The 56,004-nt window shown below is 70.8% G+C and carries 53 protein-coding genes (1 of these 53 running past the window's edge); 28 read left to right on the top strand and 25 right to left on the bottom strand.

Annotated features, from left to right (window positions below):
* The 8 genes in view from ABT123_RS22180 to ABT123_RS22215 are tightly spaced (at most 39 nt apart) and all read right to left on the bottom strand, a layout consistent with a single transcriptional unit that may run on beyond the window.
* On the bottom strand, window positions 1–316 hold the beginning of the coding sequence (locus tag ABT123_RS22180) for a DUF5936 domain-containing protein (RefSeq protein WP_351317323.1). 590 nt of this gene lie to the left of the window's left edge; the window shows 316 of its 906 coding nt (coding positions 1–316); the start codon lies at window positions 314–316; the stop codon falls past the left edge of the window.
* Between the two features lie 14 nt (window positions 317–330).
* Complete coding sequence (locus tag ABT123_RS22185) at window positions 331–1,269, bottom strand: type II secretion system F family protein (protein WP_351317326.1); 939 nt, start codon at window positions 1,267–1,269, stop codon at window positions 331–333.
* The gene (locus tag ABT123_RS22190; protein WP_351317329.1) at window positions 1,266–2,603 is read right to left on the bottom strand and encodes a TadA family conjugal transfer-associated ATPase; all 1,338 of its coding nucleotides are present in this window, start codon (window positions 2,601–2,603) and stop codon (window positions 1,266–1,268) included. The genes ABT123_RS22185 and ABT123_RS22190 overlap by 4 nt, the downstream gene beginning before the upstream one ends.
* A gap of 16 nt (window positions 2,604–2,619) precedes the next feature.
* Window positions 2,620–3,054: a TadE/TadG family type IV pilus assembly protein gene (locus ABT123_RS22195; protein ID WP_351317331.1), complete on the bottom strand. Its 435-nt coding sequence runs from the start codon at window positions 3,052–3,054 to the stop codon at window positions 2,620–2,622.
* A complete protein-coding gene (locus ABT123_RS22200; RefSeq protein WP_351317334.1) occupies window positions 3,054–3,440 on the bottom strand; it encodes a TadE family protein in 387 nt (128 codons plus the stop codon). Before ABT123_RS22200 ends, ABT123_RS22195 begins: the two co-directional genes overlap by 1 nt.
* Before the next feature lie 4 nt (window positions 3,441–3,444).
* Window positions 3,445–4,821, bottom strand: coding sequence for a CpaE/TadZ family protein (locus tag ABT123_RS22205; RefSeq protein WP_351317336.1), 1,377 nt, complete (start codon window positions 4,819–4,821; stop codon window positions 3,445–3,447).
* 7 nt (window positions 4,822–4,828) lie between these two features.
* Complete coding sequence (gene cpaB, locus ABT123_RS22210) at window positions 4,829–5,542, bottom strand: Flp pilus assembly protein CpaB (RefSeq protein WP_351317339.1); 714 nt, start codon at window positions 5,540–5,542, stop codon at window positions 4,829–4,831.
* Window positions 5,543–5,581: 39 nt separating this feature from the next.
* Entirely contained in the window at window positions 5,582–6,415 is an 834-nt protein-coding gene (locus ABT123_RS22215) for a hypothetical protein (RefSeq protein WP_351317341.1), read from the bottom strand.
* A gap of 365 nt (window positions 6,416–6,780) precedes the next feature.
* Between ABT123_RS22215 and ABT123_RS22220 the strand changes: the two genes are divergently transcribed.
* Both ABT123_RS22220 and ABT123_RS22225 read left to right on the top strand, forming a co-directional pair.
* Window positions 6,781–8,475 (top strand): chitinase, encoded by a 1,695-nt coding sequence (locus tag ABT123_RS22220; protein ID WP_502971016.1) that lies wholly within the window; start codon window positions 6,781–6,783, stop codon window positions 8,473–8,475.
* 132 nt (window positions 8,476–8,607) lie between these two features.
* Entirely contained in the window at window positions 8,608–9,942 is a 1,335-nt protein-coding gene (locus tag ABT123_RS22225; RefSeq protein WP_351317344.1) for a M14 family metallopeptidase, read from the top strand.
* 83 nt (window positions 9,943–10,025) lie between these two features.
* Here the strand turns inward: ABT123_RS22225 and ABT123_RS22230 are convergent, their stop codons facing one another.
* Window positions 10,026–10,454: a RidA family protein gene (locus tag ABT123_RS22230; RefSeq protein WP_351317347.1), complete on the bottom strand. Its 429-nt coding sequence runs from the start codon at window positions 10,452–10,454 to the stop codon at window positions 10,026–10,028.
* A complete protein-coding gene (locus ABT123_RS22235) occupies window positions 10,451–11,197 on the bottom strand; it encodes an IclR family transcriptional regulator (RefSeq protein WP_351317350.1) in 747 nt (248 codons plus the stop codon). The genes ABT123_RS22230 and ABT123_RS22235 overlap by 4 nt, the downstream gene beginning before the upstream one ends.
* Before the next feature lie 131 nt (window positions 11,198–11,328).
* Between ABT123_RS22235 and ABT123_RS22240 the strand changes: the two genes are divergently transcribed.
* The 4 genes from ABT123_RS22240 to ABT123_RS22255 all read left to right on the top strand — a co-directional run bounded on the left by ABT123_RS22240 (window position 11,329) and on the right by ABT123_RS22255 (window position 15,635).
* The gene (locus tag ABT123_RS22240; protein WP_351317353.1) at window positions 11,329–12,612 is read left to right on the top strand and encodes an alanine racemase; all 1,284 of its coding nucleotides are present in this window, start codon (window positions 11,329–11,331) and stop codon (window positions 12,610–12,612) included.
* 16 nt (window positions 12,613–12,628) lie between these two features.
* Window positions 12,629–14,191 carry an N-acyl-D-amino-acid deacylase family protein gene (locus tag ABT123_RS22245; protein WP_351317356.1) on the top strand — a complete coding sequence of 521 codons (1,563 nt, stop codon included), beginning with the start codon at window positions 12,629–12,631 and terminating at the stop codon, window positions 14,189–14,191.
* Between the two features lie 17 nt (window positions 14,192–14,208).
* Entirely contained in the window at window positions 14,209–15,219 is a 1,011-nt protein-coding gene (locus tag ABT123_RS22250; RefSeq protein ID WP_351317358.1) for a YdcF family protein, read from the top strand.
* 221 nt (window positions 15,220–15,440) lie between these two features.
* Entirely contained in the window at window positions 15,441–15,635 is a 195-nt protein-coding gene (locus tag ABT123_RS22255; protein WP_351317361.1) for a hypothetical protein, read from the top strand.
* A 171-nt stretch (window positions 15,636–15,806) separates the two neighbouring features.
* Here the strand turns inward: ABT123_RS22255 and ABT123_RS22260 are convergent, their stop codons facing one another.
* Window positions 15,807–16,793: a GlxA family transcriptional regulator gene (locus ABT123_RS22260; RefSeq protein ID WP_351317364.1), complete on the bottom strand. Its 987-nt coding sequence runs from the start codon at window positions 16,791–16,793 to the stop codon at window positions 15,807–15,809.
* A 71-nt stretch (window positions 16,794–16,864) separates the two neighbouring features.
* Between ABT123_RS22260 and ABT123_RS22265 the strand changes: the two genes are divergently transcribed.
* From ABT123_RS22265 to ABT123_RS22275, 3 genes are all read left to right on the top strand, one after another.
* Complete coding sequence (locus tag ABT123_RS22265; protein WP_351317367.1) at window positions 16,865–17,863, top strand: NADP-dependent oxidoreductase; 999 nt, start codon at window positions 16,865–16,867, stop codon at window positions 17,861–17,863.
* Between the two features lie 531 nt (window positions 17,864–18,394).
* Window positions 18,395–18,844 carry a nitroreductase family deazaflavin-dependent oxidoreductase gene (locus ABT123_RS22270; protein ID WP_351317370.1) on the top strand — a complete coding sequence of 150 codons (450 nt, stop codon included), beginning with the start codon at window positions 18,395–18,397 and terminating at the stop codon, window positions 18,842–18,844.
* A gap of 81 nt (window positions 18,845–18,925) precedes the next feature.
* Window positions 18,926–19,174: a hypothetical protein gene (locus ABT123_RS22275; protein WP_351317373.1), complete on the top strand. Its 249-nt coding sequence runs from the start codon at window positions 18,926–18,928 to the stop codon at window positions 19,172–19,174.
* 9 nt (window positions 19,175–19,183) lie between these two features.
* On the opposite strand, the gene ABT123_RS22280 is transcribed toward ABT123_RS22275, so the two are convergent.
* Window positions 19,184–19,591, bottom strand: a complete 408-nt coding sequence (locus ABT123_RS22280) for an ATP-binding protein (protein WP_351317375.1) — start codon at window positions 19,589–19,591, stop codon at window positions 19,184–19,186.
* Between the two features lie 94 nt (window positions 19,592–19,685).
* On the opposite strand from ABT123_RS22280, the gene ABT123_RS22285 reads away from it, so the two are divergent.
* Both ABT123_RS22285 and ABT123_RS22290 read left to right on the top strand, forming a co-directional pair.
* Window positions 19,686–20,480, top strand: a complete 795-nt coding sequence (locus ABT123_RS22285; protein ID WP_351317378.1) for a helix-turn-helix domain-containing protein — start codon at window positions 19,686–19,688, stop codon at window positions 20,478–20,480.
* Window positions 20,477–20,722, top strand: a complete 246-nt coding sequence (locus tag ABT123_RS22290) for a DUF397 domain-containing protein (protein WP_351317381.1) — start codon at window positions 20,477–20,479, stop codon at window positions 20,720–20,722. The genes ABT123_RS22285 and ABT123_RS22290 overlap by 4 nt, the downstream gene beginning before the upstream one ends.
* Here the strand turns inward: ABT123_RS22290 and ABT123_RS22295 are convergent.
* Window positions 20,707–21,183, bottom strand: a complete 477-nt coding sequence (locus ABT123_RS22295) for a macro domain-containing protein (RefSeq protein WP_351317384.1) — start codon at window positions 21,181–21,183, stop codon at window positions 20,707–20,709. The two genes, ABT123_RS22290 and ABT123_RS22295, sit on opposite strands and share 16 nt — an antisense overlap.
* 146 nt (window positions 21,184–21,329) lie before the next feature.
* Between ABT123_RS22295 and ABT123_RS22300 the strand changes: the two genes are divergently transcribed.
* The 6 genes from ABT123_RS22300 (at window position 21,330) to ABT123_RS22325 (ending at window position 26,155) form a co-directional block, all read left to right on the top strand.
* On the top strand, window positions 21,330–21,863 hold the full coding sequence (locus ABT123_RS22300; protein WP_351317387.1) for a SigE family RNA polymerase sigma factor: 534 nt from the start codon (window positions 21,330–21,332) through the stop codon (window positions 21,861–21,863).
* A 20-nt stretch (window positions 21,864–21,883) separates the two neighbouring features.
* Window positions 21,884–22,753 (top strand): hypothetical protein, encoded by an 870-nt coding sequence (locus ABT123_RS22305; protein WP_351317390.1) that lies wholly within the window; start codon window positions 21,884–21,886, stop codon window positions 22,751–22,753.
* Between the two features lie 166 nt (window positions 22,754–22,919).
* Window positions 22,920–23,135 carry a type II toxin-antitoxin system VapB family antitoxin gene (locus tag ABT123_RS22310; protein WP_351317393.1) on the top strand — a complete coding sequence of 72 codons (216 nt, stop codon included), beginning with the start codon at window positions 22,920–22,922 and terminating at the stop codon, window positions 23,133–23,135.
* A complete protein-coding gene (locus tag ABT123_RS22315) occupies window positions 23,111–23,551 on the top strand; it encodes a PIN domain nuclease (protein WP_351317396.1) in 441 nt (146 codons plus the stop codon). The genes ABT123_RS22310 and ABT123_RS22315 overlap by 25 nt, the downstream gene beginning before the upstream one ends.
* Window positions 23,552–24,433: 882 nt before the next feature.
* Entirely contained in the window at window positions 24,434–25,645 is a 1,212-nt protein-coding gene (locus ABT123_RS22320) for a pyridoxal phosphate-dependent aminotransferase (RefSeq protein ID WP_351317398.1), read from the top strand.
* A gap of 114 nt (window positions 25,646–25,759) precedes the next feature.
* Window positions 25,760–26,155: an SCO4983 family protein gene (locus ABT123_RS22325; RefSeq protein WP_351317401.1), complete on the top strand. Its 396-nt coding sequence runs from the start codon at window positions 25,760–25,762 to the stop codon at window positions 26,153–26,155.
* A 48-nt stretch (window positions 26,156–26,203) separates the two neighbouring features.
* On the opposite strand, the gene ABT123_RS22330 is transcribed toward ABT123_RS22325, so the two are convergent.
* Window positions 26,204–26,638, bottom strand: coding sequence for a hypothetical protein (locus tag ABT123_RS22330; RefSeq protein WP_351317404.1), 435 nt, complete (start codon window positions 26,636–26,638; stop codon window positions 26,204–26,206).
* Window positions 26,639–26,742: 104 nt separating this feature from the next.
* Between ABT123_RS22330 and ABT123_RS22335 the strand changes: the two genes are divergently transcribed.
* From ABT123_RS22335 to ABT123_RS22350, 4 genes are read left to right on the top strand one after another with little or no spacing between them, the layout of a single operon-like run.
* On the top strand, window positions 26,743–27,822 hold the full coding sequence (locus tag ABT123_RS22335; RefSeq protein ID WP_351317407.1) for a substrate-binding domain-containing protein: 1,080 nt from the start codon (window positions 26,743–26,745) through the stop codon (window positions 27,820–27,822).
* Window positions 27,823–27,837: 15 nt separating this feature from the next.
* Window positions 27,838–29,055, top strand: a complete 1,218-nt coding sequence (locus ABT123_RS22340) for a toxic anion resistance protein (RefSeq protein WP_351317410.1) — start codon at window positions 27,838–27,840, stop codon at window positions 29,053–29,055.
* Window positions 29,052–30,719 (top strand): substrate-binding and vWA domain-containing protein, encoded by a 1,668-nt coding sequence (locus ABT123_RS22345; RefSeq protein WP_351317413.1) that lies wholly within the window; start codon window positions 29,052–29,054, stop codon window positions 30,717–30,719. Before ABT123_RS22340 ends, ABT123_RS22345 begins: the two co-directional genes overlap by 4 nt.
* On the top strand, window positions 30,706–31,332 hold the full coding sequence (locus ABT123_RS22350) for a hypothetical protein (protein ID WP_351317416.1): 627 nt from the start codon (window positions 30,706–30,708) through the stop codon (window positions 31,330–31,332). The genes ABT123_RS22345 and ABT123_RS22350 overlap by 14 nt, the downstream gene beginning before the upstream one ends.
* 110 nt (window positions 31,333–31,442) lie before the next feature.
* On the opposite strand, the gene ABT123_RS22355 is transcribed toward ABT123_RS22350, so the two are convergent.
* Entirely contained in the window at window positions 31,443–33,266 is a 1,824-nt protein-coding gene (locus ABT123_RS22355) for a phosphoenolpyruvate carboxykinase (GTP) (protein ID WP_351317418.1), read from the bottom strand.
* Window positions 33,267–33,495: 229 nt separating this feature from the next.
* Here ABT123_RS22355 and trhA point away from each other — a divergent pair, with 229 nt between their 5' ends.
* Window positions 33,496–34,155, top strand: a complete 660-nt coding sequence (gene trhA, locus ABT123_RS22360) for a PAQR family membrane homeostasis protein TrhA (RefSeq protein ID WP_351317421.1) — start codon at window positions 33,496–33,498, stop codon at window positions 34,153–34,155.
* 92 nt (window positions 34,156–34,247) lie between these two features.
* On the opposite strand, the gene ABT123_RS22365 is transcribed toward trhA, so the two are convergent.
* The 6 genes from ABT123_RS22365 to ABT123_RS22390 form a co-directional block, all read right to left on the bottom strand.
* Window positions 34,248–34,946, bottom strand: coding sequence for a hypothetical protein (locus ABT123_RS22365; protein ID WP_351317424.1), 699 nt, complete (start codon window positions 34,944–34,946; stop codon window positions 34,248–34,250).
* A 202-nt stretch (window positions 34,947–35,148) separates the two neighbouring features.
* A complete protein-coding gene (locus ABT123_RS22370) occupies window positions 35,149–37,518 on the bottom strand; it encodes a galactose oxidase early set domain-containing protein (RefSeq protein WP_502971020.1) in 2,370 nt (789 codons plus the stop codon).
* A gap of 114 nt (window positions 37,519–37,632) precedes the next feature.
* Window positions 37,633–38,814 (bottom strand): glycosyltransferase, encoded by a 1,182-nt coding sequence (locus ABT123_RS22375; protein WP_351317430.1) that lies wholly within the window; start codon window positions 38,812–38,814, stop codon window positions 37,633–37,635.
* The gene (locus tag ABT123_RS22380) at window positions 38,811–40,535 is read right to left on the bottom strand and encodes an ArnT family glycosyltransferase (RefSeq protein ID WP_502971017.1); all 1,725 of its coding nucleotides are present in this window, start codon (window positions 40,533–40,535) and stop codon (window positions 38,811–38,813) included. Before ABT123_RS22380 ends, ABT123_RS22375 begins: the two co-directional genes overlap by 4 nt.
* Window positions 40,532–41,806 carry a glycosyltransferase gene (locus ABT123_RS22385; RefSeq protein ID WP_502971018.1) on the bottom strand — a complete coding sequence of 425 codons (1,275 nt, stop codon included), beginning with the start codon at window positions 41,804–41,806 and terminating at the stop codon, window positions 40,532–40,534. Before ABT123_RS22385 ends, ABT123_RS22380 begins: the two co-directional genes overlap by 4 nt.
* A gap of 317 nt (window positions 41,807–42,123) precedes the next feature.
* Window positions 42,124–44,181, bottom strand: a complete 2,058-nt coding sequence (locus ABT123_RS22390; RefSeq protein WP_351317436.1) for a thioredoxin domain-containing protein — start codon at window positions 44,179–44,181, stop codon at window positions 42,124–42,126.
* A gap of 229 nt (window positions 44,182–44,410) precedes the next feature.
* On the opposite strand from ABT123_RS22390, the gene ABT123_RS22395 reads away from it, so the two are divergent.
* The 3 genes from ABT123_RS22395 (at window position 44,411) to ABT123_RS22405 (ending at window position 47,841) form a co-directional block, all read left to right on the top strand.
* Window positions 44,411–44,977 carry a Uma2 family endonuclease gene (locus ABT123_RS22395; RefSeq protein WP_351317439.1) on the top strand — a complete coding sequence of 189 codons (567 nt, stop codon included), beginning with the start codon at window positions 44,411–44,413 and terminating at the stop codon, window positions 44,975–44,977.
* Between the two features lie 23 nt (window positions 44,978–45,000).
* Window positions 45,001–47,466 (top strand): hypothetical protein, encoded by a 2,466-nt coding sequence (locus ABT123_RS22400; protein ID WP_351317442.1) that lies wholly within the window; start codon window positions 45,001–45,003, stop codon window positions 47,464–47,466.
* Window positions 47,467–47,634: 168 nt separating this feature from the next.
* Window positions 47,635–47,841: a hypothetical protein gene (locus ABT123_RS22405; RefSeq protein ID WP_351317445.1), complete on the top strand. Its 207-nt coding sequence runs from the start codon at window positions 47,635–47,637 to the stop codon at window positions 47,839–47,841.
* A gap of 53 nt (window positions 47,842–47,894) precedes the next feature.
* On the opposite strand, the gene ABT123_RS22410 is transcribed toward ABT123_RS22405, so the two are convergent.
* Window positions 47,895–48,626, bottom strand: a complete 732-nt coding sequence (locus ABT123_RS22410) for a DUF4365 domain-containing protein (protein WP_351317447.1) — start codon at window positions 48,624–48,626, stop codon at window positions 47,895–47,897.
* Between the two features lie 309 nt (window positions 48,627–48,935).
* Between ABT123_RS22410 and ABT123_RS22415 the strand changes: the two genes are divergently transcribed.
* On the top strand, window positions 48,936–52,394 hold the full coding sequence (locus ABT123_RS22415; RefSeq protein WP_351317449.1) for a tetratricopeptide repeat protein: 3,459 nt from the start codon (window positions 48,936–48,938) through the stop codon (window positions 52,392–52,394).
* Window positions 52,395–52,876: 482 nt separating this feature from the next.
* Here ABT123_RS22415 and ABT123_RS22420 read toward each other — a convergent pair whose 3' ends face one another.
* The 3 genes from ABT123_RS22420 to mca all read right to left on the bottom strand — a co-directional run bounded on the left by ABT123_RS22420 (window position 52,877) and on the right by mca (window position 54,648).
* Window positions 52,877–53,470, bottom strand: a complete 594-nt coding sequence (locus ABT123_RS22420) for a hypothetical protein (protein WP_351317452.1) — start codon at window positions 53,468–53,470, stop codon at window positions 52,877–52,879.
* A gap of 66 nt (window positions 53,471–53,536) precedes the next feature.
* On the bottom strand, window positions 53,537–53,764 hold the full coding sequence (locus tag ABT123_RS22425) for a hypothetical protein (protein ID WP_351317455.1): 228 nt from the start codon (window positions 53,762–53,764) through the stop codon (window positions 53,537–53,539).
* Between the two features lie 2 nt (window positions 53,765–53,766).
* A complete protein-coding gene (mca, locus tag ABT123_RS22430) occupies window positions 53,767–54,648 on the bottom strand; it encodes a mycothiol conjugate amidase Mca (protein ID WP_351317458.1) in 882 nt (293 codons plus the stop codon).
* Between the two features lie 95 nt (window positions 54,649–54,743).
* On the opposite strand from mca, the gene ABT123_RS22435 reads away from it, so the two are divergent.
* Window positions 54,744–55,157 carry a DUF4307 domain-containing protein gene (locus ABT123_RS22435; RefSeq protein WP_351317461.1) on the top strand — a complete coding sequence of 138 codons (414 nt, stop codon included), beginning with the start codon at window positions 54,744–54,746 and terminating at the stop codon, window positions 55,155–55,157.
* Window positions 55,158–55,412: 255 nt separating this feature from the next.
* A complete protein-coding gene (gene greA, locus ABT123_RS22440) occupies window positions 55,413–55,910 on the top strand; it encodes a transcription elongation factor GreA (RefSeq protein WP_351317464.1) in 498 nt (165 codons plus the stop codon).
* The last annotated feature ends 94 nt before the right edge of the window (window positions 55,911–56,004 follow it).

A 56,004-nucleotide genomic window follows, 5' to 3' on the forward strand; every position in this document is an offset into this window, starting at 1 on the left:
CCCCGTACACGGCGCGGCGTGCGGCGTAGCGGTCGAGGGTCAGGCCGGCCGGGTTGCCCGCCATGTCGATCTGGCGGCGTTTTTTCGCCACCCGCTTGGGGCCCATCAGGCGCAGGACCAGCGGGGCGTACCGGATGCCCATCCGGTCGATGACCGAGCCCACGGCCGTGGTGCGGGTAGCTCCGACCTCCAGGGCGAGGGCGAGGTCGGTGGGGAGTTTGGTCTCCGAGCGGTAGAGGCGGAGGCCGTGGAAGGCTCCGAGGACGGAGAGGGCCATCAGGAGGGCCAGCAGCAGGCCGGCGATCGGCACGGTCATCAGCGGTCGGCCCCTCAGACTTCGATCTTCGACAGACGGCGGATGGAGACGAAGCCGAGGGCGAACAGCCCGAGCGCGGCCAGGACCGCGAGCTGGCCGGCGACGGAGCCGGTCATCCGGTCCAGGGCGCCCGGCATCAGGGTGTCGACCAGCAGCAGTGAGCCCAGGCCGATGAACGGCATCAGGTAGGCGGTCACGGTGACCTGGGACAGCTGGGTGCGGACCTCGCGGCGGGTCTCCTTCCGCTGTTCCAGGGTGACGGTCAGATTGCGGAGGCTGCCGACGATCGCGCCGCCCGCGCGGGCGGACAGCACCAGGGTGGAGACCAGGACCACGAGCTCGCGGGAGGGCAGGCGCTCGGTGAGTTCGCCGAGTGCCTCGTCGATGGAATGGCCGACGGCCAGCCGGTTCGCGACCCGGCCGAGCTCCTCGCCCGCCGGGGCCTCCAGCTCCTCCGCGGCCATCCCGATGGCGGTACGGAGGGCCAGTCCGGCCTGGGTGGCGTTGGCCAGGATCCGGGCCAGTTCGGGGAGCTGGTTGATGAAGCGCTCCGTACGCCGGGCCCGCTGCCAGTTGAGGAAGGCGTTCGCCGACCACAGGCCGATCAGGCCGGCCACCGGGCCGAAGAAGGGCGCCAGCAGGGCGGCGGCGATCAGCCAGACCGCGGCCACCGAGGCGGTCATGTAGACGAAGAACTCGCCCGGGGTGAGGTCCAGGCCGGTGGCGGCCAGCTTCAGCTCGATCCGGCGGCCGGGGGCGGTGCCGCGCAGGCGCCGGTCCAGGGAGCGGAACCGGCGGCGGCGGCCGGCGTCTTCCGGTTCCCCGCTCGCGGAGAGGCGTTCGATGAGCGCGGCACGCTGGGCGCGGCCCTTCGCGTAGGCGTGGACGCCCAGGACGAGCAGCACGCAGGCGAGGAGCGTGGCGACGAGGGTCAGGAGTACGGGCTGGGTCACAGGGCGATCCGGGTGGTGAGCTGGTCCTCGGTGGCGGCGACCCCGAAGGCCTGCGGGATCGGCTGGTTGTTCATGTAGAGGCGTTCGGCGATGCGGCGGGGCAGCGGGTAGTACTCGAAATAGCCGTGGACGCGTCCGTCGGCGCTGAGCGGCTGGGCGGCGAACCGGCAGACCGTGATGATCCGGAAGGGCTCGCGGCCGTGCGAGTCGAGGATGGAGATCTCGGTGATCCGGCGGGAGCCGTCGGCGAACCGGGTGAGCTGGACGACCACGTTGACGGCGCTGTTGATCTGGTCCTGGAGGGCTTCGAAGGGGACCTCGACCTCGGACATCGAGGCGAGGGTCTGGAGCCGCATCAGGGCGTCCTCGGCGCTGTTCGCGTGCACGGTGGCGAGGGAGCCGTCGTGGCCGGTGGACATGGCCTGGAGCATGTCGAGGGTCTCGCCGCCGCGGACCTCGCCGACGACGATCCGGTCGGGGCGCATCCGGAGGGAGTTGCGGACCAGGTCGCGGATGGTGATCCGGCCCTTGCCCTCGACGTTGGGGGGCCGGGATTCCAGCCGGATGACGTGGGACTGCTGGAGCTGGAGTTCCGCCGAGTCCTCGATGGTGATGATGCGTTCGCCCTCCGGGATCAGGCCGGAGAGGGCGTTGAGGAGGGTGGTCTTGCCGGTGCCGGTGGCGCCGGACACGATCACGTTCATCTTCGCCTGCACCAGTCCGGAGAGGAGCAGCAGCATCTGCTCGTCGAGGGAGCCGAGGGCGATCATCTCGGGCAGGGTGAAGGCGCGCGGGAAGCGGCGGATGGTGAGGGTGGCGCCGGTCAGGGAGAGCGGCGGAATGATCACGTTGACGCGTTCGCCGGTGGGGAGGCGGGCGTCGACCATCGGATTGGCCTCGTCCACGCGGCGGTTGACGGCGGAGACGATGCGCTCGATGGTCTGCATGAGCTGCTCGTGGGAGGCGAAGCGGAGCGGGAGCTGCTCGACGCGGCCGGCTCGTTCCACGTAGATGTGGTCCGGTCCGTTGACCATGATCTCGGAGATGGAGGGGTCTTCGAGGAGGGGTTCGAGCACGCCGAGGCCGAGGGCTTCGTCGACGACCCGGCGGATCAGCTGGGCGCGCTCCGCGGTGGAGAGGACGGGGCCTTCGCGGCTGATGATGTGGCCGAGGACGCGTTCGAGGCGGGCGCGGCGCTCGGTCGGCGCGAGCGCCGACATTTCGGCGAGGTCGATCTCCTCGAGGAGTTTGGCGCGGTAGGAGGAGACCAGGCGGCCGTCCTCGCGGGGGCTGTGGCGGTCGTCGGGGGTGTTGACCCTGGATCGCAGGCTCATGGCAGGTCCGGCCCCCTTACGGATTCGGGTTCGGGTCGTCGTTGGGCATGGTGGCGGTGCGTGTTCGTTGCTCGAAGCTGAGGCCGGGCACGATGGAGTTGACCTGGATGGTCACGGTGGCGGTGAGGGCGTCCCCGCCTCCGACGACGACGGTGGAGCCGCTCTGGAGGCCTTCCTTGATGGCGGCCATTCCGGCGGCCTGGCCGGCCGGGATGCCCTCCAGGGAGGCGGTACGGGCGGCCACGCGCGCGGCGTTCTCGGCCTGCTGCTCCACATAGGCGATCCAGCCGAGCTGGATGCCGGCAAGCCCGATGAGCAACAGAATCGGCAGAAACGCCAGATACTCCAACGCCACCTGCCCCCGATCCGCCCGCGCCCGGCGGCCCCGGCGAATCCCCGGCTCCGCCCGGAGCCCGCGCACGCTGCCGGGTGCGTCCCCTTTGAGGAGCATCAGTTGGACTCCTTTTCCATGGCCGCGCCCGCTTCGCCCGTGATCTGGGGGCCCAGGTTCAGGCCCGGCAGGAGGATCGGGATCTGGAGTCGGACCGAGACCCGGTACAGGCCCGTGGCGGGCGGGGCCGGGCAGTCGGCGGTGGTTTCCCAGGAGCCCGGGATGTGTTCCCCGGCCGCCGCGGCGCAGGCGGCGGGGTCGCGGGTGACCGCGCCCGCTCTGGCCGCCTCGTCCGCCGCGTTGCCCGCCAGGGAGAACGCGTACCCGATCAGCACGCACTGCCAGACCGCCATGATCAGCAGCACGATGAACGGCAGCATCCCGGCGAACTCCACGGCGACCTGCCCGCGGTCGCGGGCCGGCCTGTTCACGGCGGGTCTGGGCATGGGGTCAGCCCTCCCGGGTCGGGCGTCGTAGCCAGGAGCCGAGCGCGCCCCGGTCGGACCGGTCGGACCGGTCGGCCCGGTCGCCCCGGGCGGCGCCGCGCGTCCGGGCGACCGGGCCCGCCGCGCGCAGGGCCAGGGTGGCGCCGGGGGCGGCTGCCTGGCCCGGCGGAGGGGTGTCCTCCGGGCTGCGGAGCAGGCCGAGTTCGCCGGCCAGGGTCCACAGGGCCTGCTTGACCGCCGAGCGGTTGTCGAGGTCCTGGACCCGGCCCGCGTCGACCACGGACTGGAGTTCCTTGAAGTTCGCCGGGACCGGGGTGCGGGTGGCCCGGGTCTTGGTGATCTTCTCGATCAGGGAGGGCTGTATCTCGGTGTGCTTGGTCCAGCGGTTGACCACCATCGTGGTGTCCTCCGCCTTGCGGACCTGGAGCCGCTCCCACATCCGGACCGTCCGCTTGGCCGCGCGGACCGCGACCACGTCCGGGGTGGTGACCAGGACGGCCACGTCGGCGCGTTCCACGGTGGCGGCGCCCGCCGCGGACAGCTGGCTGCCGCAGTCCACGACCACCAGGTCGTAGCGGTGCCGCAGGGCGGTGACGATCAGCCGGGCGGCCCGTTCGTCGACCTCCTCCCCGCGTTCGCCGTCGGCGGGTGCCAGCAGCAGGGCGAGCCCGGTGGGGTGCTCGTACACGGCGTCGCCGAGCACCCGCGGGGAGATGTCCTGGATGCCGGCCAGGTCGGCGATCGACCGCCGGAACTGCACGTCCAGGTAGGAGCCGACGTCGCCGGCCTGGAGGTCCATGTCGACCAGGGCCACGCGCCGCCCGGCGGCGACCGCGGCGAGGGCGAACTGGACCGCGCAGAAGGTGGTGCCGACCCCGCCCTTCGCGCCGGTGACGGTGGCGACCCGGCCGGTGCCGGGTCCCGTGAAGACATCCCCGCCGGTGCTCCGGCCCAGGTGGCGGCGGACGCCGGCGGCCCATTGGGCGGCGCCCTGGACGCGGGCGGAGAGTTCCTCGTAGGCCAGCGGCAGCCCGACCAGACCGCGGGCGCCGGAGTCCATGGCGGCGGAGAAGAGGGCCGGGCCGGCGTCCGAGGACACCAGGACCACGCCCACCGGCGGGAAGCGGAGGGCGACCTCGCGGATCAGGTCGAGGGCGGGCAGCGGCCCGATCCGCTCGTGGACGAGGACCACCTCGGGCAGGGCGTCCACGGACTCGGCGGCCAGCCGGGCCAGGGTGTCCAGGAGGGTGGTGGAGTCCGGGACCGGGGCGGCCGGCTCGGCGGCGGGGAGCTGCCCGAGCAGGGTGACGAGGACGCGGGCGGCGTCCGGGTCGGAGACGGCCGGAAGGATGCGGGTGCCGGGGGTGCTGGGGGTGGTCATGCCGGCCTCACTTGTCCCCGTCGAGGGTGTACCAGCGGTCGGCGGGCGGGACGGATCCCTCGGTGCCGGGGGGCAGCAGGGCCAGCCGGACGTGTTCGGCGAAGGACTCGGCGTAGGCCACCCGGTTGACGTCCTTGTTGCCGAGGGCGAACGTGATCGGCACGGCTTCGGCGGTGCCGGTGCCGGTGCCCTTGCGGTCGCCGTTCTTCTCCACCGGGGTGAGCCGGCCGACTTCGATGACCCGGGCGTTGACCACGATGATCACGGACCGGTCGGGGTCGGTGGCCCGTTTGCCCTTGAAGGTCGCGGTGATGTTGACCCGGTCGCCCGGGCGGATCTTCCCGGCGACTCCGGTGGACGGGTCGATCATGATGGCGATCTCCTGTTCGCCCGCCTGGAGTTTGGGGCGGTCCACGACCATGTCGGACTGGAGCAGTGAGCCCTTCTTGAGGCCGGTGACCGCGATCTTCCCCTGCACCGTGCCGAGATCGGTCACGGCGGTCGGCGGTCGCCACCGCTCGGGGATCTTCACCTGCTCGAACCTGCTGCCGTCCAGCGGGGTGTAGGGAGCTATATCGCTCTTGACCCGGTAGGCGACGACCTCGGGCCCGACCTTCGAGTTGACCTCGCCGATCACCGAGATCACCCCGGCGAGGGCGCCGAGGGCGCACAGGACCGAGAGGAGCAGCAGGATGACGCCGCGGCGCTGGCGTGAGTTCATGAGCCGGGGACCTCGTCGTTCGTGGGTCAGGAGCGTGGGTCAGGTTCTGGAGAGTGCCGGGATCGGGGTGGCGCAGAAGCCGCAGCGGTCGCCGATGAGTTCGAGGCCGCACCATCGGCATTCCTCGCGGCGGACGGAGGCGACGAGCTGGTAGAGGACCGCGATGTCGGGGATGGCCGCGGCGAACTCGATCAGCTTGGGGGTGCCCCACCAGGCCGGTGAGTCGGCGGGCAGCGGGTTCTCCAGCACGCCCTGGACCTGCCAGGCGGGGGCCAGTTCGGCGGCGACCCAGTCTCCGGGGAGCTGGCCGCGGGCGAAGCTGAGGTGGGTGGCGAAGCCGGGGCCGGGCGGGAGGACGGCTCCCGGTCCGAGTTTCACCAGGTGGGGTGTGGGGTTGGCCAGTACGGCGAACTGGGCGCCGGACACCCAGGAGCGGGCGTGGGCCTTGAAGTCGACGGGGACCCGGTCGAGTTTGGCCACACTGCCGAGCAGCGCGCCGGCATGGATGTAGTGGGACAGCAGCCGGGCGGCGGAGGCAATGATTCCGGGGCTGAAATCGCACACCGTGAGCTGGCGGAGCTGACGGACCAGCAGGGCGGTGGCGAGCGGCGGCAGATCGATGCCGAGCAGCGCGATCCGGTCGGTTTCCAGGATGGCGCGTACGGTGTGCAGCCGGCGGACGACGGGGGCGGGCAGCCAGGACGGTACGACGACCAGCAGGTGGCCGTTCCCGTCCAGCAGGGCGGCGGTTTCGGCGAGCGCCTGCTCCAGATCGAGCCGTTCGGGCGGGTGCAGCACGGCGGCCGACGGGGTGTGCCGGTCGGGGGCGGGAAGCACCAGGTCTGCGCTGGTGACAGCGATGGCGGTCGGCACGCGAATCCCCCTGTTCCCCGTACTCCCCCGGCCACCGCCGGGACTGGTCCCTGTGGTTGCCGCGTACGCGCATGCTGCGCGACCGCAAACGATCGACGCTCCCCCGGCTGCCGCCGGGAGGTGCCCCCACCCCTCCTGCCTCAGCACTTTATCCGCGTCCTCCCTGGCAGGGCAGGGCCTTGTCGATTCCCATGCGCAGGACGCAGGTCACAGGTGGCCAAAAACCCGGACAAGCAGGAAGGGAACTCCAATGGTTTTCAGCCACTTTGCAAAGACTCTTGACAGCGGGATTGGTCTGGACCACCTTGGCTGCGGGATCCCCCACACCCCCCTCCCACTCCCCCTCCCCCCCACCGGAGCCATACGTGAACCGCAGACGCTCCCTCGCCCTGCTGGGCGCCGCCACCCTCACCGCGACCGGCCTCACCGCCATCGTCACCGGCACCGCACAGGCCGCCGACGTCAACGTCGCCCGCAACGGCGGCTTCGAGTCCGGCCTCGCCAACTGGAGTTGCACCGGCGGCAGCGGCACCGCCGTCTCCGCCCCGACGTACGCGGGGGCCGGCGCCCTCAAGGCCACCCCGAGCGGGCAGGACAACGCCCGCTGCAGCCAGACCGTCACGGTCAAGCCGAACTCCACCTACACACTGAGCACCCAGGTGCAGGGCAGTTACGTGTACCTGGGCGCGAGCGGAACCGGAACCCAGGACGTCTCCACCTGGACCCCCGGCTCGGGCGGCGGCTGGCAGAAGCTGTCGACCACCTTCTCCACCGGCCCCAACACCACCCAGGTCACCGTCTACACCCACGGCTGGTACGGCCAGCCCGCCTACCACGTGGACGAGTTCTCCGTCTTCGGCCCGGACGGCGGCGGGGGCACCGACCCCGGCCCGTCGATCCCCGGCGCACCCGCCGGACTCGCGGTTTCCGGCCAGAGCGCCAGCACGCTCACCCTTTCGTGGAACGCGGTCTCCGGCGCCACCGGCTACCACGTCTACCGGGACGGCTCCCGGGTGGCCACGGTCACCGGCGCCACCACCCAGCTCACCGGTCTGGCCCCGTCGACCACCTACTCCCTCCAGGTGAGCGCGTACAACCAGGCGGGTGAAGGACCGAAGTCGGCCCCGGTCAGCGGCACCACGGCGCCCGACACCGGCAACCCGGGCAATCCGGCCGTACCCCGGCACGCGGTCACCGGCTACTGGCAGAACTTCAACAACGGGGCCACCGTCCAGCGGCTCTCGGACGTCCAGGCGCAGTACGACATCATCGCGGTCTCCTTCGCCGATGCCACCACCACGCCCGGGGCCATCACCTTCAACCTCGACTCGGCGGGCCTCGGCGGCTACACCGTCGCCCAGTTCAAGGCGGACATCGCGGCGAAGAAGGCGGCCGGAAAATCGGTCATCCTCTCGATCGGCGGCGAGAAGGGGACCATCACGGTCAACGACTCGGCCTCCGCGAACAACCTGGCCAACTCGGCGTACGCGCTGATGCAGGAGTACGGCTTCAGCGGGATCGACATCGACCTCGAGAACGGGCTCAACGCCACCTATATGACCCAGGCGCTGCGCTCGCTCTCCCAGAAGGCCGGGCCCTCGCTGGTCATCACCATGGCCCCGCAGACCATCGACATGCAGTCGACCTCGAACGCCTACTTCCAGACGGCGCTCAACATCAAGGACATCCTCACCGTCGTCAACATGCAGTACTACAACAGCGGCTCGATGCTGGGCTGCGACGGCAAGGTCTACTCCCAGGGCTCGGTGGACTTCCTCACCGCGCTGGCCTGCATCCAGCTGGAGGGCGGCCTCGCCCCCTCCCAGGTGGGCCTGGGCCTGCCCGCCTCGCCCAGCGGCGCGGGCAGCGGCTACGTCGCGCCGACCGTGGTCAACAACGCCCTGGACTGCCTGACCCGCGGGACGAACTGCGGCTCCTTCAAGCCGTCCAAGACATACCCGGCGCTGCGCGGGGCGATGACCTGGTCGACGAACTGGGACGCGAAGGCCGGCAACGCCTGGTCCAACGCGGTGGGCCCGAAGGTGCACTCGCTCCCGTAGCGGAGCCTGCCGTGGCCGCATAGCGGGCATGTGTGGGGGTGGCCGGTTTCCGGTCCTTGACCGGTCCATGCCAGAAGCGCACGCTGTGCGCGTCCGCACGGCTACCCCCACACTCCCGACCCAGGAGATCGCATGCGGCTACACACCCGCCGGAGGTCCGTCGTCACGGCGGCCCTGCTGGCGCTCGCGCTCGGCGCACCCGCCTACGGCATGAGCGCCACCGCATCGGCGCCGCCGAGCCCGTCCACGGCCACCCAGGACGAGGCGATCGTCCAGTACCGGATCCACGGGCCGTCCACCGTCGCCGACCGGACGGCGCTCGCCCGCACCGGAGTCTCGATCGACGAGGTGGACGACCACACCGTGGTCGTCAGCGCCGACACCATGCAGGCCAAGAAGCTGCGCGCGCTCGGCTACAAGTTGACTGCTCTGGCCGGACCCCCCGACCGGTCGCTGCCCGGGATCGCAGCCACCCCCATGGACTTCCCCTCGGCCGACTCCAGGTACCACAACTACGCCGAGATGAGCGCCGAGATCGACCAGCGCATCGCCCAGTACCCGAACATCATGAGCAAGCGGGTGATCGGAAAGTCCTACCAGGGCCGCGATCTGGTCGCCATCAAGATCAGTGACAACGTCGGCACCGACGAGGCCGAGCCCGAGGTGCTCTTCACGCACCACCAGCACGCCCGCGAGCACCTGACCGTCGAGATGGCCCTGTACCTGCTGCGCGAGTTCGGCGAGGACTACGGCACCGACTCGCGGATCACCAATATGGTCAACGGCCGCGAGATCTGGATCGTCCCGGACCTCAACCCGGACGGCGGCGAGTACGACATCGCCACCGGCTCCTACCGGTCCTGGCGCAAGAACCGGCAGCCCAACTCCGGCTCCTCGTACGTGGGCACCGACGAGAACCGCAACTGGAACTACAAGTGGGGCTGCTGCGGCGGCTCCAGCAGCAGCAAGAGCTCCGAGACCTACCGCGGTGCAGCCGCCGAGTCGGCCCCCGAGGTGAAGGTCGTCTCGGACTTCGTCCGCAGCCGGGTGGTGGGCGGCAAGCAGCAGATCAAGGCCGCCATCGACTTCCACACGTACAGCGAGCTGGTGCTGTGGCCGTTCGGATACACCTACAACGACACCGCCCCCGGCCTGACGGCCGACGACCTGGGCGCCTTCAAGGCCGTCGGCCAGAAGATGGCGGCCAGCAACGGTTACACCGCCGAGCAGTCCAGTGACCTCTACATCACGGACGGCACCATCGACGACTGGCTGTGGGGCAACCAGAAGATCTTCGGCTACACCTTCGAGATGTACCCGGAGAGCGCGGGCGGCGGCGGCTTCTACCCGCCCGACGAGGTGATCGAGCGCGAGACCAGCCGGAACCGGGACGCGGTGCTCCAGCTGCTGGAGAACGCGGACTGCATGTACCGGTCCATCGGCAAGGAATCGCAGTACTGCGTCTGAGCCGTGCACCGATCGGGGCGCCCCACCGCCAGGGGGGCGCCCCCTTCGCGTCCGGTATCGGCGTCCGGTATCGGCGTCCGGTGTCAGCCCAGCGCCGCCAGCGCGTCGATCTCGATCAGCAGACCGGCCGGTAGGCCCACGTACACGGTGGTCCGGGCGGCCGGCGGGGCCTGGAGGGCCTGCTCCTCGAAGTAGGCGTTGTAGAGCTCGTTCATCTCGGCGAAGTGGTCCGTGTCGGTCAGGTAGACGCGGATCATCATCACGTCGTCCCAGGTCGCACCGCCCGCCTCCAGCACCGACCGGACGTTCTCCAGCGTCTGGAGCGTCTGCTCGCGCAGGGTCGGCCCGGCGGGCGTCGGCGGCCGGCCCTCGACGTGCGGGAGGAAGCCGACCTGGCCGGCGACCTGGAGCAGGTTCCCCCTGCGCACCCCGTGCGAGAACCTGGCCGGCGGGGTGGTGTGGGTAGCGGGTGTGACAGCAGTCTTCTCGGTCTTCTCGGTCTTCTCGCTCACGCGGTCTCTCCTGAGTAGTCGTTGCCGATGGCCTCGGCGGTGCGGAGCACCTGGGGCAGCAGTGCCAGCAGCTCCTCGCCCGTGACGACCATGCTGGGCGCCGACACGGAGACGGCCGCCACGACCCGCCCGCCGGGCCCGCGCACGGGCGCGCCCACGCAGTTGACGGACTCCTCGTGGCCGCCGAGGTCGGCGGCCCAGCCCTGGGCCCGTACGAGGTCCAGCTCGCGGAGGAAGGACTCCGCGTCCGGGGTCGAGCGGGCGGTGTAGCGGGGGTAGTCGATCCGCTCGGCCAGGGCCCGCCGTTCGGTGTCGTCCAGGTCGGCGAGGAGCACCTTGGCGACGGCAGCGACGGTGAGCGGGACGGGCCGGCCGATGCGGGAGTACATGCGGACGGGGTAGCGGCTGTCGACCTTGTCCACGTACAGGACCTCGTCGTCCTGGTGCAGGGCGAGGTGCACGGTGTGGCCGGTCTGTGCGTTGAGGGCGGCGAGGTGGGGGTGGGCGATCTCGCGGATGTCCAGGTTCTCCACCGCTTCGGCGGCCAGGGCGAACAGCCGGGCGCCGAGGCGGTAGCGGCCGTCGGCCTGGCGGTAGACGAGGCCGTGTTCGTGCAGGGTCCGCAGCAGGCGCAGCGCGGTGCTCTTGTGCACGTCCAGGGCCTGCGCGACCTCGCCGAGGCCGGTGGGGCCCTGGGCGAGGACCGGCAGGATCCGGAGCGCCCGCTCCACCGACTGGCTCATGCCGTGTCCGCTCCTGTTTCCGGCTGGGCGCGGCGTTGACCCGCCGTCACCTTGGATGTTAGACAGCACTGAGCGGCATCCGCAACGACCGTTGCACAGAGCGCAACACGCAATACCCCGGGAGGAACCCCATGGCCAGCGAAGCGATCCGGCGGCTTGCCGACGAGGTGGTCGACCACCGGTTCAAGGGCCTCCCGCCGGACGCCGAAGCCGCCGGACTGACCGTCGGGCAGCTCGCCGCCGAGCGGCGCGGCCTCCACACCGGCGGGTTCACCACCCCGGTGCTGACCCTCGACGCGCAGGCCCTGGAGCACAACCTGGCCGCCCTGAGCGCCTTCTGCGCCCGCCACCGGCTCGCCTTCGCCCCGCACGGCAAGACCTGCATGGCACCGCAGCTGTTCGAGCGGCAGCTGGAGCAGGGCGCCTGGGGCATCACCGTCGCCATGCCCCACCAGGCGCGGGTCTGCCGGGCCTTCGGCGTCCGGCGGATCTTCCTGGCCAACGAGCTGGTCGACGCCGCCGCCCTCCACTGGGTGGCCGCCGAGCTCGCCGCGGACCCGGAGTTCCGCTTCGTCTGCTACGTCGACTCCGTTCGCGGGGTGGAGCTGATGGACGCGGCCCTGGCCGGCCGGGACGCCACCGTGGACGTGGTGGTGGAGCTCGGCGCCGGCGCCGAGGGCCGGACCGGGATCCGGACCGAGGAGGAGTGCGTCGCGGTCGCCGAGGCCGTCGCCGCCTCCGGGCGGCTCCGCCTGGTGGGCGTCGCCGGTTACGAGGCCACCATGCCGGGTGCCGACGCCACCACCGTCCGGGTGTGGCTGCGCCGGCTGACCGCCCTCGCCGCGGACCTCGACAAGCGCGGCCTGTTCGCCGGTGTCACGGAGGCCGAGGAGATCATCGTCAGTGCGGGCGGCAGCGAGTGGTTCGACGCCGTCGCCGAGGTGTTCGCGGAGGTCCCCGCGCTGTCCCGGCCGGTCCTGAAGCTGCTCCGCTCCGGGGCGTACATCTCCCACGACCACGGCTGGTACTCCGGCCTCACCCCCTTCAACCGGATCCCGGAGGAGGGCGGCCTGCTGCCCGCCTTCCGGCTCTGGACCCAGGTGGTGTCCCGGCCCAACCCCGGCCAGGCCTTCATCAACGCCGGCAAGCGCGACATCGCGTACGACCTGGGGCTGCCCGAGGTGGTCGCGGTGCGCGGGGCCGACGGGAGCGAGCGGCCGGGCACCGGGATCACCGTGACCAAGCTGTCCGACCAGCACGCCTGGCTGGAGACCGGGCCGGAGGCCCGCCTGGAGGTCGGGGACTGGGTCTCGCTCGGCATGGCCCACCCGTGCACCATCTTCGAGAAGTGGCCGCTGATCCCGGTGGTCGAGCCCGACGGCACGGTCACCGACTGCATCCGGACCTTCTTCTAGCCCTGGACTCCTGGCCATGGACCTGGTCATCCGCGGGGCCCGGGTCCTCGACGGCACGGGCGGGCCCTCGTACACCGCCGACGTCGGCGTGCACGAGGGCCGGATCACGGCCATCGGGCATGTCCCGCCGGGCCGGGAGACCATCGACGCGCACGGCCTCGCGCTCGCTCCCGGCTTCATCGACATGCACGCCCACAGCGATCTCGCGCTGCTCCGCGACCCCGACCACAGCGCCAAGGCCGCCCAGGGCGTGACCCTGGAGGTCCTGGGCCAGGACGGGCTGTCGTACGCGCCCGTGGACGACCGCACCCTCGCCGAGGTCCGCGCCGCCATCGCCGGCTGGAACGGGACCGGCGAGGACCTCGACGTCGACTGGCGGACCGTCGGCGAGTACCTGGACCGCCTCGACCGGGGCATCGCCGTCAACGCCGCCTACCTGGTGCCGCAGGGCACCGTACGGGCGTACGCGCTCGGCTGGGAGGACCGCCCGGCGACCGCTGCCGAGCTGGACCGGATGCGCGCCCTGGTCGCGGAGGGGCTGGCGCAGGGCGCGGTCGGGATGTCCTCGGGGCTGACCTACACCCCGGGCATGTACGCCTCCGGGTCCGAACTGACCGAGCTCTGCCGGGTCGTGGCCTCGTACGGCGGCTACTACTGCCCGCACCACCGCAGTTACGGCCGGGGCGCCCTCGCCGCCTACGCCGAGATGGTCGCGCTGGCCGCGGAGGCGGGCTGCGCCCTGCACCTCGCCCACGCCACCATGAACTTCGCCGAGAACGCGGGCCGGGCCGGGGAGCTGCTGGACCTGCTGGACCGGGCCCTGGCGGCCGGCGCGGACATCACCCTGGACACCTACCCGTACACCCCCGGATGCACCACGCTGGCCGCCCTGTTGCCGAGCTGGGCGAGCGAGGGCGGGCCGGCGGCGGTGCTGGAGCGGCTGCGGGACGACCGGGAGGCGGAGCGGATCCGCCACGCGCTGGAGGTGGAGGGCGCGGACGGCTGCCACGGGGTGCCGGTGGACTGGTCGGCGATCGAGGTGTCGGGGGTGCGCGATCCGGCCCTGTCGGCGTACACCGGGCGTCGGTTGGACGGCTGGGCCACGGCCCGGCACCTGCTGCTGGCGGACCGGCTGGGCACCTCGGTCCTCCAGCACGTGGGCCACGAGGAGAACGTACGGGCGATCATGCGGCACCCGGCTCACACCGGGGGCTCGGACGGCATCCTGCAGGGCGCCAAGCCGCATCCGCGGGCGTACGGCACCTTCCCGCACTACCTGGGCCGGTACGTCCGCGAGTTGGGGATCCTGAGCCTGGAGGAGTGCGTGGCGCATCTGGCGGGCCGGCCGGCGGCCCGGCTGCGGCTGCCCGACCGGGGGCTGGTCCGCGAGGGCCACCGGGCGGACCTGGTCCTCTTCGATCCGGAGACGGTCGCGGCGGGTTCGACGTACGACGATCCCCGGCGACTGCCCGTCGGGATCCCGTACGTGCTGATCGACGGGCGGTTCGTGATGCGGGACGGGCGCCGGACCGATGTGCTGGCCGGGCGTTCCGTCCGCCGCACCGGTGCGACCATGTGACCTTTACGATGGGCGCCATGCTCGCCTTTGCCCCGGCTGCCCTGTTTTTTATCTTCTTCTGCGTGAGCGTGCGGGAGGACCGCCGGCGGTTCCAGAACGCCGTCCTGCTGGGCCTGGCCTTCATCAGCCTGTCGGCGGCACTGCTCCTCCAGGTGGTGCCGCGGCTGCCCTCCGCCCTGGCGGCCGTCATCCTGGCGCTGGTCTTCCTGGTTCCCGCGCTCGGGGTGCTCGTCCTGGGCGGGTTCCTGATCGCCAACGGCCTGACCATGGTCCGCAAGGAGGGGCGACGGCCGGCCAATCTGCTGTCCGGGCTGCTGGGCGTGGCGATCTACGTCATGGTCGTGCTGCTGTTCCTGGCCGCCGGCAGCGGCTCCCCGGGCCTCGACGCGGTCGTGGCGGCGCTGATGCTGCTCGCGGTGTACGTGTCCTTCATCTTCCTGTGCTTCCTCGGGTACGCCTTCCTGTACGGGCGGATCAGGGTGCGCGGCGATGTGGACTATGTGGTGGTGCTCGGGTCCGGTCTGATCGGGGGCGAGCGGGTGCCGCCGCTGCTGGCCTCGCGGCTGGAGAAGGGCCGGCAGATCCACGCCGCCCAGGCGGCGCGGGGCGAGCGGGTGCCGCTGCTGCTCACCTCGGGCGGGCAGGGCCCGGACGAGAAGCTTCCGGAGGCCCGCGCGATGGCGGACTGGCTGATCGCGCAGGGGGTGCCGGCGGAGCACGTCGTGGTGGAGGACCGCTCGCGCACGACCACCGAGAACATGGAGTTCAGCCGGGAGATCATGACGGCGGCCCGGCCGGGCTACCGCTGTGTGGTGGTCACCAACGACTTCCACGCCTTCCGGGCGGCGATGACGGCCCGCCGGGCCGGGGTCAACGGGCAGGTGCTGGGCTCGCCCACGGCCCGCTACTTCTGGCCGAGCGCCACGATCCGCGAGTTCGTGGCCGTGTTCTGGGAGCACCGGGCGGTCAACCTGAGCATCTGCGGGCTGCTGACCGCGGCCGGGGTGATCGCCGGGTTCCAACTCTGAGAGCGGCGGTGGCACGCAGTGCCGCGGCGACGGTTCCGGTGGGGGTCTGCGGAAACCGCAGAAATCCGAACGGACGGGCGGAAGCCGCCAGTTGGCCCCTCTCCCGGCGTTATGGCCGGCCAGGCCCCGCGTCGCGCCGACCGGACCCCGACGGTCGACATGCGTTCATGTCCGACCGGCCGGAGGATGGGGGTCCAGGGGGTATCCGAGGGAGGTACGACATGGCCGGTGAATCGGACCAGCAGCCCAAGAGCGTAAGCCGCCCGTCGAAGCTGTACAGCGGCGGCGAGCGGCCCTACGACCCCGAGGACCTGGTGATGGCCACGGGCGCCGACCCGACTCCGGAGCGGGTCGAGAAGGCCCGGAAGCTGATCGAGAAGGAGGGCCCGCAGGTCATCGAGCGCTACCTCCCGTAGCGCGCGGGACCACCCCAGACCCGGACCCCGGGGCGGGACGGTCGCCCCGGGATCCGGCCGCGCCCGGGCTCGGCCGGGCGGGCTCCGCTCGGGACGGGGCTCACCGGGACGGGGACCGGGGGCGACTCAGCCTGCTCGGCCCTCTCGGCCCTCTCGGCCCTCTCGGCCCTCTCAGCCTGCCTTCGCCCGGAACGTCTGCCGGTACGCCAGTGGCGCCACGCCGATCGCCGCCGCCAGGTGCCGCCGCAGCGAGGCCCCGGTCCCCAGCCCGGCCTCCGCCGCGATCCGGTCCACCGGCAGGTCCGTGACCTCCAGCAGCCGCCGCGCATGCTCGATCCGCTGCCGGGTCAGCCACTGGCCCGGGGTCATGCCGACCTCGTCCCGGAACCGGCGCGAGAAGGTCCGTACGCTCATCCCCGCGTGCCGCGCCAGCTCGGCCAGCGCGATCGGCCCGCCCAGCCGCTCCAGTGCCCACGCCCGGGTGGCAGCCGTACCCGCCCCCGAAACCTCCGGCACCGGCCGCTCGATGAACTGCGCCTGCCCGCCCTCCCGCCACGGCGGCACCACGCACAGCCGGGCCACCCGGTTGGCGACCGTACTGCCGTGGTCCCGGCGCAGCAGGTGCAGGCACAGGTCCACGCCGGCCGCCACCCCGGCGGCGGTGAGCACCTGCCCGCCGTCCACGAACAGCACGTCCGGATCCACCTGCACCTGCGGAAAGGCCCGCTGGAAGTGCTCGGCCTCGTTCCAGTGGGTGGTGGCCCGCCGCCCGTCCAGCAGACCGGCGGTGGCCAGCACGTACGAGGCGGTGCACATGGAGACAATCCGTGCGCCGGCCGGCAGCCGCCCAAGGGTCCGCGCCAGCTCCTCCGGCAGCCAGTCCTGCTCGGCATCCTCGCCGACACCACAGGTGAAGGGCGGGATGACGAGGGTGTCCGCGGTGGCGACGGCCTCCCCGCCGTGCTCCACGGCCACGCTGAAGTCGGCGCTGGTCCGCACCGGCCGGCCGTCGAGGCTACAGGTCAGCACCTCGTACAGCGGCTCCCCGGCCGGGCCCTCGGCCGTACCGAAGATCCGTACCGGGATGGTCATCTCAAACGGATACACGCCCTCCAGGGCCAGCACGACGACCCTGTGCACTCCACGCCCCGACAGCATGGCCAGATCTTTTCACATCGTGTCACTCCGGCCACTCGTCCGGACCGCACCCGCCCACCATCCTTGATCACATGACGCAGACGACGCGGACGGCACAGACGACACAGACGACACAGACCATGCAGGCCGTCACCCAGACCGGCTTCGGCGGCCCGGAGGTGCTCCGCCTCACCGAGACCGCCCGCCCCGAACCCGGCCCCGCCGAGGTCCTCGTACGGATCCACGCCGCGGCCGTGAACCCCACCGACATCTGGCACCGCGCCGTCGGCGGCCTGGCGGGCACCGACGCCCCGCCGGTCCCGCTGGGCTGGGACCTGTCCGGCACCGTCGAGGCGGTCGGCATCGGGGTGACCCTCTTCGCCCCGGGCGACGAGGTCTTCGGCATGCCCCGCCATCCCGCACCCGCCGGCACCCACGCCGAGTACGCCACCTCCCCCGCCCGCCACCTGGTCCGCAAGCCCGCCGCCCTCGACCACGTGCAGGCCGCCGCCCTCCCGCTGGCCGCCCTGACGGCCTGGCAGGCCCTGGTGGACACCGCCGGCGTCCGCCCCGGACAGCGCGTCCTGATCCACGCGGCGGCCGGCGGGGTCGGCCACCTGGCCATCCAGATCGCCAAGGCGAAGGGCGCGTACGTCATCGGCACCGCGAGCGCCGCCAAGCACGAGCTGGTCCGCTCCTTCGGCGCCGACGAGCTGATCGACTACCGGACCGTGGCCTTCGAGGAGGCGGTGACCGACGTCGACATCGTGATCGACACCATCGGCGGCGAGTACGGCCCCCGCTCCCTGCGCACGCTGCGCCCCGGCGGGATCGTGGTCTCCCTCGCCTCCCCGGCCGAGGCGGCCCTGGCCGCGCAGGCGGAACCGCTGGGCTTGCGGGCCGTGTTCATGGCCGTGGAAGCCGACCACGCGGGCCTGCAGGAGATCGCCGCGCTCGCGGCGTCGGGCCGGCTGCGCCCCCACATCGCGGAGACCTTCCCCCTCTCCGAGGTGGCGAAGGCACACGAACTCTCCGCATCGGGCCGCACCACCGGCAAGATCGTCCTGACCACCGGAACCACCGAAATCTGAGGAAGGAGAACTCCCCATGGCGACATACATCCTCGTCCCCGGCGCCTGGCACGGCGCCTGGACCTTCGAACCCCTCGCCCGCGAACTGCGCCGGGCCGGCCACGAGGCCTACCCGGTCACCCTGACCGGCGTGGGCGCGGCACGGACGAAACCGGCTACGCGAGCGCACCCCTCCCCTTCTTCGACCCCCGCGCCACCCCGCACCCGCTGGCCTCCCTCCTCCAGGCGGTTCGCCTGGAGAACGATCTGGCCCGCTTCGACAAGTCCTACGTCTACGCAACGGGCTGGCCCACCCCCTCCCCCTTCACCGCCCTCCACGACCGCCTGGCCGCCGCCCCGCACTGGCACACGTACGCGATCGACTCGGGCCACAACGTGATGCGCGAGGCCCCGGAGGAACTCCTGAAGATCCTCCCCGCCCACGCCGGACATACAACCCGATAACCGCCACAAACCTGGACGTTTAACGTTACTCCGGACGTCGCTGCTCGTTAACCCGCACGTCGCCGACGCACGGAGAGCAGGCCGCACATGCACCAGGTCAAGGACGACTGGGACCACCCCACGGACCCCGAGCCGGGCTGGAAGCTGGACCACGTACGCGAGTACGTCGAAACCCACGGCGCAGCCGGCCACCTCTGGCACGGGGTCCCGACCCTCCTCCTCACCACCCTCGGCCGCACCTCCGGCCGCCCGGTCCGCACCCCGCTGATCTACGGCGAGGACCCCGACGACGGCTGCTACATCCTGGTCGCCTCGGCCGGCGGCGCCGACGAGCACCCGCACTGGTACCGCAACCTGGACGCCGACCCGGAGGTCCGCGTCCAGATCGGCCCGGAGGTCTTCCACGCCAAGGCCCGCACCGCCACCCCGGAGGAGCACGAGACCTACTGGGGCCTGATGACCGGCCTCTGGCCCCGGTACGACGACTACCAGGCCCGCACCACCCGCAAAATCCCCCTGGTCCTCCTCAACCGCTGACCCGGGCCCCCTCGGGGGCGTCCGGGTGCCTCCGGGCGCCTCCGGGATGCGCGCACGACCGTCCGGCCGGAAGCTGGGCGCATGCACCACGCGCCGTTCGTCGTCCACCGGATCCTCCCCTCGGGAGGCCGCCGCGTCTCCCTCCTGGTGAGCGGCCACGACGAGCCCCTCGGCCTGGCCCGGTCCGATGCCGACGTGATCGAGTTCCTGCGCCGGGCGGACGTGCCCGACCCGGACGAGATCGTGCTCGGAGACTCCCCCCTGGTGGAGTGGACGGGCGGCGAGCCCCACCGCTACGACGCCGAGGAGCCCACCACCGACCTCCCCTGACCGGAGGTATCAGGCCTCCCCGGCAAGCAGCCCCAGCTCGAACCAGACCGTCTTCCCGATCCCGCCCTCCCGCGGCTCCGCCCCCACCGCATCGGCCAGCGCCGCCACCAGACCCAGCCCCCGCCCGGACTCCCCCAGCACCCCGGGCGCACGGCTCACCGGCAGCTGCCCGTCCGCATCGAGCACCTCCACCCGCAGCCGCCCCTCACCCCGGTGACACCGCACCCACACCTCCCGCCCGGCCGGCACCCGCGCATGCCGGACGGCATTCGTCACCAGCTCACTGAGCAGCAGCACGGCATCCCCGGCGGTCTCCTCGTCCACCTTCCACTCCTTCGCCTGAGCCGCCAACACCTGCCGCGCCCGCCCGACGCTCCGCGCCGTACGCGGAAAGTGCCACTCGATCGTGTCGTCCATGCTCCAGAGGGTCCCGATCCGGGTATGGGCCCGGCGAGTAACGAGGCGGGGGCGACCGGAGGTTGTACCCGCCGGGTACCAGGGGAGGACACGGGTGACCGAAGCGTGGCGGTACGGCGGCAACCAGATCAAGCTGTGGCGCACCGAAGCGGGCGTCACCCGGGAGGCACTGGCCCAGGAGGCGGGCTACGGCGCCGAAACGGTGAAGTCCATGGAACAGGGCCGCCGCCGCCCGACCCTGCGACTCCTCCAGATCGCGGACACGATGTTCGGCGCGAGCGGCAAGCTGATGGCCGCTGCGGAGTACATGAAGCCGGAGCCGTTCCCGAAGCGGTCCGAGGAGTACATGGCCGCGGAGGCGGAGGCGTACGGGATCAACTGGTACGAGCCGCTCACCATCCCGGGGCTGCTCCAGACCGAGGAGTACATCCGCGGGCTGATGAGCGAGACGTACCCGCCACTGGACGACGAGACCGTGGAGGAACGGGTCCGAGCCCGGCTCGAACGCCAGGCGACCATGGTCCGCCGGATCGGCACGGTCTACGGATTCATCATCTACGAGGCAGCCTTGCGCACCGGCGTCGGCGGACCAGAGGTCATGCGTCAGCAACTGTTCCATCTGTTGGAGCTCGCCACGCTACGCAATGTCGGCATCCAGATCTTGCCGATGGGCCGTGCCTGCGGTGTGGCCCTCCAGGGCCCGGTGATCCTCGTGGAGACCCCAGAGCATCAGCTCTGGGCATGGTGCGACGGCCAGGAGACCAGCGCCGCATACTCCGCCCCCGACAAGGTCGGCGCCCTCACCCAGTCCCATGGCATGATCCGGATGCACGCCCTCGGCGCGGCGGAATCGGCCGAGTTCATCAAAAAGCTCGCGGAGGAGCTATGAGCAGCAGCCGACTGACGTGGTTCAAGTCCAGCTACAGCGACAGCCAGGGCGGCGCCTGCGTCGAAGTCGCCCTGAACTGGCACAAGTCGGCGTACAGCGACTTCGAAGACGCCAGCTGCATCGAGGTCGCCACCTGCCCCCACACCGTCCACGTCCGCGACTCCAAGCTGGGCGCGACGAGCCCCACCTTCACGGTCCCGTCCACCGCCTGGTCCGCCTTCCTCGCTCACGCGAAGTCGTAGACCGTCACGTCCAACCCGCGGGCGCACAACGCCTCGGTGATCAGCGGTTCGACACGTGACCACTTGCCGCCCGCCAGCCCGCACCCGATGCGCGGCATGTGCACCGAGGCCCCCAGGGCCTCGGCGTGGCCGGCCAGCGCGCCAAGGCAGCGCTCCAGCGCGTCGTAACGGATCGGCGGGCCGCCGCTGCCCGTCCGTATCCCCCGCTGCCCCACCATGTTGGCGACCCACACATCGCCCCGCACCTGCACCAGCTGCACGGCCCCGAGCCCGAAGTCGTTCTTCGCGCGCGCCCTGTGCCAGGCCCTGAATTCGGCCTCCGGCTGCGGCCACCTCCGCGAGATCGCCAGCACGAACCCTTTGCCCCACCCGCCCAGGTCATTGCACACATGCGCAATCACCTTCGGCCCCTTGGCCTGCGGACTGGTCGCATCCCCCGCGATGAACTTCAGCACCTTCATCCCCCACCCCGTTCGGTCAGTCCCAGTGTGCAGGGGAGGTCTGACAACCCAGGGAAAATTCGGTTTCAACCTTTAGCGTGCGGCAGCGCTCTGAAGTGGGGTGACAGGCAAGGGCCCCTTGAAACGGGCCCCGGAAAGGAGAGCAGATGCCGGACAACGGCCCGGGCTCCGAAGCGCCAGAGGGCCCCCACGGGCCCGAGAGCTTCGAGACCTTCGCCCGGGCAAGCCAGAGACGGCTGTACCGGACCGCGTACCTGCTGTGCGGTGACACCGACACAGCCCGGGATCTGACGCAGACCACGCTCGCCAAGATGTTCCAGCACTGGAAGCGGGCGAGTGCCGCCGACCACATAGAGGCCTACGCCAGGACCGTGCTGACCCGCACCTACCTGGCCGAGCGGCGGCGACGGCTGCGGGACCTGCTGGCGCACTCCCGCCCGGACCCCCGGCCCGCGCCCGACCACGCCGACCTGCGGGTGACCCTGCTGTCGGCCCTGGCCGGGCTGCCGCCCAGGGCCCGAGCCATGGTCGTCCTGCGGTACTGGGAGGACCAGAGCGTCGAGTCCGTCGCCGAGCTCATGAAATGCAGCGAATCCACGGTCAAGAGCCAGTGCTCACGCTCCCTGGCAAAGCTGCGCACCCAACTGGGTGAGGCCCACAACTACGCGACGTGGAGCTGAGGAACCGCATGGAAGACAACATGCCCGTAGAAGACCGCCAGAACGCCCTGCTGGTCAGGGACGCCATGGAACGCACGGTGGCGGAGCTCCAGTCGGTCCACGACCTGGTGCCCACCGCGATCGCCCAGGGCCGACGCCGCAGGATGCGCGCCCGACTCGCGATCGCCGGTGTGGTCGCCGCTGCGGCCGGGGCCGTGGTGTTCGGCTCCGTGGCGCTGCCCGCCGCTGGCGGCGGTGAGACAACGATCCACCCCGCCGCCACCGGCACACCCGCACCCGGCAAATCACTCGCCCCGGTTCCGGTCCCGGAACCGAAGCCCTACCGGACGCCGGTCCACATCGCACCCACCAGCAGCGACGAACCGTCGATGTCAGACCTGCCGTCCGCGGAGCGGGAACGGCGGGAGCAGCACCAGCAGCGCGCGGCGCTCCTCATGGAGGAGCTGCTGCCGGACGCGGTGGGTCTGATCCGGCCGGTCGACCTGAACGTGACGCACTACCAGGGCGAGACGAAGGACGGAAAGGTCTATCCCGTCATCTTCTCGGTGCGACCGCCAAACGGCAGCTCGCGCCTGACGTCATGCCCCGAGGATGCCCGCATCGTCAAGGCCGGAAGCTGTGCGCGGGCCACCCTGCCGGGCGGCATCCAGGCGATCGCATTCAGCTTCACCACCGACTCGCCGGAGACCACGGCCACCACGGTCCAGTTCTCCTATGGGAAGAGCGAGGTCTCCCTCACCATCAACCCGGACCCGAAGGGCAAGGCCTCGGCTCCGGTCACCAGCAACCAACTCCTGGCGGCAGCAGCCGACTCCCGCTTCCTGGACCTGGTCCGGTACGCCGACCAGAACCCGATGCAGGAACGCCAGCAAGTCATCCCCGGGGGCTGAGGGGACACGGCGCGGGCGGGCTCCCTTGCCCCCGCTCGGGACCGAGGCGAGACGGCGCTTCGCCTGAACGGATTCCGGACGTCGGGCGGGGAGCACGAACCCCTGATATCAAATTCCACCCCACTTGATATCATCAAGGCCCGCAGAGCGACGTGAGGGAGTTGCCATGAGCCGCACCGTCATAGACATCGACGACAAGATGCTCGCCGAGGCGGCCGAGATTTTCGGCACGACCACCAAAGTCGCCACGGTCAATGCCGCCCTTGAGGACGCAGTCAACCGCCGCAAGCGCGAATCGTTCCTCGGCTGGCTCGCCGAAGGCGGCCTGCCGGACCTCACCGGGCCGGTGGAGCCCGAATGCGGGGCCCAGCCAGCAGCATGAACACCCAGCGCTACCTCATCGACAAGTCCGCCCTTGCCCGATATCCGCGCCCCGCAGTACGCGCCGTCCTCGACCCCCTGCACCGGGCGGGACTGCTCGCGGTCTGCGGGGCGGTCGAGCTGGAAGTCCTCTACAGCGCCCGATCCAAGGCGGATGCGGAGCGGATCCGTGACGAGATGCGCGGATTCGAGTGGCTGCCGACACCGGACGAGGTCTGGGACCGGGCATTCGAAGTCCAGACCCAGCTCATCGGCCACGGCAACTGGCGGGCCGTCTCCATGGCGGATCTCCTCATCGCCGCCACGGCAGAGCGGCACGGCGCCATCGTGCTGCACTACGACGGGGACTACGACATGATCCGCGCGGTCACGGCCCAGCCGACGCAGTGGGTGGTCCCGGCCGGCACCGCCGACTGACCCCGGACCGCACCCCGCAGAGGGCCGGGGGCCGCCAAAGCAACCGGAGCGCGTAGCGATCTGCGGCGCCGGGGGCTCCGCCCGGCGCAATGGGCTCGGCTTCGGGAATCGGAGCTCTCCGCCCGACAGGACGGCCGGTCGGGCGGCAGCCGCTGCCCCGCCCCTTGGGCGTGGCAGCATCTGGGCACCTGCCCCCACGCCGTCCCTCCCCCGGGGGCCGCCCGACAGTCCTTGTCTTTCCGGGACCGGCCGACCTGTCAAGGGTGAAGCGAAGCGGAATCGCGCAGCGACGCGACCGAAGGGAGCGCCCTTGACAGGGCGGACGGGCACGGAAGGACAGTGAGGACTGACGGGCAGCCCCCGGACACCACCTGATCCCGCCCAGGCGACCCCCCAGCCCCGCCCCGCAACCGGACGAGGCCGCAGCCCGGGCCGGCCGTCCCCCACCCCGCTTGTCGGCAGGGCGGGCTCCGCCCCCAGCGGACCCCCGGAGCCGCGGCTCCGGCTCTGGGCTCCGCCCAACGGAGGCAAGGCACCCCGCCCCGCTACCGGACCCGCCCGGCCAGAGCCCGCAGGGGGCGGGCGGCAAACCCCGCCGCACCCCGGCCCCGAGAAGGGGGCAAAGAAGCGGGCCCGCGCCCGGCACCCCGTTGCCCCGACCTGACGCCCCCGAAGGAGTGACAAGGGCAACACGGGTTCACCCGCGGGCGCGCGACCGCACAGGTTCCGTAGGTGGGAGCAGGGCGGTAGCCCTGCTTTCCAAGGGGCGGCGGCATTCCCGCCTCCCCATCCCCCGAACCGGGACATTTCTCCACCCCCGCCGCACCACACCACACCCCAAAAGCCGAAGCGGCGCAGCCACCCGCCCCGTAAGCTCCCGTCATGCAGGTGATCCAGTCAACGAAGCTCGCCAATGTCTGCTACGAGATCCGCGGCCCCGTGCTCGAAGAGGCCATGCGACTCGAAGCAGCAGGTCATCGCATCCTCAAGCTCAACACCGGCAACCCCGCAGCCTTCGGCTTCGAGTGCCCGCCGGAGATCCTTGAGGACATGCTCCGCAACCTCGGCAGCGCACACGGCTACGGGGACGCCAAGGGCCTGCTGTCCGCACGCCGTGCGGTGGTGCAGCACTACGAGACCAAGGGCATCGCGCTGGACGTCGAGGACGTCTACCTCGGCAACGGCGTCTCCGAGCTGATCCAGATGTCGATGCAGGCGCTGCTCGACGACGGCGACGAGGTGCTCGTCCCGGCCCCGGACTACCCGCTCTGGACCGCCTCGGTCTCCCTCGCCGGCGGCACCGCCGTGCACTACCGCTGCGACGAGCAGTCCGACTGGATGCCGGACCTGGCCGACATCGAGCGCAAGATCACCGACCGCACCCGCGCGCTCGTGATCATCAACCCGAACAACCCCACCGGCGCCGTCTACGACGACGAGATGCTGCGCGGCCTGACGGACATCGCCCGCCGCCACAACCTGGTCGTCTGCTCCGACGAGATCTACGACCGGATCCTCTTCGACGGCGCCACGCACACCAACACCGCCGCGATCGCGCCGGACCTGCTGTGCCTCACCTTCAACGGCCTGTCCAAGAACTACCGCGTCGCCGGCTACCGGGCCGGCTGGATGGCGGTCTGCGGCCCCAAGCACCACGCGGCCTCGTACATCGAGGGCCTCACCATCCTGGCGAACATGCGCCTCTGCGCGAACATGCCGTCCCAGCACGCCGTGGCCACCGCCCTCGGCGGCCGGCAGTCGATCAACGACCTGGTGCTGCCGGGCGGCCGGCTGCTGGAGCAGCGCGACACGGCGTACGACCTGCTGACGCAGATCCCCGGCATCAGCTGCGTGAAGCCCAAGGGCGCGCTGTACCTGTTCCCCAAGCTGGACCCGGCCGTATACAAGATCAAGGACGACCGGCAGATGGTCCTCGACCTGCTGCGGGCCGAGAAGATCATGGTGGTCCACGGCACCGGCTTCAACTGGACCGAGCCGGACCACTTCCGGATCGTGACCCTGCCCAACGCCACGGACCTCGCCGACGCCGTCACCCGGATCGGCAGCTTCCTGGACGGCTACTCCCAGCACTGACCTGCACCGACCCGCACCAACCCGCATCCGTCGACAACACTCGACCGGATTCGGCTCAAATTTAGACCCAATCCAATGTAGGATGGTCTCCTGACCACGCAGGAGGCCTTCCTCATGTACGAGCCGAACCGCAAGACGGCGGCTGCGGTCCACCGCATGGGCCGCGGCCGTGCCGACTACCCGCACCGCAGCCGCGCCGAGGAGCTGGACATCCAGCTCGCCGGACACCTGTCGGCCCTGCTCACCGTCACCGACGAGCTCGGCCTCGACAAGGCCGCCGAGCAGATCGCCACCCAGGTGGCCCGGCTGCGCGGCACCCCGCCGGCCCGGCACGCCGGACTGTCCGGTGAGCCCCGCTCCGCCCTGCACCGCCGCGCGCACGACCTCGCCGCGCGGGTACTCCTCGTCGCCGCCTCGCGCGCCGACACCGGTGTCGCGATCCTCGCTGCCGAGCAGATGGACGCGCACACCGCCGCCCTCGCCGCCACCGACCTGGCCGGCGCCCTCTGACGGCCCCGGTCCGAGGCCGCGGAGGCCTCGGACCGGGAGCCACACGTCTCACCCCAACCCCGACGCCGCGAATTCCGCCCCCACCACCCCGCACCACGGAGCCACCCCGGCCGGCCACACCGGACCGACCGCCTCCCCGTGCGCGATGACGCCCGGCGCCACCCGGTCCAGCCGCACCAGCGCCTGCACCGTGCCCACCGGCGGGTCCTGACGGAACTCGACCGTCACCACGTACGACCCCACCCCCGGCGCCCGGCTGGTCACCTCGACGGCCGCCAGCAGCCGCCGACTTGCCGGATCGATTCGGCAGCCGGACACCGCCGCATCCTCCGCCGGAACGTGCGCCGCCGCGCCCGCCGGCTGCGACGACCCGCCGCTCGCCCAGACGTACAGTCCCAGCGGGGCGAAGACGAGCAGCGCCGCCAGACCCACCAGGCCGACGAACCAGCTGTGCCATCTCGGCGCACTCCTCGACGTTTTCATGGTCCGAACCTCCTTCCCATGCCATGTCGAAGTGGGACCACCTCGTCACCTGACGTTCATTCAACTCAGCGCGGAATGTGGGTTTCCGTGAGCACGCTGCCCACGTGAGACGCATCCTCGGAATCGTCCTGGCAGTCCTGCTGATCGGTGGCGTGGTAGCCGTCATCTTGGCAGGAGGCGGACCTCAGGACCCAGAACACACGGCAACGAAGACCGTGCACGGCGTAATCGGCTCGGAGAAGTCCGAGTTCTTCGCCGACCCCGACGTGGTGAAGGCCCTTTCCGCCAAGGGCTACACCGTCAAGACGGAGACGTCCGGCTCCTGGGCCATGGACCAACTCCCCCTCAACTCCTACGACTTCGCATTCCCCGGCAGCAGCGAACCCGCCAAGGAGGTCAAGGCCAAGGCCGGGGTCCAGAGCTCGCAGGTGGTGCCTTTCTTCTCGCCGCTCGTCGTGGTCACCCGTACGGGAACCGCTCAGGTGCTCGCCGAGAACGGACTCGTCCGGATGACCGGGAAGAACACCGGCACCCTCGCCATGGGCGCCTTCGTCAAGGCCGCCGGCGAGGACCGCACCTGGCAGCAGCTCAAGGGCTCCGAAGCCCACCCCGAGCTCCTCGGGAAGGTCCTCATCCGGTCCACCGACCCGAGCTCCTCCAACTCCGGTGCGCTCTACCTCGCCGCCCTCTCCAACGTCGCCAACGGCCACACCGTCGTCTCCGACGCCAAGGGCATCGAAGCCACCGCCCCGCTGCTCAACAAGGTCACCGCCCCGCAGGGCCAGCAGCCGCCCAGCACCGACGCCCCGTTCCGGGAGTTCGTCAGCGGGGCCGGCCAGCCGCTCGTCCTCGTGTACGAGTCCCAGGTCGCGGCGCTGCTGCTGCGCAACCAGCCCGCCGGGGACATGGTCGTGCTCTACCCGGACACCACCGTCAACAGCGACCACACCTTCGTCCCGCTGAACGACAAGGCCAAGGAGCTCGGAGAGCTGCTCTCCACCGATCCCCGGCTGCGCGAGCTGGCGGTCCGCCACGGGTTCCGGCCGCAGAACGGCGTCCAGGAGTTCACCAAGGCCACCGCCCCGCACACCGCCTACCTCAACCAGAACCTGGCCGGCATCAACCAGGTCGGCACACCCACCGTGAAGATCCTGCAGACGCTCGCCGAGCGGGCCAAGGGCTAGAGGACGAGTACGCAGATGACACTGACACCACCCGAGGACCCGGCCGCCACCGCACCGCTCGTCCTCACCGCGCCCGAGCCCGTCGCCCCCGTCCGCCGGGAGCAGGCCTCCGGCCTGGTCCCGCTCCAGGACGGGGTCCGCGAGGAGATGGCCCGGCGGGCCGGGGAGTACGTCGGCACGCTCGCCGGACTCGACGCCCGCTCCCCCGAGTTCGCCACCCGGATCGGCGAGATCGCCGGCCTCGGCGCCGCCGACATCCGCAGCGCCGCCCAGCAGTCGAACCGGATGCTGGACCGGGCGGTGCGCTCGCTTTCCGACGGCAAGGCCAACGGCAAGGCCGACGGCGGCGACGCGCAGAGCCGGGTCGCCGGCTCGCTGGTCGAGCTGCGCCGCACCGTCGAGGACCTCGACCCCCGCGACACCCCCGCCAAGGGCGCCCGCAGACTCCTCGCCAAACTGCCCGGCGGCAACCGGTTCCGCGACCACGTGGCCAAGTACGCCTCCTCGCAGGCCACCCTCAACAAGATCGTCGGCGCGCTGCGCAGCGGCCAGGACGAGCTGCGCCGCGACAACGCGGCCCTGCACACCGAGCGGGCCCGGCTCTGGGAGACCATGGGCAAGCTCCAGGAGTACGCCGTCCTCACCGAGGCCCTGGACACAGCCGTCGAGCAGCGCGTGGCCGAGGTCGGGCTGAGCGATCCGCAGCAGGCGGACGCGATGCGGGCGGACGTCCTCTTCCCGGTCCGGCAGAAGCACCAGGACCTGCTGACCCAGCTGGCCGTCTGCGCCCAGGGCTACCTGGCCATGGACGTGGTCCGGCGGAACAACGACGAGCTGATCAAGGGTGTGGACCGGGCGGCAACCACCACGGTGTCCGCACTGCGGATCGCCGTGATGCTCGCCTCCGCGCTGGACAACCAGCGCATGGTGGTCGAGCAGGTCAACACGCTGCGGAACACCACCGAGGATTTGATCCGCGGAAATGCGGAGATGCTGAGCACCCAGAGCGGGGAGATCCAGCGGATCGCGGCCGATCCGGCGGTGGGGGCGGAGACCCTGCGCTCCGCGTTCGCACAGATCTACCAAACCCTGGACACCATCGACACGTTCAAGGTGCAGGCGACGGAGAACATGGCGGCGACAGTGGAGTCGCTGACGGGTGAGCTCCAGGCGGCCTCCGCATATCTGGCGCGGACCCGGACCGCGGGCGCCCTCGAAGGCGGTGACCGGTGAGCCGGCACAACAACCGCCGGACCGGCCGCCGCAACAGCCGCGGCTGGGCCGGCGCCCTGCTGGCCGGGCTGCTGACGGTGACCGGCGCCGGCTGCACCTCCGACGGCGGAGACGGCGGCAACCGCGACGATCAGGGCAAGCCCTCGCAGCAGCCGAGCAGCACCGCGTACAAGCCCGGCACGCTCCGGGTCCTGGCCTCCAGTGAGCTCGGCGACATGGAGCCGCTGCTGGAAGAGGCGCGGAAGGCGACGGGCGTCAGGGTGGAGCCGACCTGGACGGCGACCCTGGACGCCGTCGAGCAGGTGGCCTCCGGGGCCGCCGACGGGAAGTACGACGCCATCTGGCTGGCCTCCAACGACTATCTGCGGCTGCGGCCCCAGGCCGCCGGGAAGCTCAGCTCCGAAACCCCGCTGATGTCGTCACCGGTCGCGCTCGGCATGAAGCCCGAGGCGCTGGCCCGGCTCGGCTGGAAGCCGGAGGAGGTGACCTGGTCCGCCGTGCACCAGGCCGTCACCGCCGGGAAGCTCACGTACGGGATGACGGACCCGGTGCGGTCCAACTCCGGTTTCTCCGCACTGGTCTCGGTCGCCTCCGGCCTGTCCGGCGCGCAGGCCGCGCTCACCGCCGAGGACGTGAAGCGGGTGACTCCCCAGCTGAAGGAGTTCTTCGCCGGGCAGAAGCTGACCTCCGGCTCCTCCGGCTGGCTGGCCACCGCCTATCTGGGGCGCAAGGATGTTGACGCGCTGGTCAATTACGAGTCCGTGCTGCTGGGCATGAACCGGGACAGCAAGACCGGCCTGACCGTGGTCCGGCCGCGGGACGGGGTCGTCACCGCCGACTATCCGCTGACCCTGCTCACCTCCGCCCCGGCCGGGGCCCGCGAGTCCGGGCGGGTGCTCACCGAGTACCTGCGCGGTACGGCGGCCCAGCAGGCCATCACCGACCGGACCTTCCGGCGCCCGGTCACCCCGGGGGTCGTCCCCGCGGCGGGACTGGCCGGGGAGCCGCGCCGCGAGCTGCCGTTCCCGGGCACGCCGGCCGTCGCCGACGGGCTGCTGTCCTCGTACGAGAACGAGCTGCGCCGCCCCTCCCGCACGGTGTACGTGCTGGACACCTCCGGGTCGATGGCCGCCGACGACCGGATCGGGAAGCTGAAGAAGGCGCTCACCGATCTGACCGGCAGCGGGAGTTCGGGGACGGGACGGCGGTTCCGGGACCGCGAGGAGGTCACGCTCCTGCCGTTCGGGTCCTCGGTGAAGAGGGTACGGACCCATGTGGTGGAACCGGGCAATCCCGAGGCGGCGCTGGGGGCCGTGCGCCAGGACGTGAACTCCCTGACCCCGGAAGGGGGTACGGCGGTCTACAGCAGTCTGGAGGCGGCGTACCAGCACCTGGGGAAGGGCTCCGCGGACGCGTTCACCTCGATCGTGCTGATGACGGACGGGCAGAACACCGAGGGGGTGGACGCCGGGCACTTCGACTCGTTCTACGCCAAGCTGCCCGAGGCGCAGCGGACCACCCCGGTGTTCGCGGTGCTGTTCGGGGACTCGGACCGCAAGGAGCTGTCGCACATCACCGAGCTGACCGGTGGGCGCCTCTTCGACGCCACCGACGGGAAGGGCTCCCTGGACGGGGCCTTCGAGGAGATCCGTGGCTACCAGTAGAAGCAGTAGCAGAAGTAACAGCAGAGCCCTGGCATACCTGGAGTCGAGGAAGAACCTGGCGGGCAGTGCCTGCGGGGTGGTGGGCGTCGGCCTGGCCCTCACGGGTGCGGCCGGCAGCCTCTGGCCGCTGGTGGTCGTCGGTCTGTACGCCGCGGGCGCGCTGATCGCCCCGCCGGAGCGGGTCGCTCCGCCGGAGTTCGATCCGAGCGAGCAGCTGGGCGTCCTTAGGGAGGACTTCGGGCGGCTGCGGGAGTACCTGGCGGAGGTGGAGCTGCCGCCGGCGGCCGGCGGGAAGCTGACCGAGCTGCTGGAGCTGTACGGGCGGCTGCTCGATCCCGGCTGGGTGGCCGACGTGCTGGCCGCCGATCCGGAGTCGGTGCACGCCCTGTCGCGGGCGGTGCGGACCGATGTGCCGGAGTCGGTGGACACGTACAACCGGGCCCGCTGGTGGAACCGGCTGCAGCCCGGGACGGTGCCGCCGGAGCGGCATCTGGAGCGGCAGCTGTCGGTGCTGTTCGACGAGGCGGAACGCCTGACGGCGGGCCTCCACGAGGTGGAGACCCGCCGTCAGCAGACGCACACGACCTATCTGGAGGAACGAGGACGCTCCTGACAGGCCGGGTGCTGCGGTGGGCGCCGCTTGGTCGGGGGCTCCCACAGCGGTGGGACGCCGCTTGGTCGGGGGCTCCCACGTTCAATGCGCGCCGATTCGGCGCGGCTCGGTCAGCCGAGCCGCTCCACCAGCGCGTGGTACTGGTCCCACAGCTCCTTCGGAGTGTGGTCGCCGTAGGTGTTCAGGTGCTCGGGGACCAGGGCGGCCTCCTCGCGCCAGACCTCCTTGTCGACGGTGAGGAGGAAGTCCAGGTCCTCGGCCGGGAGGTCCAGGCCTTCGAGGTCCAGGGACTCCTTGGACGGCAGGATGCCGATGGGGGTCTCGACGCCCTCGGCGGTGCCGTCGAGGCGGCCGACGATCCACTTCAGGACGCGGCTGTTCTCGCCGAAGCCCGGCCACACGAACTTGCCCGCGTCGTTCTTGCGGAACCAGTTCACGTAGTAGATCTTCGGGAGCTTCGACTGGTCCTTGTCGGCCGCGACCTTGACCCAGTGGGCCATGTAGTCGCCCATGTTGTAGCCGCAGAACGGCAGCATGGCGAAGGGGTCGCGGCGCAGCTCGCCGACCTTGCCCTCGGCGGCGGCGGTCTTCTCGGAGGCGATGTTCGAGCCGATGAAGACGCCGTGGTTCCAGTCGAAGGACTCGGTGACCAGCGGGACGGCGGAGGCGCGGCGGCCACCGAAGAGGATCGCGGAGATCGGGACGCCCTTGGGGTCCTCCCACTCGGGGGCGATCGTCGGGCACTGCGAGGCGGGGACGGCGAAGCGGGCGTTGGGGTGGGCCGCCGGGGTCTCGCTCTCCGGGGTCCAGTCGTTGCCCTTCCAGTCGATGAGGTGGGCGGGCGCCTCCTCGGTCATGCCCTCCCACCACACGTCGCCGTCGTCGGTGAGCGCGACGTTGGTGAAGACCGTGTTGGCGTACATCGTCTTCATGGCGTTGGCGTTGGTGTGCTCGCCGGTGCCGGGGGCGACGCCGAAGAAGCCGGCCTCGGGGTTGATCGCGTAGAGGCGGCCGTCCTCGCCGAAGCGCATCCAGGCGATGTCGTCGCCGATGGTCTCGACCGTCCAGCCGGGGATCGTGGGCTCCAGCATGGCGAGGTTGGTCTTGCCACAGGCGGACGGGAACGCGGCGGCGACGTAGCGGGCCTCACCCTGCGGCGGGGTGAGCTTGAGGATCAGCATGTGCTCGGCGAGCCAGCCCTCGTCGCGCGCCATGACGGAGGCGATGCGCAGCGCGTAGCACTTCTTGCCGAGCAGGGCGTTGCCGCCGTAGCCGGAGCCGAAGGACCAGATCTCGCGGGTCTCCGGGAAGTGCGAGATGTACTTGGTGGTGTTGCAGGGCCACGGGACGTCGGCCTCGCCCTCGGCGAGCGGGGCGCCGAGGGTGTGGACGGCCTTGACGAAGAAGCCGTCGGTGCCGAGCTCCTCGAGGACGGCCTGTCCCATGCGGGTCATGGTGCGCATGGCGACCGCGACGTAGGCGGAGTCGGTGATCTCGACGCCGATCGCGGAGAGGTCGGAGCCGAGGGGGCCCATGCAGAACGGGACGACGTACATCGTCCGGCCCTTCATGGAGCCGCGGAAGATACCTTCCTGCCCCGCAAAGATCTCCTTCATCTCGGAAGGAGCCTTCCAGTGGTTGGTCGGGCCCGCGTCCTCTTCCTTCTCGGAGCAGATGAAGGTCCGGTCCTCGACGCGCGCGACGTCGGAGGGGTCGGAGGCGGCGTAGTACGAGTTCGGGCGCTTGACCGGGTCGAGCTTCTTGAAGGTGCCCTTCGCGACGAGCTCCTCGCACAGGCGCTCGTACTCGGCCTCGGAACCGTCGCACCAGACGATCCGGTCGGGCTGGGTGATCGCTGCGATCTCGTTCACCCAGGAGATCAGTTCCTGGTGCTTCGTCGGGACGGTGGTGGGAGCCGCGTTGTCGCGCGCCACGATTGCTCCTTGTAGAGGGGTTTTTTGGGTATGCCCCGTGGGGGCTGCGACCCGGACGCTTCGCGCTCCGCTCATCCGGTGCCGACCGCACTCATCTGATCATCCGGTGGATGTGCGCATATGTCCAGGGGGCCTCTCACGTGAGCATCGCCACTCGATTCAATCTTCGGTAAAGCACAAGATCGACGCGATAGAGGAGCTGATGGGAACCTACGGACCCGTAGGTAGCATGTCCGCCATGACTGCAGAAGCCCTCGCCAAGCCGATGATGCGCGGCTGGCTGCACGCCGGGATGTTTCCCGCCGTGGTCGTCGCCGGCCTGGTGCTGATGGCGTTCACCGACTCCACCAGTGCGCGGATCGCCTGCGGGGTGTACGTCCTCACCGCATGCCTGCTGTTCGGGGTGAGCGCGATCTACCACCGGGGCACCTGGGGTCCACGCGGCGAGGCCATCCTGCGGCGGCTCGACCACGCCAACATCTTCCTCATAATCGCCGGCACCTATACGCCGCTGACCGTGCTGCTGCTCCCGCCCTCCACCGGGCGCACCCTGCTCTGGGCGGTGTGGCTCGCCGCCGCGGCCGGGATCGCCTTCCGGGTCTTCTGGGTCGGCGCCCCGCGCTGGCTCTACACCCCCTGCTATATCGCCATGGGCTGGGCCGCGGTGTTCTTCCTGCCCGACTTCATGCGGACCGGCGGCATCGCCGTCCTGGTCCTGGTGATCGTCGGCGGGCTGCTCTACAGCGTGGGCGGGGTCATCTACGGAATGAAGCGGCCCGACCCCTCCCCGCGCTTCTTCGGGTTCCACGAGGTCTTCCACTCCCTGACGCTGGTCGCCTTCGTCACCCACTACGTGGGGATCTCGCTGGCCGCGTACTCGCACGCGTAGGGCGCTGAACGACTGCTGCCCGTCCGGCCTGCGCGCCGTGCAGCGCGCAGGCCGGACGGGCCGGGGCTGGGGCTGGATGGTGTGGCGGCCTGTCAGGTTCCGGGCGCGCACTTGAGCGTGAACGTGAATTCGTCCGACGCGTTCATCGCCACGAGTTGGGCGGACACCTTGGGGACCGGATCCGCGGGCGCCGCGCGGGTGGGCGACCGCACGACGAACGAAACGACGGGAGTCTCCGGGGCGGTGAACTTGAGCTCCGGAGCAACCCTCTTGGCGCCGGACTGCCAGATGTAGTCGACATTCCCGGTGTTCGATCCGGTGAGCTTGCCCGTGAAGGTGACGTTCTGCGGCTGAGAGCAGTTGACCTCCGCAGGGGTGGTCGACGCACCTGTGATGTCAGCGCCCGAGATCTTGACCGCCGGGGGCGGGGCGGGCGGCCTGGGGTCCCTGGTGCAGTCGGTCCTCCTCGCGTTTCTGCCCTGACCGACCCACACGGTGTAGTTGCCCTTCTTGACGTCCTCTACCGTCAAGGCGCCTGCCCCACTGACATTGCGGGTCAGCCTCTCCGGGCCATTGATCTTCACCTGCTGCCCCGCCCTGAAGCCGGCCAGCACGAGGTCGAACTCGACGGGATTCGTACCGGCCGCGGTTTTGAGCTGGCAGGTCGCCTGTGGGACCACGCCGGGAGCGGCGGCGGGGGCGGGCGCGGCCTGGGCGGCCATCGTGGATGGTACGGCGACCACGCCGACCAGCAGTGGGGTGAGAAGTGCGTGCCGAACTTGCCGATTCATGCGTTCCCTCCTTGCCGGGAAGGCATTGACGGGATGAACGAACATCGCTTGACGCGAGCCGGTGCCCACGTGCGATTCGGCTGAGCCGCCCCCGTGCCGACCCGGCGGCGCGCCCGGCCCCTCGGGCCATGGACGCGCTTCTTCAGGCTAGCTCCGCGGGCGAGTCGCGGCACGCCGAGCGGACCTGTGCCCCTGGCCGCCGCTAGCCGCAGGCGAACCCGTTGCGGTCCGGATCCAGCCGCAGCGGGTCGCTGCCGTTGACCTTCATCCGCTGCGGATACTTGTGCGCGGCCAGCCAGTCACACCGCGCCTTCGGGGTGTTCTTCACTTCCGCCGGGAAGACCGTCGGCACGCACAGCGTGGCCGTCCCGTAGTGCCGGTCGCAGCCCGCGATCTTGGGGCTGACCGGGGCCGAGTCCCGCTTCGCCGGGTTCTTCTTGGCCGGGCCCAGCTTGTCCGCGAAGGTGTGCTCGTGCGGCGCCGGCTGCTGCTCGCCTGAGAAGGCCGCCAGGGCCGGCGCCCCGCCCAGGTGCACCCACTGCGCGATCGAGGGCACGCCGTTCGCGTCCACCGCGAACAGCATGTACCAGCCGGGCGGTGCCAGGTTCGGGTTGCTGGTCACGTTCAGGTCCACCGTCGTGCCGTTGACCACCGTCAGCGGCAGGTCCACGAACCGCTGGTTCGGGTCCGAGGAGTGGGTGACGGCGGCCGGCCGGATCAGCTCCGCCTTGGCGATGGCCCGGTTGACGGTGATCCGCTGTGTGTCCCCGTACACCCACTGCGTGTCGATCACCGAGGTGATCTGCGGCCGGGGGCCCTTGAACAGATAGGGCGGGGTGTAGATCGACACGTTGTGGTTGTACGTGCCGTTGCCCGGGTTGTCGCCGACCGACATCACCCGGCCGTCGGGCATCAGGAAGGACGCCGAGTGGTACGTCCGCGGCACCGGGTCCGTGGCCAGGCCCGGCTGGTAGGTGTTGGTGGCCGGGTCGAAGAACGAGGCCTCGAACACCGGGTCGGCCCGGTCGTGCAGCGCACCGCCGGTCTCCAGCACCTTGCCGTCCGGCAGCAGCACCGCCGAGACGTACATCTTCCCCTCGGCCCCGGTCTGCGGCCTCTTGCCCGCGCCCTGGTCGACCAGGCCCTGCGGCAGGTCGGGGCCGGCGGTGTAGGCCGGGCTCGGCTTCTTGAGGTCGATGATGTCGGTGAGCCGGTTCGCCGCCGGGTTGGTCTCGTTGTTGCCGCCGCCGATGGTCAGCACCCGCTGGTCCTGGGCCGGGGGCAGCAGCACGCTCGCCGATTCGTCGCGCTGGTCCTTGTTCCGCAGGCCCGGCACGTCGGTGATGGTGTTGGCGTCGTAGTTGTAGACGGAGGCGCCGGTGCCCGGGGTGCCGTTGCCGAAGGTGTGGCTGCCCGAGTAGAAGAGCCGCCCGTCCTGCATCAGGATCATCGACGGGTACAGACCCCAGTACGACCAGGTCTGGTTGACCTCGCCCATCGGCAGCCACTTGTGCTGCGCCGCCGAGAACTTCTCCGCCGTGACATTGCCGGTGGAGTCCTCCTTCAGCCCACCGAAGGAGATCACGTCACCGTTGCCGAGAACGGTCGCCGACGGGTACCAGTGCCCGCCGTTCATGTCGTTGGTCCTGGTGTACTTCTCGGTGGCCGGGTCGAAGACGTAACTGTCCTTCAGCCCCTGGTAGCCGATCGTGCCGTCGGCCGACGGATAGCCCTTGTTGCCGCTCATCACCAGCACCCGGCCGTCGGACAGCTGCACATGGCCGGCGCAGAACATGTCCACCGGGGTCGGGATGGTCTTGAAGGAGCCGTTCGCCGGGTCGTACACGGCCGAGGTGAAGGTGCCCGCGTTGAACTGCGCGATGTCGTTCCCGGAGCCCGCGATCAGCAGCACCTTGCCGTTCTTCAGTACGACGGCGTGCATGGACCGGGTCGGGTTCTTGGCCGGGATCACCTCCCACTTGCCCTTCGCGCACTGCTCCGGGGTCCCGGTGCAGGTGGGCGCGGGCGGGGTGGTCCCCACCTCCTCCATCGCGTAGTCGTCGGTGGTGAGCGTGCCCACCCCGTACACCGACAGCCCCCACGCGATCTTGTCGGTGTTCGGCGGCACCACCGGGGTCCGGACCTCGGTACGCGCCCACCCGGCGCTCACCGGCGGGTTCTGCAGGTCGGTCCAGTACTGCCAGGCCCCGGTGGTGGCCTCCCGCCGGAACACCGTCACCGACACGTCCGGGGTGGTGGACTTGTACCAGGTGGACAGGTCGTACTGCTTGCCCGGTACGGCCGCGGGGGCGCAGGCCGTGTTCTCGGTGACCAGCGCCTTCCGGTCGCCGTCCACCCGGCGGGTCAGGGCCACCCGCATCGCCTTGGTGCCGGAATGGGCGTCGGCGACGGTGGTGAAGGTGAAGTCGTTGTTGCCCCAGCCGGACTTCGACCAGCAGGAGGGCATGTCGGAGCCGGGGGCTCCGGCGGTCTCGAAGCCGGGATTGGTGAGGAGATTGGGCGGACCGGCCGTGGCCTGCTGCGGTGCGGTCAGCAGCAGGCCGCCGGCCATCGCCCCGACGGCGAGCAGGGCGGCGCGGCGCCGTCCTCGCCGCGCCCGTCGGATCGGGATGCGCATGGGTACGTCCTCCCTTGTTTCGTGCGGTGTCTCGTGCGGCTCTGGTGGTCAGCGGGGAGCGCGGCGGTGCTTGGCGCCCTTGCGCGGCAGGTAGACAAGGGCCTCGGTGGCCGCGAACCGCACCACGAAGGTGGTGACCAGCGCGAGGGCGGTGGCCGGCAGCACCGAGAGCCCGAACTGGGCCACGAACAGGGCGATCAGCGGTATCCGCAGCAGCAGGTCGGCGTTGGCGAGGAGGGCGAACCGGCCGACCCGGTCGGCCCAGTGGCGGTGCCGGCGCCGGTCCCGGAACAGCAGGGTCTCGATGAGGACGAAGTTCCACAGCACCCCGGCCTGGTTGGCGACGATCTCGGCCGGCAGGTAGTGCATGCCCGCCCCGGTGAGCATCCACAGCGCGAACAGGTTCGGCACGAAGCCGGACAGCCCGATCAGGCCGAAGCCGATCATCCGGGCCAGCGGGGTGGCCGTGCGCAGCGAGGCCAGGTGGGCCAGGAAGCGCATGCCCTCCCTGGCGGTGGACTTGGACTCCCCCGCGAACCGCTCCTGGAAGACGAACGGCACCTCGGCGACCTTCGCCGGGCGGCACCGGACCGCCAGCTCCAGCAGGATCTTGTAGCCGAGGGGCTTGAGGGCCTCGGCGGTGACCACCGAGCGGCGCATCGCGAAGAACCCGCTCATGGGGTCGCTGATGCCGCGCAGGGCGCGCGGGAACAGGCCCTTGGTGAGCCAGGTCGCGCCCCGGGAGACGGCGATGCGGTAGTTCCCGGCCAGCCCGGCCCGGCTGCCGCCGCTGATGTAGCGGGAGGCGACGACGAGTTCGGCGCCGGTGCGCTCGCCCTCGCCGACCAGCTCGGGCACCAGGTGCGGCGGGTGCTGGAGGTCGGCGTCCATCACCACGATCCAGTCGCCGGCCGCCCGCTTCACCCCTTCGACCACGGCACCGCCGAGGCCGCCGACGGCCTGTTCGCGGTGGAGGACATCCACCGGGAAGGCGCAGTCCCGGGCCGCCTTCTCGATCACCTCGGGGGTGTCGTCGGTGGAGTCGTCGACGAACAGGACCTCGACGGGCAGATGGGCCGGGAGGGACTCGCCCAGCCGGCTGAGCAGTTCGCGGATGTTCCCGGACTCGTTGAAGGTCGGGATGATCAGGGTGACGCTGCCGGGCGCGGGGGTTTCGGCGGACTCGGCCGCCGGGTCTCCGAGCGCATGGGTCCACAGGTCTTCGCTCATCGCCGGCTCCCGCTCGCGGTCTCGGGGACGGACTCGGGGACAGTCGCGGGGACGGTCTCGGCGACGGACTCGGGGACGGTCCGGCGGATCTCGATGCGGTCCTCGCCGGTGCCGAAGACGGCGACCGGGACCGAGTGCTCCAGTGCGGCCTTCACGGTGGGCAGGTCGCGCGCGTCGCGGCGCACGGTCGGCGAGGAGACGACATAGTCCACGTCCCGCCAGCCGCCCGGCAGGGTCCGGGTGACGGCCGGGTCGAGGTCGGCCTTGTAGAACCAGATCGCGCCGTCGCCCGGCTCGAACCCGGCGTGGACGGCGTCCAGCCACAGCGCGTCGTCGAGCAGCACCCGGGTGCCCCGCGGGTCCGCCACCTCGGTGCCGAGCCAGGCGGCGGCCTGCCGGTAGGGGCCGTTGGCGTCCGCGGTGAGGGCGGTGCGGTTGCCCTCGTACCAGCGCGGTACGACGTACCCGGCGGCGGCCGTGGCGAGGACCGCGACCAGCGCCCAACGGGCCCACACCGGCGGGCGGTTGCTCCGGTGCAGCACGGCGTGGGTGATGCTGGCCGCGCCCCCGGCGAGGACCAGGGCCAGGAAGGGCAGGGCCTGGATCACGTACATGGCGGGCAGGTAGCCGGAGGGGCGCATCGCGACCAGCGCCAGGATCACGGCGGCGAGGGCCGGCCCGGCGAGCGCGCGGGCGGTGACCGACCACCGGAAGGTGACCAGCAGGAGGACCGCGCCGGCCAGCCCGCCCAGCGGCAGCACGGTGTCGTAGTACAGCCAGGACTGGAAGACGCCGTGCGATCCGGAACCGGAGTCGAGGATGAAACCGGAGCCCTCGCGGCCCATCTGGTAGGTGATCCCGCCGATCAGCGAGACGTGCCCCTTGCCGGGGAACAGCTCGCCGTTGAGCAGCGCGTACAGCGGATAGGTCAGGCCGATCAGCGTGCAGGCGGTGATGGCGCCGGTGACGGCGAACTTGCGGGTGTCCCGGTGGCTGTGCCGCCACATGGTCACCAGCAGCGCCGGCAGCACCACCAGCATCGTCTCCTTGGTGAGCACGGCAGTGGCCGCCGCCAGCCCGGAGCCGAAGTGGTGCCACAGGTGCCGGCTGGGCGAGGCGGCCAGGCAGAACGCCAGCAGCATCCACATCACCGCGAGGTTGTCCAGGAAGATCTCGCGCTGGAGGACCACGGAGAGCGGGGACAGCCCGAACAGGCCCATCGCCAGCCCGGCCGCCCAGCGCGGCAGCCACAGCCGGCGGGCCAGCACGTACAGCAGGACCGCACTGGCGGCCGACACGGCGAGCATCGCGAACCGCATCGAGGCGACGGTCATCGACTCGGGGACGAAGAGGGAGGGCAGCCAGGTGAGGCCGGCGATCTGGATCCAGCCGAGCGGCGGATGGTCGTACCAGTAGGTGTAGTGGGCCAGCCCCTCGCCCTGCTGGACCGCCCAGGCCTGCGCGAGGTAGGTGCCCTCGTCGTCGGACAGGGCCGGGAAGGCGGTGATGTTCCAGCCCTGGACCAGCAGGATCACCAGCAGCAGGACCCCGCAGAGCAGCAGATCGGGGCGGGAGGAGCGGAAGCGTACGAGCGGCCGGACGGGCACGGCCGGGCGGGGCCGGGGTGCCGGCGCCGGATCGGCGGGGCGGACCGGATCGACGACGGCGACGGCAGCGACGGCGGACTGGGGATCAGTGGCCGTGGGCAGGGTGGCGGTCACTGGTGGCTGTCCTCTCGGGCAGAGGTCGTGGCGGTGGCGAGGTGCGCACCGACATGGCTGGTGAGCTCCCACTCGTTGCGTCCGCGCTGCTCCCGCCAGACCGCGCGGATCGCGGCGCCGGCCAGCATGACCTGGTAGAACGGGCCGCCGACGACGAGTTTGAGGTAGTGCACGAAGCGCACGCGCAGGCCGTACTGGCGGCCGAAGTCGTGCAGTCCGACGATCTCGAAGACGAAGGTCACCATCGCTGCGATCAGGGGCAGGAAGGTGATGATCGCGATCCCGACGGGTACGTCGAGGAAGACCGCGACGGCGAAATTCAGCGGGATGATCACCCCGGAGGCGGCTTGCATGAACGGGGTCATCAGGGTGTAGCGGGCCAGCCAGCGCTGGCCGCGGCCGGGCAGCTGCTGCCAGTCCTTCTTGCGGTAGACCTGGAGGAAGCCCTGGTTCCAGCGGGTGCGCTGCTTGAGCAGGCTGACCAGGGAGCCCGGGGTCTCCTCGCGGGTCACCATGTCGGAGTCGTAGGCGACGACCACCTTCTTGCCGACAGAGGACAGCCGCACCCCGAGGTCGCAGTCCTCGGCCAGGCAGTTCTGGTCCCAGCCGCCGGCCTCGCGCAGCACCTCGGTGCGGACGAAGACGGTGTTGCCGCCGAGCGGGATGAACCCCTTCTGTGCGTGCAGGTGCAGCCGGGAACGGAACCAGAAGAAGTACTCCAGGCAGTTGCGCAGGCTGTACCAGCTGGAGTGGAAGTTGATGAGCTGGACCCCGCCCTGGACGACGTCGGCGCCGGTGGAGCGGAAGGCGTGGTCGACATGGGCGAGGAGCTCGGGGTGGACCTGGTCCTCAGCGTCGAAGACCCCGACGATGTCGCCCCGGCAGTGCGGGAGCGCGGTGTTGAGGGCCTTGGGCTTGTTCTTCGACTCGTGGTGGTCGGTGACCACCCGGACCCTTTCGGGTGCGCGGGCGGCGGCGCGTTCGGCCACCGCCGCGGTCTCGGGGTCATCGTGGCCGACGATCACGATGATCTCGTAGTCGGCGTGGCTCGATTCGAGCAGCCGGTCGATGGTGTGCTCCAGCACGGCCTGTTCGTGGCGGGCCGGCAGGAGCAGTGAGAACGCGAGCCGTCCGCCGCCGTCGGGCCGGTCGAAACGGGTCGCGGCGAGCGTCTCGGGCGTGCGCCACGCATGCATCTGCCACCAGAGCGTGAACGCGGCCATCCAGAAGAGCGCCAGCGAAATGGCAGCAATAAACACAGACGCGTACAAATGGTCCCCCCACAGGCATGCCGTGGCCATGCCGCGGCCCCGCAAGGCCGCAAGGCCGCGAGACCGCAACGACGTCTGAACCCCCCGGAGGAAAGCCTGTCGGCCTGGCGGCCTGACGGGCGGGCCCCCCGGCCCGCCGCTACCCCTCCACCGTCCCCCAGCAGCGCACCCCCCAGTGCGCGATCCCGAGATCCCGAATCGGATCTCCCGAAGACTAGAGATTAGGCAGAGAACGTGAAAGTCAGACGGTCCTCAGATAAAAACCACGTTTCCGAACTCAGGGGGAATCAAGCGGAATTGACGCTACTCCGGGAGCTTCAGGGACGAAGCACACCCAACTGCCCCGCCAGTTCGATCGGATCCGTCGTAGGCCGCGCGCAGACGAAATGTCGACACACATACGCCGTGGGAAGGTCGCGAACGAGTGTGCGCTCAGCCAGAAGAGGGAACTCCCCGTCCCCCGCCCCCGCACCCTGAGGCAGGCCCACCGCCACCACAGCCCCAGGAGCCGTCCCCAGCAACGCCGTCCGGTGCAACGCGGCCGTCGCCGGATCGTCCGGATGACCCACCACCGCCACCTCCCGCGGCCCGTCCAGCAACGCCTCCGCGACCGCCAGCCCGTGCCCCATGAAGCGCGGGACGCGCGGACCCAGCGCATGCACCACCCCGAGCGCCCGCTCGGCCGCCGTGCGATGCGCCTCCGAGCCGGTGTGCGCCGCGTACGACAGCAACGCGCCCGCCGCGGCCGTCCAACCGGACGGGGCCGCATTGTCGGTCGGGTCCTGCGGTCGTCGGATCAACTGCTCCGCATCGTGCGCCGTGTCGTACAGCGTGCCGTCCTCGGCGACGAACCGGTCGAGCACCAGATCGACCAGGAACCCGGCGAACTCCAGCCAGACCCCCTCACCGGTGACCCCCGCCAGGGTGAGGAACCCCTCGGCGACATCGCCGTAGTCCTCCAACACCCCGGCATTGCCGCCGACCTTGCCGTCCTTGCTCGTCCGGTACAGCCGGGCGCGGCCGGCCGTGGCGTCGAAGTGCACCCGCACCAGCAGATCCGCGGCCTCGGTGGCCCGCTCGACGAGGTCCGGCCGCTCGAAGTAGGCCCCGCACTCGGCGAGCGCGGCGATCGCCAGCCCGTTCCAGGCCGCCACCACCTTGTCGTCCCGCCCGGGCGCCGGCCGCCCGGCCCGCGCCGCCAGCAGCCGCGCCCTGATCCCCTCGATCCGCTCCCCGTCGGCCGCCGGCCCGTCCTGCGGCAGCTGCAGCACCGACGTCCCGTGCTCGAAGGTCCCCTCCTCGGTCACCCCGAAGTACCCGACGGCCAGCTCCCCGTCGGCCTCCCCCAGTACCTCGCGCAGCTCCGCGGCACTCCAGGCGTAGTACGCGCCCTCCACATGCCGGCCGGTGCCGTCGTCACTGTCGGCATCGAGCGCGGAGGCAAACCCGCCCTGCTCGGTCCGCAGCTCCCGCACCATGAAGTCGGCGGTCTCCAACGCAACCCGCCGGGCCAGCTCGGAGCCGGTGGCCCGCCAGAGGTGCGCGTACGCCCGGCAGAGCAGCGCATTGTCATAGAGCATCTTCTCGAAGTGCGGGACCACCCACTCCCGGTCCACCGAGTACCGCGCGAACCCGCCGCCGAGCTGGTCGTAGATCCCGCCCCGGGCCATCGCCTCACAGGTGTCCGCGGCCATCTGCAGCGCGCCCTCGGCCCCGGTCCGGGCGTGGTGCCGCAGCAGGAACTCGATCACCATGGACGGCGGAAACTTCGGCGCCCCGCCGAACCCGCCGTGCGTGGGGTCGTACTCCCGGGTCAGCCCGAGCAGCGCCTGCGCCATCTCCTTGGGCCCCGGCACCCCGGCCCGCCCGTAGTCCAACTGCCGCCCGGCCAGATCCTGCACGATCTTCCGCGCCACCTCGGCCACCTCCTCGGGCCGCCCGACCCAGGCGGTCCGCACCCCTTCGAGGACCTGCATGAAGGAGGGCATCCCGTGCCGGGGCTCCGGGGGGAAGTAGGTCCCGAAGTAGAAGGGCTCGGCATCGGCGGTGAGGAACACCGTCATGGGCCACCCGCCCTGGCCGGTGGCGGCCTGCACGGCCTCCATGTAGACGGCATCGACGTCGGGGCGTTCTTCGCGGTCGACCTTGATGTTGACGAAGTGCTCGTTCATATAGGCGGCGGTCAGCTCGTCCTCGAAGGACTCGTGCGCCATGACATGGCACCAGTGGCACGCGGAGTAGCCGACCGATAGCAGAACGGGCACATTACGCTGCCGCGCTTCCTCGAACGCCTCCGCCGACCAGGGCCACCAGTCGACCGGATTGTCAGCGTGCTGAAGCAAATAAGGCGAGGTCACACCAGCCAACCGGTTCATACGGCCCAGCCTCTCACAGCGCCTGGCGCAACCGACGAAACCCTCGCGAGCCCGCCTCGCTTGGCCGAATTGCACGTGTGAGCCATCGCGTGGCGGGCGGCCACTTCCCCTCAGAGTCGGCGTCGAACTTTTCCCGGCGTTCCTCCGAGTCGGGCGGGCCGACACCTCGGAACAGTAGGCTGGGCCCAGCAGCGCTGGACCTGCCGAGGCTCCTCAAAGGAGGTACACCATGACCGCCGAGATGGTGGCGCCCGCGTGGATGCATACGCAGATCAGCGCGGAACAGTACGACTCCTGGTCCGAGGAGCAGTGCGCCGGCATCGAGATCGTGGACGGAATGGTCGTCGTGAGCCCGAGCGCCTCCAAACGGCACAACCGGCTGGCCCGAATCCTGGCCAATGCCCTGGACGCCGCCGCGGGCCCGGACTGGAACGCCGACACGGACTTCGACGTCCGCCTGCAGGACGTTCCGCTCACCAACCGCCGTCCGGACGTCATCGTCTACCGGGCGGAGACCATCGACCTCGCACCTACCCGCCCCGAGCACGTACTCCTGGTCGTCGAGGTCGTGTCGCCCGGTTCGGAAACCACGGACCGGATCGTGAAGGTGGACCAGTACGCCAAGGCCGGCATCCCCTTCTACTGGCGGGTCGAGCAGGCCGCCACTGGTGTCCCCATCATCTACACCTACGTCCTCGATCCCGCCACCAAGGCTTACAGGGACGGCGAGATGTTCACCGGCGCGATCAAGGCTGCCGCGCCCTTCTCCGTCACTGTCGACCTGGGAGCCGTCTGACAGCGCTGGAAGATCATTCCGTCATGGCTGAGCACACGGGAAAGCGGAAATTCCGGGAGCACCTGGAGGCTCTTTTCGCCGCGACCGGCTCCCCTAAGCCAGCCGCCATCTGCTCTGCGAGCAGGGATCGCCTTGGGCGAACTTCCCTGTCCGTGCAACGCATCAGCGACTGGCGAAGCGGAAAGCACATACCGACGAATAAGCTCTTTCGAGAGTTTCTCCGTGCAGTCGACACCTTGGCTCGGCAGCGAAATATCGCCCTCCCTTCCGCACTCGCCGACCCGGCAGTTTGGGATCGCCTACTGCGCTCGGCGAGAGCCAAGACTCCCACTCCGGCACAGGAAGAATCGCGTCACATCACGGTAGGCGCAATCCGGATCCCGATCCTCCCGGTGGCTGACGCCCAGCCGCTGGAACTGGGCGTTCACCGAACGAGTCGCCTCGAGGGTGCTCCTCCACTACCGACCTATGTGCCACGGGACGCGGACAGCGCGGTCTCGGCTCAACTGGTTGAAGCCAGGGAGAACGGTGGCCTCGTCCTATTGGTCGGCGAGTCCACGGCCGGAAAATCACGGTGCGCCTTCGAGGCTGTACGACGCGAACTGTCCGATCACTGGATCATTGCACCACCTGCGGCAAGCGACCTGAGCCCCGTGCTATCGCATATATCGTTACCGAGGCCCGCCCGTCGGAAGTGGGTGCTCTGGCTGGACGACCTCGACCACTTCCTCCTCCCTGGCGGCCTCGATCAAGGCATGTTGTCCGCGCTCCTGGAGCAACGGGTTGTGGTCATGGCCACCATACGTTCCGAGGCATACGGCAATTACAGTGAGCGCGCATTGAGAGGCACGGAAGCTGGCGCGGCGTCTGCGCGCCGCCTGGGATCCCGGGTCCTGAACCTCATCGATCCCCTCATACTGGACCGACAGTGGTCCAAGGCGGAAATGAGCAGACTCCGCGCGCACCTTGCGAACCCGAATCCTGATATGCGTCTCGCTGACGCAGCCCGCCATCACGGCGTTCACGGCATCGCGGAATACCTCGCAGCCGGGCCTAAATTACTCGAAGAGTTCCTAACAGCCAGACGTCAGCCGAAAGGCCACCCCCGTGGGGCAGCCCTGGTTCAGGCAGCTATCGACCTTGCGCGAGCAGGTATCTCCACTCCTCTGCCCACCGAGACCCTGCTGGCGCTGTCTACGTATTATCTCTCTGCCGGGGAAGCCTCGCGTCTCCGAGCCGAGAGCTCCGAGCAGGCTCTGATGTGGGCGACCGAGATCCAGTTCGGTGTAGCGGGAATGCTGGTTGCCACAGATACCGCAGAAGCCTGGCGGCCATTCGACTACCTCGTGGATGCCACTGCCAGCGCCGTCGAAGCGGCGGACATCCCTGACGAGGTATGGGAGGCGGCAGTCACGCACGCGAACGGCGGTAGCGAACTGCTGCCTGTCGGACGGTCTGCCTTCCGCTTCGGCCGCCTGGTGCTCGCAGAGCGCTGCTTCTCTCCACTGGCGGCCAGAGGTGACCATATCGCTATGCACGACCTTGGGTTCGTACAGCGCGAACGACGTCCGAAACACACCTGGTCCTCGTGGTACCGGGCGGTATGTGAGACAGGAACTCCATTGCAGGCCCGAGTTCTTGGCGTCCTGCACGAGATTGAAGGACGATGGGACGAAGCAGCGGCCTGCTACGAGAGGGCCGCAGCCCAGGAGGATGCTCTTGCCATGCGACTCCGAGGTGTGATCGCCCAACGGCGCGGGCAAAACGACGAAGCCCATGAGTGGTATGTCCGCGCTGCAGAGGGCGGAGATGCGGTATCGATCGCATCCTTCAATGAACCGGGAATCTACAGGCCCGAAGAGGGCCACGAGCTAGGTTCGGAAACCTGGGACCCAGACATCGAATGGGATGAGCAGGGCGAAGAACCCTGGCAGATGACGCCGCGCACATCGCGCATGCTCAGCTGCAACCTGGAGATCCTCGCCGATATGGCTCACGACGAGTTGGATGAACTGGGTGACCAGCCGATCTCCCCGAAAGGCTTTGGGATCTTCTTCGCATGCTTGCCGGCGTCCACATGGAGCCAGTCACGATCTTGGCGGCGCAGGGTACTAAGAGCCCTGGACGATCTCAACGAAGACATCGCTCTCGGACGTTCCCCTGAACCACGCTGCACGGCAGAGGAACTGGCACTCCACTTTGCCTTGCAGAGCGCTTCGGCAATGACATGTGATGAACCGGATCTGGTGGCTGAGTTCACCCGAGGGCTGCCCGAGCAGCGGGGCGACTACGACTGGCCCATCTGTTCGGATCTGCTCTTTCAGGACCATGATGTCCTCTTCCTCTACGACCCGGCGATGCAAGGCTTGGAACACCCCGACGACCCGCTCAACCGACGCATGGGCATCGGAGACCTGCGGCCCGAAGGGTGGTTCGAGGAGTTCGGGAACATGCCGCCTCGCGATCCGACCCGAGGGTTCGTGCATTGACACGACCCTGGTAGCGCGCATCCGGACCGGAACTCCGGACGCTACCTGTCTGACCAGGCACTTTGAGTGCCCTGGTGCAATGAGCGCCTCGGAGTTCCGGTACCGCGCATCCTTGTATGAGTGTCAGCGCACCAGTCGGTGCCCTGACACTCCGAAAGGGCTCTCATCGTGACCGTGGCACTGCTGTCTACCGTGATCTGCGCCGGTGTACTCACCCTCCAGCGCGCCATCTACCCGCTGGTCCTTCTGGTCGGCTTCTTGTCAGCGCTGCGCGGCCTGAGCAACCCCGGGCGGGTCTCGGCCTTCCGTGTCTTTGCCCAAGCCGTCGCGGACGTGAGCAACCAGCCCACGCGGCCGCTACACCAGCGCCGTTGATGTCCACGGGAAGGCGGCAACTCGCTGGAACCTCCAAGGAGACCCGCCAGAGGTCAGGCGAGGTCACTCTGCTCGACCGGTCGACGCCACCACTCCGTGGATTGGAAGCACCCCATGAGCCAGTGTGCTTCCGCACTGTCGAGGATGACACTGCCGATCACCGGGATGGGATCGAAGCGGAGCATCCGCTCCTGAACGCGCACGGGTTCCCAGTCAAGATCATGATGAAGCAAGACTGCGAATGGTTCCCCACGCCGCTGCCAGAAGATCATGGGTTCGCCGCACTCGTTCTCGAAGGGTTTGACGATGTCGTTCGGAGCGAACTCGACGTCTGCCATGTCCGCCCACCGGCCAAGCCCTTGACGTTCCCAAACCAGGGAGTTCCGCATGCTCTGCACGAAAGTCCCGATGCTGGCGTCGTCCAGCACGGACTCCCGTGAGACAACAACAGACTTCAAGGTCTTGCGCAGCGCTTCGGCTCGTCGGAGCTGACGGGTCGCATTGGCCCAGAAGAGGCCGCCCCGCTCAGGATCATGGACTACGCAGAGCACCGGAAGGCTACCGTCGCGCCAATTGCCCCCGTGATCCCCGACTCGGACGCGATGTCCCCTCCTGGTACGCGTCGAGACCCCACCCTTGACCTGCACGGCCACGGAGTCCGCTGTTCGCTGGTCGTTCTGCACGAAGGTGACGTGCAAATCCTCGCCGTGGTCGTTACCGCCGTCGACCTCCTGCACGATGTGCCCATGCCGCTCCAGCAGTGCACGCACCTCATTCACTGCCATACGCCCAACGCGCCGACTTTCAGGCACCTTCGGCATCCCGCCCCCTCTTGGTCTACGGGGCCAAGACTAGAACAGCCATCAAGGTACAAACACCGCGCTCGCGGACCGGGATGGCGGGCGCCGCGGGGGCGGTCGTAGGCGGCGAGGTCGGCCACCCCGCAGGGCGGGTAGTGCGTCAGGCGCTGGCAGGTGGATGCCCCGATCGCCTACGGGTTCAACTCCCTCTGAACTAGCTCAGATTCTCTCGCGCTCTCGCGGGACGGGCAGGACACTGGGGAGCTCTACCGGAGCGCTCGGAGGGGGATGCTGATGCGGGACAGCCATCGGAGCGAGGCGGAGCGGGTGCTGGTGCGGGCCGTCGATGAGGAGGTCCGGCGGGCCGGTGCGGCGGGGCCGGTGATCGACCGGGAGGCGTTGCTGGCGCGGGCCAGGGAGGCCTTGGATGCGCTGGCGGCGAGTGCCGCGGTGGAGTACGAGGCGTACGTACGGGCGCTGGACGCGGCGGCGGACGGGGAGCAGTCGCTCGGGGATGCGTTCCGTCGGGGCAATGCGTCGACGGCCGTGCTGGTGACCGCGGTTGCCGCGGTGGTGGCCTTCGGTGCGGATCTGGCGCTCGGGGTGGAGGCTGGGACCTCGCTGGGTGCGGGTGCGCTGGTCGGGGCGGCCGGCGCGGTGGCGACGGTCGCGAAGGTGACGGCGACCCACCTGCCGGCCGCGCACCGCCGGGCCGGGGCACTGGGCCAGCCGGGCGGGCCGGAGCAGTTGAAGCTGCAGTGGCTGTCGGCGCTGGAGGTGCGGGGGATCCGGCCGTTCCTGGAGCAGCAGCGGAAGGTGGCGGCGGCGTCCCGGGTGTCGCGCGGGGTGAAGCCGGCCGCGTCGCCTCAGTTGCGGGGGGTGGATCGCAGTGCGGAGGCCCGTCGGCGGAGCGTGCTGGAGCAGAGCTTCGGGCAACTGCCGGAGCTGTCGGGCGGGTTCACGGGCCGACGGTCGGAGATCACCCGGATCGCGCAGTGGGTGCAGGCGGCGCGGGCCAGTACGGAGACCCGGCCGGTCGTGGTGCTGCTGCACGGGGAGCCGGGGGTGGGCCGGACGGCGCTGGCGGTTCGGGTGGCGCACCACCTGAGGGACCAGTACCGGGGTGCGTGCGTGGTGGACCTGCGGGGCGGGCGGCCGGGCGGGGAGTCTCCGCTGCCGACCCGGGAGGCGCTGCTGCATCTGCTGAACCGGCTGGGGGCGCCGCGGGAGCAGTTGCTGTTCCGGGAGCGGTCCTCGCCGGATCAACAGCTGCGGCGGCTGGGCGAGTTGTACCACCAGCAGGTACAGGGGCTGGCGGTGGCGATCGTGCTGGACGATGCGGTGGACGGGGAGCAGGTGCGGGCGCTGCTGCCGGCGCGTTCGGATTCGCTGGTGCTGGTGACCTGCCGGGAGCCGCTGGAGCTGCCGGCGGACCTGCCGGCCTGGGTGCACCGGCTGGAGGTGGCGCGGCTGGGGGCGGCGGAGGCGGCGGAGCTGGTCAGATCGGCCATGCGTGGGGCGCCTGCGGCGCCGGGGACGGAAGGGGTGGCGGCCGGGGCTCCGGAGGCGGTCGTCGCGGAGGCGGCCGGCGGGCTGCCGCTCGCGCTGCGCATGCTGGGGCCGCTGCTGGCCCGGCGGGACGCCGGCGACCTGGCGGAGGCGATGCGTGCCGGGCCGGCGGCGGAGCCCCCGGCCGCGGCAGGGGCCAAGGCCGCGCAGCAGGCCGGGGCCGGAGGCGGGGCAGGGCCCGGGGCCGGGGTCGGGACCGGAGCCGCGCAGCAGGCCGCAGCCGGAGCCCGGGCCGGAGCCGGGACCGGGGCCGCGCAGCAGGCCGGAGCCCGGGCCGGGGAGCAGGCCGGGGCAGGGCCCGGGACCGGAGCCGGGGCCGCGCGGCGGGCCGGGGCCGGGCCGGCTGAGCGGGCGTTGGGGATTGCGGATGGGGAGCTCGGTGAGCAGGCCGGCCGGCTGCTGCTGCGCCTGCCGCTGGCCGGGCGGGCTTCGCTGGGTGCTGCAGCCGCCGCCGCGCTGCTGGACGTACCGGAACCGGCGGCCCGGCAGGCGCTGGAGGAGTTGTGGCGGGCGGGGCTGATCGACCGGGTGCGCGGCGACCGGTTCCGGATGCACGACGTGGTGCGCTCGTACGCGGCCACCAGACAGCTGCAGGCCACCGACCGGGAGGCCCTGAACGCGGCGCACGAGCGGCTGATCCGGAACTACGCGCAGCTCGCCGACGCAGTGATCCGGATGGTCGACGGGAAGACCTCGACCCGGGCGGACCAGTTCGACGGCCACGGGTTCGGTTCGCCGGCCGCGGCGCTGCGCTGGCTGGACGACGAGTCGAGCTTCATCACGGCCGCGCTGCGGCACACCGAGGGCGTGGACCAGCGGGCGGTACTGGATCTGCTCGGGGCCCTGTGCGACTACTGCCTGCTGCGCGGGGACCTGTACCGGCTGGGCGAGATCAACGAGCTGACCCAGGCGGTGGAGGCCGGCCAGGGGCTGCTGGTGCGGTCGGTGCAGTGGCGTACGGGCATTGCGGCGCGGCAGCTGGGTGAGCTGGACAAGGCGCGGACCACGCTGACGGAGGTGGTGGACCGGTTCCGCGAGGCCAACCAGCAGGCGGGCGCGGCACGGGCGCTGGTGTCGCTGGGGATCACCCTGCACCACCAGGGGCACCTGCCGGAGGCGGGCGCGAAGATCCGCGAGGCGATCGCGATGCAGGCGGCGGAGGAGCTGGCGGGCGACCGGGCGTGGGCGATGCACGCGCTGGCGGCGGTGGAGCGGGACCTGGCGCATCTGGCGGAGGCGCTGTCGCTGCTGGAGGAGTCCCTGGCGCTGCACCGGGAGAGCGAGAGCGTGCACGGGGAGGCGTGGGCGCACTTCCAGCGCGGCCAGGTGTACCTGCGGATGGACGACGTGCCGGCGGCCGAGTCGGAGTTCCGGCTGGCGCTGGATCTGTACGGGCGGACGCGCGATGCCCGCGGTGAGGCGTGGGCGCTGACCCAGCTGGGGCGGGCCCGGCTGGTCGGCGGGGATCCGTCGGAGGCGGCGGACCGGCTGCGGGAGGCGCAGGTGCGGCACCGCGAGGCGGAGGACGCGCGGGGCGAGGCGTGGTCGCTGTACTACCTGGGGCAGGCGCTGGAGGAGCGGGGCGAGCGGGACCCGGCGGTGCGGGAGCTGGAGCGGGCGCGGGCGATGTTCTCGCGGATGCGGGATGTGTACGGGCTGGCGTGCGCCCGGCACCATTCGGGCCGGGTGACCCGCGACCAGCGCGCGGCGCAGACCGGCAATCTGCGGAACTCGGGGTTCGCGCGGCAGCTGCTGGTGGACGCGAAGGCGGACTTCCGCCGGATCGGGCTGGCACACGGGGAGGCGTGGACCTCCCTGGAGCTGGCGGTGGTGGACGCCGGCAATGCGCGGATCCCGCAGGCGCTGGCGCTGTGCGAGGAGGCGGCCCGGCTGTTCGCCTCGTACGGGGACCGGCGGGGCGAGGACTGGGCGCGATTCCTGCGGTGCACCCTGCTGCCGTACGCGGCGGAGGCGGAGGCGGCCGGCCGGGAGCTGGCCGAGCTCACCGCCGCGCCGCATCCGCTGCGGGATCCGCGCCTGGAGGACTGCGCGGAGGCGTACGCGCTGATCCTGGCGCGGGGGGTGGACCCGGCGGAGGGCTGGCAGGCGTGGCGCCTGCAGATGATTCCGAACCGGCACTCGCGGGAGATCATGGGGGTGCCAGTACCAACGCCTTCGGGCTGACCCACGCGAGCCGGCTGCGCCTTCCGGGCCCCGCCGGCCCCGGCCCCGGGCTCCGGGCCACCGGCGCGGGCTCCGGGCCGCGAGCCCGGGCCTCCGGGCTCCGGGCCGGCACGGGGTCCGGGCTCCCGAACCGCGGGTTCCGGGCCGTAGGCCGCGGGTTTCCGGGCCACGGGCCGTAGTCCATGGGCTTCCGGGCCACCGGCCGCAGGCCATGGGGTTCCGGGGTCACCGGCCGCGGGATGCGGGGTTTTGGGCCACCGGCTCCGGGCCGCGAGCCCGAGCCTCCAGGCTCCGGCGGACACGGGGTCCGGGCTTCCGAGCCGCGGGTTCCGGACCGTAGGTCGCGGCTTCCGGGCCACGGGCCGTAGTCCATGGGCTTCCGCGCCACCGGCCGCAGGCCATGGGCTTCCGGGCCACCGGCTGCGGGCTCCGGGCTCGAGTTCCGGGGTCAGGCGGTCACGGGCCGTAGGCCATGGCGGTGGTTATGGGGTCCAGGTGTGTTCTCGGACCGGGCCTAGGTCGGTGCGGGTGCGGCGAGCGGTGAGGCATTCTTCGTAGCCGGCCGCTCCCTGGATGCGGATGCCGAAGTAGTTCATCGGGTCGAGGAAGACCCGGGCGGGGCCGAAGGTGAACTCGGCGCAGCGGAAGGCGCCGGGGAGGCGGTCGGACACCTCGTCCAGGGCGTAGCGGACCCGGGTCAGAGGGAGGGCGTGGCCGTCCGTGCCGAGGTGGTCCGTGCCGCAGGAGCCGACGGCGAACTCGTCGCCCTCGAGGTCGGCCAGTTGTGGCGGCCAGCTGGGCTCCGCCACCCGGCACAGGGTGAGCTGCCCTTCGTCGGGCACGTCGGCCACCCGGACGTACCCGTCGTCGGCTTCGTCCGGGGCGAAGTAGACCGCGTGCGGCATGGGCTGGAACCAGGGCAGCGGCCGGTCGCGGTCGATGAAGCCCGGGAGCAGGATGTCCCGCACCCGGAGCCCGCGCAGCGGTGCGAAGACCGTGTCCGGGTCGAAGGTGCTTGGTATTCCGCTGGTACCGGTGGTTCCGCTGGTTCCGGTGGTTCCGCTGCTTCGGCTCACCGGCCGATCATGCACGCGCGGCGGCCCGCCGGCCCACCCGTTTTCGGGGCGGGCCGGGAGCCGGCGCTAGGACTTGTCTGGCGTGGCGGCGGCCGGGGCCGACGCCGTCGCCGGGGTCTCGTCGAAGTCGACGCGGCCCATGTGCCGGTTCATCGACTTCATCAGGGCCCAGACACCGACGGCGAGTGCCGCGAACACGAGGAAACCGAGGACGCCCGGCGTCACCTTGTTCTTGTCGAAGGTGTCGGCGGCCAGCGGAAGGAAGTGGGTCACAGCTGCCTGCGTAGCGCTCATGGCTACGCATTCTCCCGGATGCCCGCGAAGAGGTCGTCCTCGGGGAGGGAAGTGTCGACGAGCGACTTCGCCAGCTCGTACTCCTCCGTCGGCCAGACCTCCTTCTGGATGTCCATCGGGACGCGGAACCAGCCCCCGTCGGGGTCGATCTGTGTAGCGTGCGCGATCAGCGCCTTGTCGCGGATCTCGAAGAAGTCCGCGCACGGCACGTGCGTGGTCAGGGTCCGCTCCTTGCGCTCGAATTCCTTCCAGCGCTCCAGCCACTCCCCGTAGGGGGACTCCATGCCGCGGTCCAGCAGCGCGTTGTGCAGCGCGATGGTGCGCGGCTTGTTGAAGCCCTGGTTGTAGTAGAGCTTCTGCGGCTGGTACGGCGCCCCGAACTCGGCCTCCGGGTACTTCTCGGTGTCCGCCGCGCCGTCGAAGGCCACCATCGTGATCTTGTGGGTCATGATGTGGTCGGGGTGCGGGTAGCCGCCGTTCTCGTCGTACGTGGTGACGACCTGCGGCCGGAAGGCGCGGATCTTCCGCACCAGACGGCCGGCGGCCTCGTCCACGTCCTCCAGGGCGAAGCAGCCGTCGGGCAGCGGCGGCAGCGGGTCGCCCTCCGGCAGGCCGGAGTCGACGTAGCCGAGCCATTCCTGCTCGACGCCGAGGATCTCGCGGGCCTCGTCCATCTCCTTGCGGCGCACCTCGTGGATGTTCTCCTCGATGTACTTGTCGCCCTGGAGCTTGGGGTTGAGGATCGAGCCGCGCTCACCACCGGTGCAGGTGACGACCATGACCGGCACCCCCTCGGACACGTACTTGGCCATGGTGGCCGCACCCTTGCTCGACTCGTCGTCGGGGTGGGCATGGACGGCCATCAGTCGAAGCTGCTCGGTCAAGACAGGATCCTCTGTGATTCGGCACGACAGGCGACTTCTATAGTGACCGAATCGGGGGACGGAAAATTCCGGGGCCCCGGAGGAGAGGATTGATCATGAGCTCGGTGCGAGAAGGCCTGCCCGAGGGCCGGTACGGCCGTTCCGCGGACGCGAGTGCGGACCGCAAGCTCAAGATCGTCGGATCCGTGCTGGGTGTGGCCCTGCTGGGCGTGGTCGGCTGGATCGGCTGGGACTACGTGGCCGGGCAGAGCGTCAGCGCCGAGGTGATCAAGTACGAGGTGGTGTCGGACTCCGAGGTGCAGGTCCACCTGGAGATCCGCAAGGAGGCCGGGGTCGCCGGCGTCTGCACCCTGAGCTCCCAGGACGAGGAGCACGCCGAGGTCGGCCGCGCCGACTTCACCTTCGACCGGCCGGAGAAGCGGCTCGACGAGATGGTCTCCCTGAAGACCACGAAGCGGGCGACGATGATCGAGCTCGTCGGCTGCCAGCCGGCCGGCTCGGCCCGCTAGCCCCCGCCGAGGCCCCGCCCCGGCCCGGTGACCCGGACCCCGCGACCCGGCCCTGCCCGCCGACGCGCACACCCGTTCGGAGCAGTGCGCGCATCGCAGAAACCGCGCGGAATCCGTGCGGCGACCGGCAATGACACACTTCATACACACCGTGTCCTCCCCCTTTTCTTCCCGAATTGTTAGGCTCGTGGTTTCGCCCGCACTGCCCCATCGCGTGCGCGGCCATGAAGTCCCCTGTACCGACGAGGAGCACCTGTGACCCAGACGAGCGAGAGCGTCACCTGGCTGACCCAGGAGGCGTACGACCAGCTCAAGGCCGAGCTGGAATACCTGTCTGGTCCCGCACGTACGGAGATCGCCACCAAGATCGCGGCTGCCCGCGAGGAGGGTGACCTCCGGGAGAACGGCGGTTACCACGCGGCCAAGGAAGAGCAGGGCAAGCAGGAACTGCGCGTCCGCCAGCTCACCCAGCTCCTGGAGAACGCCAAGGTCGGCACGGCGCCCGCGTCCGACGGGGTCGTCGCGCCCGGCACGGTCGTGACCATCGCCTTCGACGGCGACCCGGACGACACGATGGAGTTCCTGCTGGCCTCGCGCGAGTACGCGTCCTCGAACTTCGAGACGTACTCGCCGCAGTCCCCGCTGGGCTCCGGTGTCATGGGCAAGAAGACCGGCGAGGACGCCGAGTACGAGCTGCCGAACGGCAAGACGGCCTCGGTCCGGATCCTCGACGTCAAGCCCTTCACCGGCTGATCACCCCCTCCTTCCGCGCACCACGGAACGCAAGGAACGCAAGCACCGCAAGGGCCCCCACCGCTGCCGGTGGGGGCCTTCGCATGTGCCGGGC

This window comes from Streptomyces sp. NPDC002054 (assembly GCF_040296685.1).
Lineage (GTDB): Bacteria > Actinomycetota > Actinomycetes > Streptomycetales > Streptomycetaceae > Streptomyces.

Bases quoted from the DNA above. Each gene is read 5' to 3' on its own strand.
- ABT123_RS22190 (WP_351317329.1), bottom strand. From the start codon at position 2,603: ATGAGCCTGCGATCCAGGGTCAACACCCCCGACGACCGCCACAGCCCC.
- ABT123_RS22195 (WP_351317331.1), bottom strand. From the start codon at position 3,054: ATGCTCCTCAAAGGGGACGCACCCGGCAGCGTGCGCGGGCTCCGGGCG.
- ABT123_RS22200 (WP_351317334.1), bottom strand. From the start codon at position 3,440: ATGCCCAGACCCGCCGTGAACAGGCCGGCCCGCGACCGCGGGCAGGTC.
- ABT123_RS22205 (WP_351317336.1), bottom strand. From the start codon at position 4,821: ATGACCACCCCCAGCACCCCCGGCACCCGCATCCTTCCGGCCGTCTCC.
- cpaB (WP_351317339.1), bottom strand. From the start codon at position 5,542: ATGAACTCACGCCAGCGCCGCGGCGTCATCCTGCTGCTCCTCTCGGTC.
- ABT123_RS22225 (WP_351317344.1), top strand. From the start codon at position 8,608: ATGCGGCTACACACCCGCCGGAGGTCCGTCGTCACGGCGGCCCTGCTG.
- ABT123_RS22235 (WP_351317350.1), bottom strand. From the start codon at position 11,197: ATGAGCCAGTCGGTGGAGCGGGCGCTCCGGATCCTGCCGGTCCTCGCC.
- ABT123_RS22240 (WP_351317353.1), top strand. From the start codon at position 11,329: ATGGCCAGCGAAGCGATCCGGCGGCTTGCCGACGAGGTGGTCGACCAC.
- ABT123_RS22245 (WP_351317356.1), top strand. From the start codon at position 12,629: ATGGACCTGGTCATCCGCGGGGCCCGGGTCCTCGACGGCACGGGCGGG.
- ABT123_RS22250 (WP_351317358.1), top strand. From the start codon at position 14,209: ATGCTCGCCTTTGCCCCGGCTGCCCTGTTTTTTATCTTCTTCTGCGTG.
- ABT123_RS22255 (WP_351317361.1), top strand. From the start codon at position 15,441: ATGGCCGGTGAATCGGACCAGCAGCCCAAGAGCGTAAGCCGCCCGTCG.
- ABT123_RS22260 (WP_351317364.1), bottom strand. From the start codon at position 16,793: ATGCTGTCGGGGCGTGGAGTGCACAGGGTCGTCGTGCTGGCCCTGGAG.
- ABT123_RS22265 (WP_351317367.1), top strand. From the start codon at position 16,865: ATGACGCAGACGACGCGGACGGCACAGACGACACAGACGACACAGACC.
- ABT123_RS22270 (WP_351317370.1), top strand. From the start codon at position 18,395: ATGCACCAGGTCAAGGACGACTGGGACCACCCCACGGACCCCGAGCCG.
- ABT123_RS22275 (WP_351317373.1), top strand. From the start codon at position 18,926: ATGCACCACGCGCCGTTCGTCGTCCACCGGATCCTCCCCTCGGGAGGC.
- ABT123_RS22280 (WP_351317375.1), bottom strand. From the start codon at position 19,591: ATGGACGACACGATCGAGTGGCACTTTCCGCGTACGGCGCGGAGCGTC.
- ABT123_RS22290 (WP_351317381.1), top strand. From the start codon at position 20,477: ATGAGCAGCAGCCGACTGACGTGGTTCAAGTCCAGCTACAGCGACAGC.
- ABT123_RS22295 (WP_351317384.1), bottom strand. From the start codon at position 21,183: ATGAAGGTGCTGAAGTTCATCGCGGGGGATGCGACCAGTCCGCAGGCC.
- ABT123_RS22300 (WP_351317387.1), top strand. From the start codon at position 21,330: ATGCCGGACAACGGCCCGGGCTCCGAAGCGCCAGAGGGCCCCCACGGG.
- ABT123_RS22305 (WP_351317390.1), top strand. From the start codon at position 21,884: ATGCCCGTAGAAGACCGCCAGAACGCCCTGCTGGTCAGGGACGCCATG.
- ABT123_RS22310 (WP_351317393.1), top strand. From the start codon at position 22,920: ATGAGCCGCACCGTCATAGACATCGACGACAAGATGCTCGCCGAGGCG.
- ABT123_RS22315 (WP_351317396.1), top strand. From the start codon at position 23,111: ATGCGGGGCCCAGCCAGCAGCATGAACACCCAGCGCTACCTCATCGAC.
- ABT123_RS22320 (WP_351317398.1), top strand. From the start codon at position 24,434: ATGCAGGTGATCCAGTCAACGAAGCTCGCCAATGTCTGCTACGAGATC.
- ABT123_RS22325 (WP_351317401.1), top strand. From the start codon at position 25,760: ATGTACGAGCCGAACCGCAAGACGGCGGCTGCGGTCCACCGCATGGGC.
- ABT123_RS22330 (WP_351317404.1), bottom strand. From the start codon at position 26,638: ATGAAAACGTCGAGGAGTGCGCCGAGATGGCACAGCTGGTTCGTCGGC.
- ABT123_RS22340 (WP_351317410.1), top strand. From the start codon at position 27,838: ATGACACTGACACCACCCGAGGACCCGGCCGCCACCGCACCGCTCGTC.
- trhA (WP_351317421.1), top strand. From the start codon at position 33,496: ATGTCCGCCATGACTGCAGAAGCCCTCGCCAAGCCGATGATGCGCGGC.
- ABT123_RS22365 (WP_351317424.1), bottom strand. From the start codon at position 34,946: ATGAATCGGCAAGTTCGGCACGCACTTCTCACCCCACTGCTGGTCGGC.
- ABT123_RS22370 (WP_502971020.1), bottom strand. From the start codon at position 37,518: ATGGCCGGCGGCCTGCTGCTGACCGCACCGCAGCAGGCCACGGCCGGT.
- ABT123_RS22375 (WP_351317430.1), bottom strand. From the start codon at position 38,814: ATGAGCGAAGACCTGTGGACCCATGCGCTCGGAGACCCGGCGGCCGAG.
- ABT123_RS22390 (WP_351317436.1), bottom strand. From the start codon at position 44,181: ATGAACCGGTTGGCTGGTGTGACCTCGCCTTATTTGCTTCAGCACGCT.
- ABT123_RS22395 (WP_351317439.1), top strand. From the start codon at position 44,411: ATGACCGCCGAGATGGTGGCGCCCGCGTGGATGCATACGCAGATCAGC.
- ABT123_RS22400 (WP_351317442.1), top strand. From the start codon at position 45,001: ATGGCTGAGCACACGGGAAAGCGGAAATTCCGGGAGCACCTGGAGGCT.
- ABT123_RS22410 (WP_351317447.1), bottom strand. From the start codon at position 48,626: ATGGCAGTGAATGAGGTGCGTGCACTGCTGGAGCGGCATGGGCACATC.
- ABT123_RS22415 (WP_351317449.1), top strand. From the start codon at position 48,936: ATGCGGGACAGCCATCGGAGCGAGGCGGAGCGGGTGCTGGTGCGGGCC.
- ABT123_RS22425 (WP_351317455.1), bottom strand. From the start codon at position 53,764: ATGAGCGCTACGCAGGCAGCTGTGACCCACTTCCTTCCGCTGGCCGCC.
- ABT123_RS22435 (WP_351317461.1), top strand. From the start codon at position 54,744: ATGAGCTCGGTGCGAGAAGGCCTGCCCGAGGGCCGGTACGGCCGTTCC.